Origin of the sequence: Actinospica durhamensis, from assembly GCF_018139695.1 — a bacterium.
Lineage (GTDB): Bacteria > Actinomycetota > Actinomycetes > Streptomycetales > Catenulisporaceae > Actinospica > Actinospica durhamensis.
On sequence record NZ_JAGSOG010000004.1, the window covers coordinates 1 to 57,671 of the forward strand.

Below are 57,671 nucleotides of genomic sequence, written 5' to 3' on the forward strand. Positions count from 1 at the left end.
CGCCACGCCACCACCGACACCGACACCTACTGCACTGGTCCGCCTGGCGAAGACGCCACCAAGCCACCGCCCGCCGATGCCACTACCAGCGACGATGCAACTCAGGGCAAGAATTGCAACTGTAGTACTAGTCAGCAGCCCAACGGGCGGGGCTTGCTCGGACCATCCTCGGAGCCGTCACAGCTTTCCCCACACCCGGATCAGCCGGTGGCCGTCGAGCACCTGGGCTAGGTCCTCGACGAAGCGGGCGGCGAATTCGGGCCAGTTCCAGAACTCGAAGCCGAGGTAGCCGAAAGCGAAGTAGTCGTCTGCCCACTGCCACGAGACCAGATCAGAAGCCTGTTCGCAGCTTGGGCAGGTGACGTTTGCTTCGCCTGTCTCGTACCAGACGTCGATCGCGGCGAAGAAGGGGTCGTCAGGGCCTGCGATGGGCTTCCAGGACTCGGTGTAGAACCAGACACGAGCTGCGCACCGCGGACAGGTCGCGTACCGGGCACCGCCCTGGCCGCCGTAGAAGACGGTTCGTCCGATGGCGATGTTGAGGCCGTCCGTCGGCTCCCAGTCGGGATCCGCGACCGCCTTCGCCCAGCTTTGGCCGGGTGGATTGCCCAACGGTGCGCCGAGCACGCAGTTGGTGCGCTCGGCGCTGACGATCGCCTCTCGAACTAGCCAGTCGAGTCCACGGCTCGCCAGGTCCGCGGCCTCGGCGGGCGTGGCGTCGAGGTCGACGAGGGTTTGGAAGAGGTTGCCCATGGTGTCGACCATAGAGTTGAGCACCGACAGCGCCGGAGCCACTTCGGTGACAGAGCCATATTCGATTGACCCCACCTCCCTCTGCTGCCTAGCGTTGCCCGGGTTCGCTTCACCGTCGTTGAGGCTGTATACCGGAGGCGAAGTTTTGCCCGCTCGCACCATCGCTTTTCGTCCCAGTACCGAGGCCGACCTCGACCGGATCCTTCCCTTCATCCGGCGTGACGGGGCTTGCCCGTTGACGGTGGATGGCTACCGGGCCCACGTCGAGGACGGGCAGTACCGCCACGGGTGGACCTGGATCGCCGAGGAGTCCGGCGGCGACATCCGGGCCGTCGCCATCTGGTGCCTCGCCGAAGGATTCGGAACCGGTCTCGCTCGATGCCTTCTACGTTCACGAATCCTTCGGCGTCGATGAGGAGGAGCGCGTCGCGCTTGCGGCGGGTTTGCTGCATGCGGCGCATGCGGCGTTTGCCGGCGAGTTCGGGCTGAGCGAGCCGCCTGCGTGCCACGTTTTCGTGCCGGGGGACTGGCGAGAGCGGGCTGATGTTGTCAGTGCGCTGTCATGGCGGCGGGAGGCCGTCACCCGGGCCGGCCTTGGGACTCTGCTCGAGCGGTTGCGGTTCGAATGGACGGCGGCGGACGGGCTTGCCGAGCCCGGGGGCGAGCTCGAGTTTCGTGCGGAGTCGGACGATGCGGTGTTCGTGGACCTGTTCTCCCGCGTGCTTTCCGAATCCCTCGACACCACCTCGACTCGGGAGGCGGCGCGCGTTGGTAGTGCTGAGCAGGCGCGCCAAGACGTTGCCCACCTGCGTGATCTGATGGTCGGTGATCGCTCGTGGTGGCGGGTTGCCGTCAATCGGGACGGCGAGACCGTGGGCTTCGGCATTCCCTCGGCCAACCTCAGTTTCCCCGTTGTCGGCTACCTCGGCGTTCTGCCCGAGTATCGAGGACGCGGCTACGTGGACGCCATACTTGTCGAGATCACGCGGATCCTCGTTGCCGAGGCCGACGCCACGACCATCCGGGCGGACACCGATCTGGTCAACGAGCCGATGGCGGCTGCGTTCCTGCGGGCCGGGTATCGCAATCACGCTCGGCGGCTGGTGTTCTCAGCGGGCTGATGCGCTGTGCAGGCGCTCGCTCCTACTCCTCGGTCAGGATCCGGACGAGGTCGTCGGGGGCTTCGCGGGCGATGGCGTGGCCGATCGGCAGGGTGTGGACATGCCAGTCGGGGTCGTCGCGCAGCCGTTCGTAGACGCCGGTGAAGGGCGTCTCGGCCCAGGCGGACAGGTAGATGTAGTCGCGGCGCTGGACCTTGGGCTCGCTTTCGAGCCTGATCCGCTGCAGGAACGCCGCGAGGGGGTGCGCGGTGGTGCGCGGGTCCAGGCCGGGCGGGGGAGTGACGGTGAGGCCGTCGGCCTCGGCTCCTTCGAGGAACAGCTTCCGGTAGCCCGGGCTGGTCAGGTTGAAGCAGGAGTCTCCGTCGCTCGGGACGTAGGCGTCGCTGTAGACGAGGCGGCGGATGCGCCCGCCGGCGCGGGCCGCGGCTCCGGTGATGACCATGCCGGAGTAGCTGTGCCCGAGGAGCACGGCGTCGTGGATGTCTTCGGTTTCCAGCAGCGTGAGCACGTCCTGGATGTGCGTGTCCAGGTTGGTCTGTGCGGTGCGGGGGCGCGCCGGATCGCCGAGGCCGGTGAGGGTGACGGGGAAGACCGTGTGGCCTTGGCGGCGCAGCGTTTCGGCGATGGGCTCGAAGTACCAGCCGCCGTGCCAGGCCCCGGGAACGAGAACGAAGGTCGTCATGGCTATGACTCTAATCGAGGCACTCGATTAGAGTCAACTCTCTTCGTGGGCCCTCGGGGTTAGGATGGTGGCGTGTTGACCTTGAGCATCCTGGGATTCCTGGCCGAAGAGCCGCTGCACGCCTACGAGCTGCGTGCCCGGATCTCCGGACTGTCCGGCCACGTGCGCCCGGTCAGCGACGGAGCGCTCTACCCCGCGTTGAACCGGCTGCGCGAGGCCGGATACCTGGACCGGCAGGAGGAACCCGGTCGCGGAGCGACTCCGCGCCAGGTGCTCTCGCTCACCGACGCCGGCCGCGTCGAGCTGCTCCGCAGGCTCCGCGAGCCGGCCGAGGTCGAGATCACCGACCGCAACTCCTTCCTCGTCGTCCTCGCCTTCCTCGGCCACCTGCCCGATCCCGCCGACCAGGCCCGAATCCTGAGGCGGCGCCTGGAGTTCATGAACCGGCCCGCCAGCTACTTCTACGTGGACGGCAAGCCGCTGCGCGCCGCCCAGATGACCGACCGCTTCCGCAAGGGCATGATCACCCTCGCCGCGGGCACCAGCCGCGCCGACCGCGCCTGGCTCGAGGCAACCATCGCCGACCTCGAGGGCGAGTCGGCCGCCGGCGCATGATCGAAGGCTGACGAGGGGTGCTCGAGCGCGCCGAGGTCGCTGCGTCGCAACCGCCTTGATCACGAATGATGTTCCTGGCAGGATGTCGCCACGTGGGCAATCATGGGGGGAATAACGTCATGACATCTGAAGACGCCGGCCGGGGGCGGACCAGGCGTCGGGGCGCGGCGGTGCCGTTGGCGCTCGGCGGGGTCTTCGTGGCGAGCCTGGCCACGCTGGCGGCCTGTTCATCGGACACTGATACCGAGCGCTGCATCGACACCCGTACGAACACGGTGATCGACGACAAGTACTGCGCGGACACCAGCACGGCCACCTCGTACGCGCACTGGTACACCGGCGGCAGCGGGTTCAAGATCGGCTCGAAGGTCTCCGGCGGCGAGGAGGGCGAGCACGGCGTCGCGCGCGGCGGGCTCGGTGGACACGGTGGGGAAGGCGGCGGCGAGGGCGGCCACGCCGGCGGCTGACAAGGAGATCCCGATGCGACGCATACCGATCGACGCGCGTCCCGGCTGGCGCCGGACCGTCGAGGCCCAGGGCCTCGTCTTCGCGACCACCCCGACCGCGGACGGCCGCGAACTGCCGTACTGGTACGAGTCGGCGTACTACGCGCTGACCACGGACGAGGTCGACGTGCTCGAGGACACGGCCGCGCAGCTGCATCAGCTGTGCCTGCGGGCCGTCGAGCACGTCATCGCCGAGGAAGGATTCGCCCGCTTCGGCATCACCGACGAACGCGTCGTGGCGGCCGTTCGGCGGTCCTGGGACGCGCGCCCGCCGAGCCTCTACGGCCGCTTCGATCTGGCCTACGACGGCCGGGGCGGGCCGGCAAAACTGTTGGAGTACAACGCGGACACGCCCACCGGCCTGCTCGAGGCGGCGATCTGCCAGTGGTACTGGCTGCAGGACACGCACCCGGCCGCCGACCAGTGGAACTCGCTGCACGAGCGCCTGGTCGAAGCCTGGCGCGCGGCGGCGAAGGCCTTCGCGCCCGGGCCGGTGCATGTCACCCACACCAGCGTCGACACCAGCGGCGAGGAGGAGATGACCTGCGCGTACCTGGCCGAGACGGCGCAGCAGGCCGGGCTTGAGGTGGTCACGCTGCCGATCGAGCAGGTCGGCTGGCAGCGCCGCGACGCCCGCTTCGTCGACCTCGCGCTGCGCCCGATCCGCACCGCCTTCAAGCTCTATCCGTGGGAGTGGATCGTCCGCGACCCCTTCGGCGCGCAGATCCTCGACCAGCTCACCGCCGCCCGTTCCGGTAACGGAGCGGCCGCCGCGACGCAGTGGATCGAGCCGATCTGGAAGATGCTGCTGTCGAACAAGGCCCTGCTGGCCGTGCTCTGGGAACTGTTCCCCGACCACCCGAACCTGCTCCCCGCGTACCTCGACGGCCCGCGCGACCTCACCCGCCACGTCGCCAAGCCCCTGCTCGGCCGCGAGGGCGACGCCATCCGCATCACCGGCGCCGGCGCGGACTCGATCGTCCAGCCGGGCACCGGCGGCGCCGAGGGCTGGGTCCACCAGCAGTACACGCCGCTGCCCGACTACGACGGCAACCGCCCCGTCCTCGGTGCCTGGGTCGTCGCCGGGGAGCCCGCCGGCCTCGGCATCCGCGAATCCGACGGCCCCGTGACCGACTATCACGCCCGCTTCGTCCCACACCTCAGGCGACCATTCTGCTGTCAGCTAAATTCCGCCACATACACGCCCTGAACGCCGACAGCCGACCTACGCTGGCAATATCCCGGCCCTGGTCGGTGATGTCACCGGCGGGAGCGGAACGGAGGAGGAGGCGGCCATGCGTGTGGTGATTCTGAGTGGCACGTCGTTCGTCGGCAGGGCGATCTGCGCGGAACTGGTCGCGCGAGGGCACGAGTTGCTCGTGGTCCATCGCGGGCAGACCGAACCACCGGATCTGGCCCCGGCCACCCACCTGCACGCCGACCGTGCGTCCTGGCCCGAGCGCCGGGCCGAGATCGCGGCGTTCCGGCCCGACGCGGCAGTGGACGTCTCTGCACTGGACGGGCCGGGCGCGGACAGTGCGCTGCGGGCGCTGCCGGAAGGACTGCGGTTGGTCGTGCTCTCCAGCGTGAACGTCTACCGGGCCTACGAGTCGGTGCGCGCCGGGATCCACACCGATGCCGTGCCGCTCACCGAGCAGTCCCCGCTGCGCACGGCCCGCCACCTCGACGGGCCGGAGTGGGAGAACCTGGACCTTGAGGCGCGCTACCTGGCGGCCGGCGCCACCGTGCTGCGTCTCGGCGCCGTCTACGGGGAGCACGACTACCAGCGCCGTCTCGAGTTCGTGCTGCGCAGAGTGCGGGCGCGGCGCGCACGGATTCCCTTCGGAGCAGGTACTTTCCTGTTCAGCAGGATCTACGTCGGCGACGTCGCCACCGCAGTCGCCGCGGCCCTGGAGCGCACGGCCACGGCCGACGAAGGCGAGGTGTTCAACATCGTCGAATCCGCGACCCCGTCGATACGGCTGCTGGCCGAACAGGTCCTGGCTGCGCTCGGCAGCACCGCGGAACTGGTCACCGTACCCGACGACGTACTGCCGCCGGACCTTCGGATCACCCGCGCCGGGTCCCAGGCACTCCTGGCCGACGCCGCGAAGGCCCGTGAGCACCTCGACTGGCGGGAGAGCGATCCCGCGCAGGCGCTGCAACGCACCATCGCATGGCACTTGGGCAACCCGCCTCCCGCAGACGACGACTTCGCGCCGGACGACGCCGCGTTGCGCCAGGCTGTGCGGCGCCAGGCCGTGCCGCGCTGAGTCCGGATCAGGAGGTCGGCTTCGCGGTCGGGACGTCCTGACCGCTCATCATGTCCGTGATCAGCTGGGGGATGCGCTCGCGCGCGATCTGGCAGATGGTGTTGTGCCCGGCGCCTTCGACCAGTTCGAGCCGCTTGGGTCCGGCCGCGCGGCGGTGGAGCTCGGCTGCCATGGCCGGGGTGCCCACCGTGTCCCGGGTGCCGGTGACGATGAGCACGGGAAGCCTCAGCCCGGTGATCCGGGCGCGTGAGTCGAAGGCCTTGGCGAGCCCGAGCCATCGCAGGGGGCGCAGAGCCGTGCCGAAGGGCCAGACGTCCACCGTGTTCGTCAGAGGGCTGATCAGGATCAGCCCGGCGCAGTCGGGGTACTCGACGGCGAGGCGGACCGCGATCGTCGAGCCGATGGAGCGACCGCAGATCCAGATCTGGGAGAGCGGGATCCCGCGCTCCTCGGTCAGATGGCGCAGTCCCGCGCAAGCGTCGGCCGCCGTCGTGGCCGCGCTCGGTTTGGCGGGGCTGCTGGTGCCGTAGCCGCGGTAGTCCATCAGCAGCAGATTCGCGCCGGTCAGGCCCAGCAATGGGCGCCTCGAGTGTCGCCTCGTCCTCGAGTGCGTAGCCGTTGCCGTGGAAGTACAGCAGCGTACGCGGTTGCCCGGGAGCGTCGGTGCCGGCGATCCACCAGGCGTGCACGGTATCCGCGCCCGCGATGGCGCCCCCGTCGCCGGAGCCCGCGTTCCCCGGCGCCCCGTTGCCGGAGCCTGTGCCGATCTCGAGCTGCAGTTCCTCACGTACGAACTCGGCGCCCGGGGTCTCGGTCGGCTTGCCGGCGCCCGGGAACGCGGCCGCGTCGTGGCCGACCAGCGCCGACACAAGGAACAGTACGTACACGACGACCAACGAGCCGAGCACCCAGGCCGGCACTGCGAACATCCCGTCCCCTCCCCACAAACCCGAGGCCGACGGTAGCGCAGAACGTCGCTGCACGCGCTCGCCCGACGCGGATCGGCTTTCACCGTCGGGCGGGCGTTAACATCGCCTGGTCATGCGCCGTGTCTTCGAGCTGCTGCGTCGGCCTACCGTCTTTCTCGCCGTGGGCCTCATCCTCAGCGCGTTCTCCGGTTCGGTCTACCTGTTGACGGCCAATCTGGCGGTCGGCTCCGAGGCCGTCCTCGCGCTCAACGGTCTCAATATCCTGCTGGCCGCGATCAGCACCGGCGTGATGTCGGGGATCGAACAGGAGATGGTGCGCGCGGTCAGCCGGGCCCTCGCCCGCGGGCTCCCGACCGCGCCCGTCATCCGCCGGCAGGTCAGGCAGGCCGCCTGGTTCGTCGGCAGCACCCTGGTCGCCTGCCTGTTGCTCGCTCCGGTGCTCACCGATCACTGGCTTGACGGCCAGTGGGTGCTGTACGCCGAGCTGATGCTGGGGCTGGCCGGAGCGATGGTCTCGTTCCAGGTGCGCGGCACGCTCTCCGGGCGGCAGGACTTCCACGTGTACGCGATCAGCCTGCTGGTCGAGGCGCTCACGCGAATGATCCCGAGTCTGCTGCTCCTGGCCGTGGGCTGCAAAGCCGTCTGGCTCTACGGCCTGGTGTTCGGGCTCGGCCCGGTGCTCTCCGCGGTGACCGCGATCCGGCTGCCCCAGGTCTGGCACCGTCCACACCTGGTGAACCTCGAGGTGTGCGAGGGCCCCGGGGGCGACCGGGCGCAGGACGAGGAGCGCGGCAGTCGGGCCGGGGCCAACCTGAGCCTGCTCACCGGCGCGACGCTCGCCTCGCAGCTGCTGCTCAACGCCGTGCCGCTGCTCGTGGACGCGCGGTATCAGCACTCGAAAAACCCGGAGGAGCTCGGGATCGCCGCCGGGATCACCTCGGCGGTCGGCCTGGCCAGGCTCGGCGTCATCGCGCTGCTGCCGATCCAGACGCCGCTGCTGCCCAAGCTGACGACGGCGGCCGAGCGAGGCGAGTACCGCAGTGTGCGCCGCATGACGCTGCTGCTCGTGGGTTTCTGCGTGGGCCTCGGCCTGGCCGCGGTACTGCTGAGCGCCACGTTGGGCCCCTGGATCCTGCGCAACATCCTGCACGCCCACGGCGCACCGCTCCCGAGCTGGTTCCTCGCCGCCCTCGCTGCGGGCACCGGGCTCCTGATGGTCGGTTTCATCCTGCAAGCCGGCCTGATCGCGATGAACCGCCATGTCGGTGTGATGATCGGCTGGGGCTTCGGCGTGGTCGTGACCGTGCCCGTCTTCACGGTCCCCGGCTCGCACTCCATCCTGGACATCACCGCGCTCGGCGCCCTCGTCGGCCCCGCCGCCACCGCCCTGTTCCTGGCGGGCGCCCTCGGGTGGTCGATGCGCCCCAGCGCCACCGTCCCCGGTCCACACGACAGTGCCCTCCCCATCCGCGCGGATAGGAGGGCACGAACGCGTGCGGCTGCAGGATCAGCGGTAGCGGCCGGGCTCGTGGCCCGACAGGCGCAGCAGGAGCAGCACCACGAACGCGCCGACGATCGAGCCGATGATGCCGGTGGCGTGGAACTGGTGGATCGAGAAGGTGTGGAACTGGATCATGTTCTCCAGGAATCCGCCGACGAACGAGCCGACCACTCCCAGCACGATGGTGCCGAGAACGCCGAGCGAGTCGCGCCCAGGCAGTAGAGCACGCGCAATCAGGCCGGCGATCGCGCCGACGATGATCAGGACGATGATGAAAGTAGCCATGACTCACGGGTGACCGGGATCCGCCCGAACATTCCCTCCAGGCCGACACGACTCCCCGGCCTGGGCAGATGCGGGGGAAGACGAAGGAGAGACGGGGAAAAGCCGGGGGAGCGCGCACCGCGACGCCCGCCACCGCACCGCGGTGGCGGACGTTCTGACGTCGCGTTCGGAACGCCGCTGCGAACGTGCGCGGTCCGGCCGAGGTCTTGACACGGCGTCACGCCGGTCATCTATTGTGCTAGTCATCTAGATGAATAGAGGTCTTGTGATCGAGTTCCACCTGGACCCGCGCACCGGCGTCGCTCCCTACCTGCAGCTGGTGCAGCAGGTGCGGCAGGCGCTGTTGCTCGGCCTGCTGTCCGAGGGCGACCAGTTGCCCACGGTCAAGCAGGTCGTGACGAAGATCGCGATCAATCCGAACACCGTGCTCAAGGCGTACCGGGACCTCGAACGCGAGGGCCTGGTCGCGCCGAAGCCGGGCGTGGGCACGTTCGTCACGAAGACGCTGGGGCAGGCCTCGCTGGTCGAGCACGAGCCGCTGCGCCGTGAGCTGGCGGCGTGGCTGGGCCGGGCTCGGGCCGCGGGACTGACCGAACCGGGCATCGAGGCGATGTTCCAAAGCACCCTCCGCGAGAGCGGCGAAGAGGAGAAATGACCGCGTTACTGGAAGCCCACGCGTTGGGCATGCGGTACGGGCGGCGCCGCGCGCTGACCGACTGCACCTTGAACATCCCGCCCGGGCACGTCGTCGGGCTGGTCGGGCCGAACGGCGCCGGCAAGTCCACGCTGCTGAAACTCGCCAGCGGCTTCCTGAGCCCGACCTCGGGCACGATCAGCGTGCTGGGCAACACCCCGGGCTCGGGCACCGGGCAGCTGGCCCGGGTCGGCTTCCTGGCCCAGGACGCCCCGGTGTATCCGAGTCTTTCCATAGCCGACCACCTGCGGCTCGGCGCGCGCCTGAACCCGCGCTGGGACCAGGGCTTCGCCGAACGGCGTATCGCGCAGCTCCAGCTCGACCCGACGCAGAAGGCGGGGAAGCTCTCCGGCGGCCAGCGCGCCCAGCTCGCGCTGACGGTGGCGGCGGGCAAGCGGCCGGAGGTGCTCCTGCTCGACGAGCCGGTGGCCAGCCTCGACCCGCTGGCGCGTCGCGGATTCCTCAACCACCTGATGGAGTCGGTGGTCGAGGACGGCACCAGCGTCGTGCTCTCCTCGCACCTGATCTCCGACCTCGAGCGGGTCTGCGACTATCTGATCGTGCTCGTCTCCTCCCGGGTGCGCCTGGCCGGCGAGGTCGACGAGATCACCGCCACGCACCACCGGATGGTGTGCACCCGCCGCGATCCGGGCGCGCTGCCGGCCGGGCTCGAGGTGGTCTCGGCCACGCACACCGACCGGCAGTCCACCTTCGTCGTACGCAGCGACGCCCCGCTGCCGGCCGGGGACTGGGCCGCCGAGCGGCTGAGTATGGAAGACCTGGTGTTGACGTACATGGAAGCCGCAGACTCCGCCGCGGCCGAGCCCGCCACGTCCGCCACGTCCACCGGCTCCGCAGCCGGCGCCGGTTCGACCGAGGGCGCGGAGGTCGCGCGATGATCTGGCTGACCTGGCGTCAATTCCGCACTCAGACCTACGTGGCCCTGGTGCTGCTCGCGGCGGCCGCCGCCTACCTGCTGATCTCCGGGCACCAGCTGCACCACTCCTACACGGTGGATCTGGCCACCTGCCAGACATCGAGCAACTGTTCGGACGTGCTCGACGCGCTGCAGTCGCAGTACAACGGCCCACTCGACCTCGTCGAGCTGCTCCTGATGGCCGTACCCGCGCTGATCGGGATCTTCTGGGGCGCTCCGCTGATCGCCGCGGAACTCGAGCGCGGCACGCACTACACGGCCTGGCACCAGTCCGTCACCCGGACCCGCTGGCTCGCGGTGAAGCTCACCCTCGTCGGGTTTGCCTCCGTCCTGACCGCCGGCGTGCTCAGCCTCCTGGTCACGTGGTGGACCAGCCCGCTCGACACGCTCACGGGCAACCGCTTCGGCATCCAGGCGTTCAACGCACGCGACATCACCCCGCTCGGATACGCCGCGTTCGCGTTCGTGCTCGGCGCCGTCCTCGGACTGCTGTTCCGGCGCGCCGTGCCCGCCATGGCCGCCACCATCGCGATCTTCATCGCGGTCCAGATCCTGGTGTCCGCCGGGCTCAGACCGCACCTGCTGCCCGCGACCACCGTGAGCCTGCCGATCAATCAGACCACGATGAGCCAGGCGATCAGGTTCGACCGCTCCGCGTCCACGACCGGCCCCGTCCTCATCGACCTGGCCGCGCCGGCCGGTGCCTGGGACCTGTCCCAGACCCAGGCGCTGGGCCCGAACGGTCAGCCGATCCAGACCAGTGCGATCATCTCCTGCTGGAGTCAGATGGCGGCCGGGCCCGGGGCGAAGGGCGGCCCGCCGGACTTCAGCTCGCTCGGCGCCTGTCTCGCGCCACAGCACCTGCACGTCGACATGACCTATCAGCCCGCCTACCGCTACTGGCAGTTGCAGTGGATGGAGACGGCCTTCTACACCGTGCTGGCCGCGCTGCTCGCCGCGGTCTGCTTCCGGCGCATCCGGAGGGTGCGCGGTTGATCGGACCCTATGAATCATTGGCCTGAGTGAGCCGGAGTGCTCACGAGTTCGGGCACGAACACGGATGCACGGCGCGCGGGGACAGCGGTAAGTTCCCGCGCGCCGTTGTGCTCCATGCCCGAGGGCGCGCTGATCATGGGCTGGATCCAGCCGCCGCCGGGGCGCGAGGCGGTCTCGGAGAAGAGCAACTCGCCGTCCGGGCGCTCGGACACCTCCACGTCCTTCACCGTGCTCAGCGCGGTGCCCCTGCGGCCGGTGCGGGTTCGGCAATCAGGAAGGTGACCCGGCGCGCTGCCTCCCGCATCGTGGACTCCGGGACCTGGAGATCGGACAGCGCTCTGCGTCGAGGGCGCGGCGCGTGCGCCTCGCCACGAAATCAGGGCTCGGTGCCGCCCGAGGCAAGGGGAAGAGCAGATGCCCAATCCGTTCGAAGAGCCGGATACCGCCTACAGCCCCACCGCCGGCCTTGATACACGAGGACGTCATGCCGGGCTGCGTCTTCCGGTCACCTGTGGACGATCCTGCGCCGGCATCGGGAGCCGGTCAAGTGCCGCCGGGCGGCGAGGTCGCGGCCCGAGTCGCCCGGCCGCCCGCGTCGGCACCCCGCCATCACCCGGCTGCGTGCCGCGGATGGCCCGCGTGAACGAGAGCTGGGGGTAGCCGGCGCGTCTCCTCCACCCCAGCCGTGACCACCGCGAACAGAAAGGCTTCCCATGTCCGTACGTGCTGTTTCCCATTTCGAGCTCCACGTCGAGCATCGCGCGCAGGCGGCCGACTATCTGATATCAGCCTTTGGATTCGCCCCTGTCGCCGAGCGTGCGGAGCCGGGGGGCGACTCCCTGCTCCTGCGCCACGGCCCGGTGCGGATCGTCGTGAGTCAAGGTGCTGGTGTCGAACGGTACCTGGAGGAGCACGGTGAGGGGATCGCCGACGTCGCCGTCGTCTGCGACGACGTCGCGGCCGTGCACGCGCGGGCGGTGGCCGCGGGCGCGGAACCGCTCGGGCCGGCCGCGTTCCGCGGACCTGGCGGTGGTGTGCGCCACAGCCTGATCGAGGCCGGTTCCGATCCCTTCGCGGACCCCACCGGGCCATGGCGCCCGCTGCGCGAGGACGAGGAGGACGAGGAGGGCGACGAGGACGGCGACGCCGCGCCCTCCGCCGGCCCGTCCTGGCGACTCGACCATGTCGCCCTCTGTATCGAATCCGGAACCCTCCGGACCATGGCGGACTTCTACGACACCGTGTTCGACCTCGAACGCTACAGCGGCGAATACGTCGAGGTCGGCGGGCAGGCGATGGATTCGATCGTCGTGCGCCACGCCTCGGCGGACGTGACCTTCACGCTCGTGGAGCCGGATGCGTCGAAGAAGCCCGGCCAACTCGATGACTTCCTCGAGCGCAACAGCGGGCCGGGCGTGCAGCACCTGGCTTTCGAGGTGCAGGACATCTTGGCCTCGGTGCGCGCGTGCCGCGAGCGCGGGGTCGAGTTCATGCACACTCCGGACTCCTACTACGACCTCCTGACCGCCCGTATGGCCGGGACGGACCTGCCGCTCGCCGAACTGCGCGAGACCGGGGTGCTGGCCGACCGTGACGAGTGGGGGTTCCTCCTGCAGTCCTTCACCCGTTCCCCTTATGATCGCAAGACGTTGTTCTACGAGCTCATCCAACGCCAGGGTGCGCGAGGCTTCGGCAGCGCCAACATCCGCGCGCTGTACGAGGCCGTCGAGCGCGAACGGGTGGCGGCCGGATGAGAAGCGGTCGATCGTCTGCCGTGCCCGTCTCCGCACGCCTGAAGAAGCGTCTCGCCGCCGACGCTCCGTAGCATTGCGCCACATCCTTTCCACGCCGTCCTCTCCACCCCGTGCGAGCAGGACACCATGCCGCGAAACACGGCCGCGCCGAGCCGATCGGGCGTCGTCTGCCGGCCCGCGGCAGCCGCCGCCGTTTCCGCCGATCTTGTCTGACACATCACCAAGACCGGCCGCACTTCGAGAATCCATCCAGGTTTGTTTGGGAGGCGTCATGACCGAACCGGCGATCGACGAGGACGGTGTCGACTTCGAGCAGCTCTACCAGGGAAACCTGGGCGTCGGACCGCACATGCCGTGGGATATCGGCGCGCCACAGCCGCTGGTGGTGGAGTTGGAGGACGCGGGTGAGATCGGTCAGGACGTGCTGGACGTCGGCTGCGGGCTCGGCGACAACGCGATCTTCCTCGCCTCGCGGGGCCACCGCGTGACCGGTGTGGACGGTGCTCCTACCGCGATCCGCCAGGCCCGCGAGCGGGCCGTCGCCCAAGGCGTCGAAGTCGAGTTCGCCGTGGCGGAGGCCACCCGGCTCGACGGGTTCGAGAACCGGTTCGACACGGTCGTCGACAGTGCCCTCTACCACTGCCTGAACGAACCCGCCAGGAACGACTACCTCGCCGCACTCGTCAGGGCCACCAAGCCCGGCGCGCGCCTGCACCTGTTCTGCTTTTCCGACGAGCTGCCCGACAGTTTCCCCAGCCCCTTCCTGTTCAGCGAGGCAGGCCTGCGGGAGACGATCGGGAAGAGCTGGACCATCACCCGGCTCAGGCCGGCCGTCTACGCCAGCGCGACGACCGCGGCAGACCTGCTGGCGACGAACGAGACGGGCGCGCTGAGCCAGCCGATCGACCCGGAAGCTCTGGCCGGGCTCGGTGTCGATGAGCGCGGCAACCTCCAGTTGCCCGTGTGGCAGCTGACCGCCGTCCGTCCTTAGCCCCGGTTCTCCCGCGCCGGCTGCGATTCCGGCGCGGTGCAAGACGACCCACCGCTGACAGACCACCGAGCTAGGAGACGGCGACCATGAAGCTGACGACCATGACGCAGATCACCCTCGACGGGGTGACCCAGGGAAACGGCAAGGTGTCGGACCAGGAACGTGCGGAAGGATTCGAGCGCGGCGGCTGGGCCCTGGGCGAGAGCGACGAGAGCACCTTCGAATACATCGGCGAGACCTACCAGCGCGCCGACGCGTTCCTGTTCGGCCGGCTGACCTACGAGCTGTTCGCCGGCTCCTGGGGGGCCGTCCCGGAGATGCGCACCCACCCCGTCGGCGCGGCGTTGAACAAGGCCCCCAAGTACGTCGTGTCGAACACGCTGACCGATCCGGAGTGGGAGAACACGACCGTCCTGTCCGGTGACTTCGCGGCGGCCGTCCGGGCGCTGAAGGCCGCTCCGGGCGGCGAACTGCAGGTCCACGGCAGCTCGGTGCTGGTCGCGGCGCTGCTCGAGGAGGGCCTGGTCGACGAGATGATCCTGCTCACCATCCCCGTGGTGCTCGGGCAGGGCCGCCGGCTGTTCCCCGCGGCCGGCCCGGACCTGGCCTTCGAACTGGTCGAGTCGCGCGTCGACTCGAAGGGCCTGACGATCCAGGTCTTCCGGCCGAAGGGGCGCCCGCAGTACGTCCAGCTTTGACGCCGACTGACGGGTCGTCGGCCACGTCGATGACGGTGAGGCCGCCGGGGTGCTCTTCGGGCTCGGCGTGAGGCCCGTCGGCGGACAACAGAATGCAGGTCACGAAAACAACGCCCGGCGGCCGCCGGTCACGAGGACGGCGGCCGCCGGGCGAATCGACGACTGGGCGGGCCGACCTCAAGCCGTCCCGCCATGAGTCAACGCGTCAGGGTGTCTTCGAGGAGCTGACGCGTGGGGAGCTGGTCCTCGATGAGGTCCACCGCCACGAGCCGCAGCTCACTGGTGTAGTGCTCGCCACGGGCGTCGCTGAGCCAGGAGTGTTCGATGTCGGGGAGCATCTCCGAGACGCCCATCAGAGCATCTTCGCCGGCGTCGTGCAGGGTGCGTCGCGCGATCTTGGCGAAGATCTCGACGAGGACGGGACTGTGCAGGTCCAGGAAGAGCGGCTTGGGCTCGACCGGCGTGGTGTAGAAGGCCAGGCGGGGCAGCCCGAGCTCGGTCGCCCACCGGCGGATCGCGGCGAACCGTTCGGCCTCGCTCGCGCCGTCGGCGGGCACGTTGCCGACGGGGAACCGCCAGGTCTCGCGCTGGAGGACGAACCGGTCGAGGGTGATGCGGGGCGTGTGCGGCTCGGTCGAGAACAGCCGCAGCGAGTTGAACACGCTGAAGGTGACCGAGTCGCCGAACATCTCCATGAACTCCGCCTGGAACCGGCCATCCAGGGTGCTGACCATGATCTTGCCGTCGATCCGCTCGACGACCAGCTCGAGAAAGGTGATCTGCTTGGACCGCGGCGGCTGGTAGTCGGCGAAGTGGGACACCGGCTCATCCGAGACCATGAGGTACGTGGTCTTCGTCTCCGGCAGGGCCGGGCGGAACCGGCCAAGCGTGCCGCTCCATTCCCGAGGGCCGAGCCCGGTGACCCGCTGCATCCCGAGGTCGGCCTCAGCGCAGCGTTCGAAGTCGGCCCGGTCGGGGTGCGTGTCCGCGAACAGTGACACGCCGAGGGTGTTGTGGGCGAGGTGGATCTCACCGAGTACGAGCTGGTAGTCGCCCCGGTTGACCGCCTCGGCGCTGGTCGCCGAGATCATCATGTCCGGACAGTGCAGGTGGCCCATCCGCCAGCCGGGGCTGATCTCGGGGAACACCTTCTCGGCCCGGCTGCGGACCTCGGCCAGGGACCGGTGCACGCGGTGCTCGCTGAGGTCGTCGAGGTCGAGGATGTCGCGCCAGCGCCGACTCAGCTCAGCCTTCATCGAGGCGATGCGGGCCTCCGTCTTGGGGTTTGGCCCCACATCCCACATGTCGAACACTTCGGGCATCCGCGGGAAGAGCGCGGCCAGCGGCATGCGGGGTCCGATCTGTGCGGCCAACTCGTCGAAGACCGGCTCCAACAGGTCCCGGTGCCGCTGGGCCGTCGACCCGCAGAGCCACCGCGCGCTGCGCAGCAACGGCTCGAGGGCGCCGCCGAGTTCGGTCATGAGCTCGGGTCCGAGTCGGACGTCGATATCGCGCTGGCAATCCTCGTAAGCCAGGGTGCGGGCGGCATACGTCTTGCCATGGGCCCGGGTCGCCGCCTGACCGGTGAGGCGCTCAAACGTGCTCTCCAGATGCTGCAGCGCCTGGTCCAGCTCGTCGACGGTGCCGGCCGCGGCGACCACGGCCGCCTTGGCCGCCTGCAACTCCCGGAGCTTGGCCAGGGCCGGCTCGCGCAGCGACGCGTCATCGACGGTCTCGAGGAACTCGGCCAGCAGGAGGTCGGCGTCGGTGAAGAACGGCACGTCGAGCCGCCACACGATGACGCCCCGGCCGACCAGGTCACGCAGTACGGCGTACACCTGCTCGGCGTCGGTGGCTTCCAGCTCCGGTCGGGCCAGCACGTCGGCGGCGATATCCCTGGCCGCCTGCTGCCCGGTGCAGCCATGCAGTACCGCCGCCTCGAGCGGGGGCAAGGTCTGCGGCGCCGCCGAGTACGGGAGCGACTTCGTCGGCCAGACGCCCACCGGTCCGCTGAGCTGATCGCCCTCGAGCCGGTAGTCGGGCATTGGTCGTGGGCGCAGCCAGACCTCCATGCCCGGCTCGGCCCCGATGACGGCGGCCAGGGTGTCCACAGTCCACTGCTCGATGTGAACAAAGCGTTTGCGGACCAGGTCGGGGCCGTGGTCGGCGGTCATCGGCGGTCCGTCCTGGCCGAGCCGGATCCAGCCGACCGGCCCGAAAAAGCCGATGGTCTCGTTCTTCGCCGCGTACCGCTGGATCATCCGGGCCACCAGCTGTTCGTACTGCCGGTGGTCGCTGTTGCGGGGGGCGTCCTTCCCGCGCGCGGCCAGCCGGCTTACGCCCGTGTGGTAGGCCTGCCGGTTCTGCCACAGGCCGGCCTCGCCCACGCGGGGATCCCCGGCCAGGTCGACCAACGTGGCCGAGGTGGCCGCGACGGCGGCGTCGTAGGCGGCGGCGAAGCGGCTTTGGGCGGCCTGCTCGTTCTCGGCCAGGGTGTGCAGTTCGGCCAGGGACAGGCCGAGCTCCTGCATACCCTCGAACTCGGACGGCACCCGACCGGCCCGCAGTGCCTTGATGGCCCGCAGCGGACCGCTGCCGCGTCGGGTCAGCGGGTGGCCGGGGAAGCGCTCGCGGAACTCGTCGAAGCGCTCACTGAACAAGCGCAGCGACTCCGCGATCTGCTGACTCAGCCCGACCCGGGCCTGGTGCGCCTCGTCCGCCGCGGTGGCCGCCTCGCTGTGCGCGAGGGCCAGGACCGTGCTCACCGGGAAACCGGCCGAGCGCAACCCGCCCCACGTCCACATCGCCCAATCGGAGGTCCCCGGCAGCGCGATCAAATGATCGGTCATCGGAAGGTTCGTCATAGACTCCATCCTTATGACCGTTCCGGCACGGCGTCCCCTTCCGGCGTGCTCAGAGCGGCGCCGCCCGACATCGTGGTGGGCAGGAGCGAATATCGAGATGTCGAGTGCCCTACTCGAATGTCGGGCAACGATCCCCGGCGGACGCACCGGACAACCGCGCTGCGCAACGATCGCTGCTTGCGGAATGCTCTTTTGCGGCCCGTCGGATGACTAAATCAGTGCTCGAAAATATGATTGAAGCATGGAGATCGCTGAGGCGTATCACGACGACGTCGATGAGATCGTCGACTTTATGATGACCCGTACCCCGCAACAGGACCGGGTGATCCTCCGCTCAATTCTGTATCAGAAGGCGGTGCGCAGCCGGCGGGTGCTGGTCGCCCGCGAGTCCGGCGGCGCGTTGGCCGGCGTGGGCGTCGCGCTGGCCGCGGAGAATCTGCCGGCCGGTTTGCTGTCCGTCATGGTGAACACACGCGCCGATGTCGGTGGGCGCGGGCTCGGCTCGCGGCTTTACACCGCGGCGCTGGCGGACCTGGACGATGAGGTGGTTCAGCTGGTGACGGCCGTTCTCGACGGAGACCAGACGTCGCTGGACGTGGCCGGGCATTGGGGCTTCACGTCCGTGCAACGGTCGATCACCGTCTCCTGCGCCCTCGCCGACGCGCAAGCGCCCGAACCCCCGAGCGGCCAGGTGACGTTCGAGGTGTGCGACGACCTGGTCTTCGACGACGACGAAGCCGTGGAGGCCATGCTGCGGGCGAGCCAGACCAACCCCGAGGCCGAACAAGGCCTGTTCGTCACGTTGTCCGGCTTGCGGGACATCCCGACGCCCGGCCAGCGGTCCGTGGCGGTGCTGACCCGGGTGGAGCGCGGCCCCGCCGCGATCTCGTTCGCGGTCGCCGACGGCGATCAGATGCACGTGACGTACACCGGGGTCGACCCGGGCCGGCGCGGCCGGGCTCTCGGCCGCGCGACCAAGGAGTTCCTGCATGCCCACGCCAAGGATCTCGGCATCCGCATCGCACTCACCGACAACGAAGAGAACAACGCCGGCATCCGCCACGTCAACGACCAACTCGGCTATACCCCGCACAGCGCGTGGCAGTACCTGATCCGAGAGCGTCCCTGATCTCGCCTGACCAACCTGAGACCCCTGCCGGACCAGTCCAGCCTCGCTGATCGACGAGGACGGCGTCCACGACCTGGCGGACATCAACGACCGCCAGGTCCTCGGTCTCAAGGGTCAGATGCCTGAGGCCTTATGCCGATGTTCGGCATAAGGCCTCTTATTTGTACTCCGGCGCCCGCGCTGCGCGGGTCCGGCAGGCTACCTGGTGATGCCGAAATCACAGAAATTAATGATCAGGCGTCGTATGAATATCGTAGACCATGCGCGGCAGGCCATACGCGTAAACGCGGCATTACCGCCCGGTCGGCATAGTGCCGCCAATGCCGAAGTCGGCATTGCGCACCTTTCTTCAAGACCGGATACGAGACGTCCGCGTCATCCAGGTGGTCCACCCGGGTCGGGGTGCTCGATCGGTCTCGGCAAGAGCGTCGTCGGCATGAAGCCCGGCTCGCTCAAGGGCCTGAGACCGCGGCCTCAGCAGTTGCGCTGTTCCGCCGGACCGCGCACGATGTCCTGCTCCGGCACGCCCATGTAGTGGACCACGATCTCGTGGTTGGTCGAGGTGACGGCCGACTCGGACCCGGCCCGGTAGTACAGGTCCACCGTGGTGGGCCGCGGGGTGAGGTCCGGCTCGCCGTCGGCCTTGAAGGTGGCGATGATGGTCGGGATGTCGTGGCCGAGCGCGACACCTGCCCGCAGGTAGTACGTGTCCCCGTCCACCGTCACCAGCGTGACGTCGTCGTCGGGGGCGAGCCCCTCGGGCCGGTACACCGGTCGGGTGAGCAGGTCGTACCGGAACACCTCGGCCAGCAGGTCCTCGTGCTCGGCCGGGAGCAGCGGCCGCACCGCCTCGTCCCACCAGCGCAGCAGCAGCCGCTCGGCCTCGGGCTCGGTGAACAGGAACTTGATGGCCTCGCCGAGGCCGTTGGTGCCGACCTTGGCCTGGGCCGCCCGCAGGAACTCGGCCGACGGGTCGGTGGCGGTGGCGATCCACGCCTCCAGGTTGAGCAGCGCCTGGGACTGGCTCAGCCCGGCCAGCCGGCGCAGCGCGACCCAGCTGTGGCGCAGCACCGCGTTCTCGGCCACCACCCGGGCCCAGAACATGAACTTCTGCATCTCCTGGTTCTGGGCGAACGTCATGGTGTCGTGGGCCAGCAGGTACTCGAAGTCGTCGTTGTCCCCGCGGACGCTCTTGATGCCGAACCGTTCCTTCTTCTCCATGTAGTCGGTGTTGGGCAGCAGCAGGAGCGGGTAGACGGCGATGCGCGACATCCGCTGGGCCAGCCGGTCGTAGCCCTCCATGAAGGATTCGATCGTCTCCCCCGGCGCGCCCCAGATCAGCTCCGCGTAGCAGTCCAGCCCTTCGCCGGCGAGCCAGTTGGTGAGGTCCTCCCACTCGTTGACCTTCATGTTGCGCCGCCGCATCAGATCGAGCGCGGTGTCGTTCAACGTCTGCAGCGCCAGGGTGAAGGAGCTCTTCATGCCGGCTTCCTTCATCGTGCGCACGATCTGGTAGAACGTCTTCGACTTGTTCTTGGCCCACGACGTCTCCAGCGCCCGCGGGAAGCCGTACCGGTCCCGAGTCTCGATGAGCGCCTTGACGAACTCGTAGTCGCCCGGCAGCATGCCGAAGTTCGCGTCGCAGGCCACCACCGTGTGGACCCCGAGCTTGCCGAAGATCTCCAGTTCCTCGCGCAGCCGCTCGATCGAGAACGCCCGCACCTTCTGGCCGGTCGCGCCGCCCCAATAGCAGAACGAGCACTTGTACGGGCAGCCCCGGTTGGTCTCCATCAGGGCGACGTCGTAGCGGAACTTGCCGTCGGCGTCGGTCAGATCGAGCGCGCCGGTGAGGAACGGCGACGGGATCGAGTCGAGGTCGTCGATGCGGGCCCGCTCGGCCGTGGTGACGGCCTTGCCGTCGACGCTCTGGAACGAGAGCCCGTCGATGTCGGCGAGGTCGTGCCGGCTGGCGCCGTCGAGGTAGGCCCGCAGCAGGTCGCGGAACGTCAGTTCGCCCTCGCCGTTGATGACGATGTCGACCTCGGGGAACATCCGGAACACCCGGTCCGCCTGGTTGGTCGCGTGGTTGCCGCCGAAGACGACCCAGCCGTCCGGGTTGAGCTGCTTGAAGGTGGCGGCCAGGGCGCCGAACGAGTGGTAGTTCCAGCCGAGCACCGAGAACGCGATGACGTCGGGGACGCCGTCGGTGAACAGGGTGTTCGCCATCGTCGTGTTGGTGACACCGCCCCGGAAGTTGACGATCTCGATGTTCGCCTCATGCCGGATGCGGTCGTCGGACAGGGCCATCGACTTGAGATACCCGGCCGCCAGCGGCATCGACTCGAGCGGCATGTCCCAAACGCCCTGCTGTACCAGACAGACCTTCGTGGATTGTTCAAGAGACACGGGTAGCTCCTTGCACGATGGAAGGACCAGGGTCATCTCCATCGTCAGCAGCCGGAGAACAGGTAGGCGTCTCCGATGTTGCGTACGCAGGGTGAGGAAGCACAATCGATGAGTGAGCGACGCGCTGAAGGCCTCTGATCATTGGCCCGCGCCGGCTACCCGGTGATCGCAAGCTGCTCGAACACCGGGCCTGCGCCGGCCCCGAAGCGCGCCGCATCCGTTGCCGATCAGGCAATCCAGAGGATGCGCTCCCGCGCGCGCAGGTGCGAGGGTCATGTTAAGCCCGGCCGCCTGTCTGTCCTGCACGGACTTACGCCGCCGCTCTACCCGACCTGGACACGAGAGTAGGCCAATGAAACCGTTCAGTATCGACATCCCCCAGAGCGAGCTCGACGATCTCCGGCGCCGGCTGGCCCATGCGCGCTGGTCGCAGGATCTGCCCGGAGTCGGCTGGGCCCGGGGGGTTCCGCTGGACTACCTCAAGAGCATGACGGAGTACTGGCTCAACGGCTACGACTGGCGGGCCATGGAGCGGCAGCTCAACGGCCTGCCGCAGTTCACCACGGAGATCGACGGCGCGAACGTCCACTTCATGCACGTACGTTCTCCGGAGCCGAACGCCCTGCCGCTGATCATCACGCATGGCTGGCCCGGTTCGGTGGCTGAGTTCCTCAATGTCGTCGGCCCGCTCACCAACCCCGTCGCGCACGGCGGCGACGCGGCGGACGCGTTCCATCTCGTCATCCCGTCCATCCCCGGCTACGGCTTCTCGGGTCCGCTGCGCGAGCCCGGGTGGGACATCGCCCGCATCGCCCGGGCCTGGGCGGAGCTGATGAACCGTCTGGGCTACGAGCGTTACGGCACCCAGGGCGGTGACTTCGGGTCGCCCATCTCCCTCGGCGTGGGACGGGTCGACCCCAAGCACGTCGTCGGGGTGCACACCAACATGTTGGCGGTGTTCCCGTCCGGCGATCCGGCCGAGATGGCGAACCTCAGCGGCGAGGACATGGCCCGCCTCGGCGGCCTCGCGAAGTTCGACTCCGACGGCTCGGGCTATATGAAGCTCCTGTCGACGAGACCGCAGACCGTGTCGTATGCACTCAACGACTCGCCGATCGGCCAACTGGCGTGGATCATGGAACGCTTCAAGGAGTGGACCGCGCCGGCCGAGGTGCCCGAGGACGTGATCGATCGCGATCTGCTGCTGACCAATGTGATGATCTATTGGCTGACCGGCACGGCCGGCTCATCCGGGCAGCTGTACTACGAGATCACCGATCTGCAGCGCAGGCAGTCCGCCGACCCGACCGGCGAGATGCTGGCCGGATACCGGGAGGAGCCGCTGAACGTACCCCTCGGCGTGGCCGTCTTCCCGAACGACTGCTTCGTCCCGGTGCGCCGTCTGGCCGACCGTGACTTCACGTCCATCGCGCACTGGAGCGAGTTCACGCGCGGCGGGCACTTCCCCGCCATGGAGGTCCCGGATCTCTTCGTGAATGACGTCAGGGCATTCTTCCGCACCGTGAAGTAGCAGCCGCGTGGTTGTGCGCCGCCCGCCCTCGTGGCCGGGCGGCGCACCAGCGTGACGTGCGGCAATCCGACGCGCGGTAATCCGACGCGCGGTAATCCGACGCGCGGTAATCCGACGCGCGGTAAGAGCATCGCCTCGTGCCTCATCAAGATCGCTGTGTCGCAACAGCGATCTTGATGAGGCACGAGGCGATTTCCTGCTGCGAAACCCGGTGCCCACGACCCGGAGGACGGTCCACTCCTCCGGGTCGGGCGTCATCGCGGGGATGTCGGGCGAAGTCCTCAGGGTTCGCGTAAGAGCCTGGCGGCTCGTTCGGCGATCATGATCGTGGCCGCGTGGGGGTTGCCGCGCACGATGCTGGGCATGATCGACGCGTCCGCGATGTGCAGTCCCCGGATCCCGTGGACGGCCAGGTCGGGGCCGACGACCGTCCCCTCGCCGGTACCCATCCGGCAGGTCCCGACGGGATGGTGGGTCGACCGCACCTCCTCGGCAAGGTAGGTGTCGAGTGCCTCGTCGGTGGTGAGTTCCTGGGCCGGCGCCATCGGCGGACCACAGAGCGCGCGCAGAGCCGGGTCGTCGAACAGGCGGTCCCGGACCCAGACGAGCCCATCCCGCAGGCTCTCGCGGTCGTGGCCGTCGCTGAGGTAGGCCGGGTCCACCAGCGGCGGTGCTCCGGGGTCCGCTGACGCCAGGCGCACCGTGCCGCGGCTGCGTGGCGTCAACAGAATCAGCATGCAGCTGACTATCGGCTGCGGGAACGGTGTCCCGTCGGGGCCGGATCGGAGCACCACGAAGGACAGTTGAAGGTTCGGTGCGGGAGTGTCGGGGTCCGTCTGCAGCAGGGCACCCGCTTGGAAGTGGACGCCCTGCTGGTCGTGCCCTGACTCGGCCGGAGGGTCGATGCCCGGCAGCGACGGCCAGATGATGGGCTCCAAGGGGTGGTCCTGGAGGTTCGCGCCGACACCGGGTAGATCGTGGACGGTCGCGATGCCGTGCTCGGCCAGGTGTGCGGCCGGTCCGATGCCGGAGAGCATCATCAACTGCGGGGTACGCAGCGCCCCCGCGGTCAACACCACTGTCCGGCGGGCACGGATCACGCGCCTGGTCGAGTCGGCGAGCTGCACGCCGTTGACGGCCTTGCCGGCCGTCAGCAGGCGGGCGACCGGGGACGCCGTCGCGACGGTGAGGTTGGGCCGACCGAGCGCGGGCTGCAGGTAGCCCTCGATCACGCTGTGCCGCTTGCCGTTCACCGCGTTGGATCGCAGCGGTCCGAACCCGGCGCGACCGTCGTCGGCATCGATGTACGGCAGGACCTTGAGCCCCTGGTTGCCGCCTGCCGCGATGAACGCCTTGGCGAAGACGTCGAGCCCGGTGGCGTCGCTGAGCGCCATCGGCGAGTCGGCACCGCCGATGCGGGGAGCTGTTTTTTCGATCGCGCGGAAAACAGGAAGGACCGAGTCCCAGCCCCACCCGCTCGCGCCCGCCTTGGCCCAGGAGTCGTAGTCGACCGGGTGCCCCCGCAGCCACACCATGGAATTGACCGCGCTGCCACCGCCCAGCGCCCGCCCGGTCAGCAGCGAGACTGCTCGACCGCCGAGTGCGGCCTGTGGTGTCGTCAGATGTTCCCAGAACCAGGGCGACTCCGGCTCGTGAAGCCAGATGGCCGACGACTGATTCGTGAACTCGGGGCCGTCGAGACGTTCGCCTGCCTCCAGTGCCAGCACGCTACAATTCGGGTCCTCACTGAGCCGGGCCGCGAGAACACATCCCGCGGCGCCGGCTCCGACGACGATGACGTCTACCTCTTCGGGCAGCTCAGACGCGTTGTTCACCAAGCCGGGCATGCGTGACATTGAAGCAAGCAAAGCTGGGCACGAACAAGCCGAACAACACCCTGCGGGGCATATTCAGCACGGCCGAAGAAGGGCCGCCCGTGTCACGGCCTGCCGACCGCCTCGACGTCACCGAGGTTGCCGACACCGGATCCGCCGGCTCCGCCACCGCGCTCCGCTCGGTGACGACGGGGCCGGGCGCGGCACGAGCGGGACGGGCACTTCGGGAGATGCGTGCCGGTGGCGAGGGCTGTGACCATTCATGGTGTTCGCGACCGTGCCGCGTGAGGAGGGTTGCATGCCCGTACGTCGAAGCATCGCCGCTACTCGCTGCCGCGCAACGTGTTCCGGACCTCGCCGTTCGCCCGGTCGACCGCGTTCGCGTCCCCCGGCGGCGCCGGGCGGGGGCCGGCCGGAGAGCGGACCCGCGATCGGGCCGGCCGCGTACGTCACGTCGCCGTACCCGCGCCGGCGCGGCTGATCCGATCCGGCTCATGCATTTTACAACTATCCATGGAGGAAAACATGCTTGCGGAGGCGTTTTTCCAGGTGGGTCGCGGACTGGTCAAAGACCTTCCGCCCAAGGGACGCGAGTACTTCGCGGCCCGGGTCTGGAACCCGACCCGATACGACAAGTCGAGCCTGGGCGGTCCGGAGATCGCGGACAACGAGCGGCGCATCATCGAACTCATCGAGCGTTACGGCGAGGGAGCCCAGCGAACGATGGAGTTCGGCAGCGGGCCGGGCATCTACCTCGAGGCGGCGGTGAAGCACACGTCGGCGCCCGAGGTGGTCGGGGTCGACGTGTCGGCCAAGGCGCTCGCGGCCAGCCGCGACCGGGTCAACAGCCCGCGGCTGCGCCTGGTCCACGGCGACTTCTGGTCCGACCTCGAGCTGGGCCAGGCCGACGTGGTGATCTGTGTCAACGCGATCCACCACCTGGGCCGGGTCCAGGACGTGATCGAGCGGCTGAAGAAGTTCGTCAAGCCGGGTGGCGTGCTCATCGGCAACGTCTGGACGATGGACCACTACCACGAGTACCAGCGCAACGTGCACGGCCCGTGGCGTCACCTCGGCCGCAGCCTGTCGTTCCTGGGCAACGCGGTCGCGCTGCGGGCGACCGACGGCCAGATCCACTGGGGCGCCTACCGGTCGCAGATCCTCTACGTGAACGAGGTCGACGCCATTCTGCGCAGCGTGTCGACGGACGTGCTCTACCGCTCCAACACCCGGTACCTCACCGGGTTCGCCATCCGTTGCTAACGGGTTGCCTGAGGGTTTGTTCGTAGCCTGTCCGTCTTGATGCGGGTGCGAACGTAGCGGCCTCGCCGGGTTTTGCACGGGAGTCACCACACGACCGTGCACACCCCGACGAGGCCTTGTGTCCATCCTGGGGTCATGCGGAACCGGATCCGTCAGGCCGAAACCGCCGCGGGGTTCGGCGTGGACCGCGCGGGCTTCCGGTCGCGGTGACCCGTACTGCACAAGCGTGAAGAGGTCGCGATGAGTGCCCTGTGAAACTATTCGAAGTAAAGACTTCAACTCGTGGCGCTTGCGGGCGTCTTGTCAGGGAGGGCATTCATGCGAGTCTTGCTGACCTGCTATCCGGCAAACGTTCATCTGTATCCGATCGCACCGCTGGCCTGGGCGCTGCAGAGTGCCGGACACGAGGTTCGCATCGGCACGCATTTGCACGGGGGCTTCGCGGACGCCCTTACGCGGACCGGCCTCATCACGGTGTCACTCGGGGATCCCAACGATCCCGAGCCGGTTCTCAGGCCGGACGCCAGAATGTCCGCCATGCCGGACGAAGTGGACGCCTACGCGAAGATCATGGGCCTGAACCCGGACGAGCGCGAACACTGGATCTGCTTCTATCAGTACCTTATCAATCCGATTTCCGAGTATCTGAGGCCTGACCTTCCGTATGCGGACGACCTGGTGGAGTTCGCGCGCACGTGGAAGCCGGACCTCGTGCTCTGGGATCCGGTGTTCGCGCCCGGTGCGGTGGCCGCGGCGGCCAGCGGTGCGGTCCACGCACGCTTCCTCGGCAGCATGCTGGACTGGCCCGGCTTCTTTCACAACAGACTCGAGGAATACCGGACCCAGCTCGAGGCGGCCGGACTGGTGGCGAACCCGTTCGCGGAGGCGATGCGGCCGCTGGCCGAGCGATACGGCGTAACGGTCGACAAGGAACTCCTGTTCGGGCAGTGGACGGTTGATCCGCTGCCGGACGGTATTCGGCTGGAGACCGATCTGCCGAAGCTTCCTGTGCGCTGGGTGCCGTACGCCTTCGCGGAGACCTCCCAGCCGTGGCTGCTCCAGCGGCTGGAGCGGCCGCGAATCGCCCTGTCGCTGGGCGAGTCGATGCGGCGGGTCGTCAACGGTGACTTCGGTCGCACGCCCAAGCTGTTCGAGGCCTTGGCCGACCTCGACGTGGACGTGATCGCGACCCTGAACAGTCGCCAGCTCGACGGGGTGCGGCGGATTCCGGACAACGTGCACGTGTCCGATTGGCTGCCCCTGCCTCAGGTTCTGCCGACGTGCTCGCTCCATATCCACCACGGTGGCAGCGGCACAGCCATGCCGGCGGTCGCGTCGAGGGTGCCGCAGATCGTCACCGACACCGACGAGTCCAACATGCTTCGCCGCGTCACGGCGGCGGCTGTCACCGGGGCCGCCATGACCAGCGACGAAATCGAGTACGACGAGGCCGCGGCCGCGGCCGAGGCGGTCTGGGAACTCCCGGCAAAACACATGATGGCACCCTGGTGGTCGAACTACGTGGTCAAGTACGGCGCGGGTGTCAGGATGAACTACCAGACCATGTCCGTGGAGGAGATCCGCAAGCAGATCCTCGAAGTCCTGCACGGACCGTCGTACCGGGCCGGCGCCAACAAGCTGCACGACATCTGGCTGGCGACCCCGAGCCCGAACGAGATCGTTCCGGCGCTGGAGCGACTGACCGCCGAAGGCCGCAGCCGGATCTGAGTTCGGCGCCGGAACGCAGACGGCTGCTGGTCAGCCTCCTGGACGGCACGCCGATCCGTGCCCGGTCCGCTCGGTGGAAACCCGCGGCAAGCCAGCGTTCTGAGACATGGTCGCCGAGATCATCAGTAACTCCGGCGGCGGATGGGTGCCCGGACTCCGGGCACCCATCGAGGAGAGTTGTCGCACATATAATTCCGGCGTATCATCCACACCGGCCACCACCCCCCGCCACGCCGACTACCGAGACTTCTGCGACGCCGTCTGCGGACTATTCCCGATAGTCGGCACGGCGGGATTGGAACACGACAATGCCTCATAAATACGGCCCGAGTCAGCTGCGGATGCGCCACAACGATGTTCACGTCACTGCCGAAGCGGCCAGGGAATTGGACAGCTTCAAGTCGCAGCCGATCAACTTCAAGATCGGATTCTGGGATCCCAGCGTCAACGGGGTGCGGTATCTGAAGGCGCTGACCTATAACCTGGCAGCCGGGTTGAGCGCGGAAAGCCGGGCCAGATTGCGCAGAATCAGCAATCGGAACATCGGCGAACCGATCACGGTGAAGTACGCCGGGGACGCGGTCTGCATGGACTACGTGCAGGCGGTGCTCGAATTGGAGTTCATCACGGCCGGTTTCAATCCAGACGGCCGGCGGATCCTGGAGATCGGTGCCGGGTACGGGCGCGCCTGCCACACCATGCTGTCGAACCACGACGTCGCCGCGTACTACATCGTCGATCTGGAAAACTCTCTGACGCTCTCCAGCGGGTACCTGGAGAAGGTGCTCGATGCCGACCAGTTCGCCAAGGTCCACTTCCTCACGATCGACGAGGTGGACGAACTGCCGGACTCCGAGCGCTTCGACCTGGGCGTCGGCGTCAACGCGTTCGCCGAGATGACCGTCGACACCGTGCGGAACTACCTTGCGTTCATCGACAAGCGCTGCGACCACTTCTATGTGAAGGACCCGGTCGGAAAATACCTGGACGGCAGCCTGGACGGTCACTCGGAGGGCCGTGAGGTGGTCGAGCTGGCATTGACCACCGGCATGTTGCAAGACGTCATCGACGTCCATGACAGCGAGGCGGTTGCGGCCCACGCCCGCAACTTCGTTTCGGCCTACCAGCCTGGTGCGGCGTGGCGTTGCTCCGCCGACGGCTGGGCCGCGCCATGGAGCTTCTACTGGCAGGCGCTGTACAAGAACGAGCGTCCGGCAGCGTAGAGGTGAGTGATCTTTCATGATTCCGCTGTTCAATGTCGCAATGTCGCAGCAGGACGCGCTGGACCGGGTAGCCGGCGTTCTGCGCAGCGGTCGGCTCGAACACGGGCCGATCGTCACGGAGTTCGAAGGCGTACTCGGCGAGCGCATCGGCAACCCGAGGGTCATCGCGCTCAACAGCGGCTCCTCGGGCCTGCATCTCGGCATCGATCTCGCAGCCCGGTCGCGATCGGCCGAGGGGCGCCACGGTGACGAGCCGGGCGAGGTGCTGAGCACCCCGCTGACCTTCGAGGGTACGAACTGGCCGATCCTCGCCAATGGACTGCGCATCCGTTGGGTAGACGTCGATCCGGCCACGTTGAACATCGACCTTGACGACCTGGAACGGAAGATCTCGCCCGCGACCAGGGCGATCGTGGTCGTGCACTGGACCGGCTATCCAGTGGACCTGAACCGGCTACGCGAAATCCTGGACCGGGCGGAGGAACGCTTCGGGTTTCGTCCGATGGTGATCGAGGACTGTGCACAAGCCTGGGGGGCCACGTACCGGGACCTGCCCCTGGGTAACCATGGCAATATCTGCATGTTCAGCTTCGGCGCGCTCAAGCAGCTCACCTGCGGTAGCGGTGGGATGCTCGTTCTCCCGGACGACGATCTTTATGAGCAGGCCAGATCGCGCAGGTGGTACGGGATCAACAGGCAGGCAGACCGGATGCACGGTGGCTACGACGTCTCCGAGTGGGGCTTCCGCTTCTACATGAACGACATCGCCGCCGCGATCGGCCTCGCGAACCTGCAGCTGGCCGACGAACTGGTGGAGCGTCATCGGACCAACGCAGCCTTCTACGACAAAGAACTGTCCGGAGTGCCGGGCCTCGAGCAGACGGAGCGGGCTCAGGACAGGCAAGCTTCGTTCTGGGTGTACCCCGTCAAGGTGTCCGACCGGCCATCGTTCATGCGCAAACTCGCCGACGCGGGCATCGTGACCAGCATCATTTCCCGACGCAACGACGCGCACAGCTGTGTCGACGCCATGAGCACGACGCTTCCCGGCCTCGACAGCGTGTCCGATCGAGTGGTCTACATCCCGGTCGGCTGGTGGTTGTCCGAAGGCGACCGCGCCCACATCGCGGAGACGATCAAAGCCGGCTGGTGACCGCCGCCACGTGTGAAGCCTTGGTTGGCGCGTGAGGATGTGCAGGCTTGACCACGGCATCAAGGGGTTGGTCCATGAGGGCTTCGCCCGCCGGGATGGCGGCGACATAGCCGTCCTCAGGACAGAACCTCACGGATATGAATATTCCGCAATAGCATGGCCGATATTCACATCGCACGGCATCCCGGTAAGGGCGCCTCTGGCTTTCCGCCGGAGGGGCCCCGCCGGACGGGTGCCCCGAGTCAGGCGCTCCGGGAGATGTCCAGCCGCTCGGCGCCGGCCGTGAACCCGGCGGACTTGTACGTCGCGACGGCACCGGCCAGGGAGTTCTGCGTGCACACGAAGGCGCTGGACGAGCCCATCGCCCGCAGCGCCGCCGCCCCGGCGAGCGTGATGGCCCTGCCGTGGCCTTGATGGCGGTGGTCCCGGTGCGTGCCCAGCGGCTCGATCAGGCCGGGCTTGCCCGGGCCGGCCAACCAGACGCCGATGTTCGCCACCGGGGTGTCCTGGTCGTCGTAGGCGATCAGGAAGCGGGCGTCGGAGAATGCCGGTCCGGCGGCCAGCGCGTGCCAACGGTCCATCGAGAAGGTCGACTTTTCCCACGCCGCCACGGTGACGGCGATCCACACGTGCGCCGAGTCGGAATCGGCCACCTCGATCCGCAGCCCCGGGTCCTGCACCGGTTCCGCGAGGTCGAGGGACAGCGGGGTCCACGCGTCGTCGGTCTTCCAGCCGTCCGCCAGCAGCAGTTCCTTGACCAGCGTGCCGTTCGCCGCCGCCAGATACACGGCTCCCGCGGGCAGTACGCCTCGCTCCGGGGCCGAGAAGTCCTCGATGAGGACCCGGGCCGTCGCCTCGTCCCGCTGGAGCTCCGGTGCGACCGCCAGCCGCAGCAGGTCGGGCTGGTCCAGAAACCCGACGGCGACGATCCGGCTGTCCCTGCTCCAGGTCCGGACGGTCGAGACCACCTTCTCCACGCCGTGCGAGCAGGCCCAGCCCAGGTCGCCGGGATGCAGCTCCAGCGGCGCCTTGTCGTGCTGCCAGTCCCGCAGCGCGGCGAGGACTTCGTGGAACTCGGTGACTCCCGGCGTGCTCAGCGCAATAGTCATGGGCAGATCACACACCCGTCTGCCGCGCCGCGCATCTGGTTTTCCAGCCGGCGCAATGCAAGGCTCATCGAGCGTGACCTCAGCATCAAAGGCCTGAGCGTTTCGTGGTCGGCTGTGCGTCCGCCGGTGTGGGTGGTGAGGTGGCCTCGGGCTCGTCGGGTGGTGCCGCAGCGGGCGCGCAGTCGCTGGTCGGCGGGGTTGCGATACCCGAAGGCGCAGCGCGCATCAGTCTTGATCAGTCGGTTGACGCCCTCCGAGGAGGCGTTCGTGACGCCGGTCGTGAAATCGCGGTCGGCGTGAAGCCGCACCATTTACGCTCCACCCCATGCGCACTGTGTTCATCTTCCCCACAGGAGAGCGGGCCGAGACTGTTGCCTCACTCGACCGGAACCTGCCCCAGCAGCGCGATCCGTGGACCTACAACGGCGACCTCTATATCAACATCGACGATGAGCAGACCGGCTACCTCTTCTCCGACTGGGATCCCGACGATGTGACGGCAGTCGAAGCGGCCATGCAGCACCACCCCACCTGGGCAGTGCAGATCGACATCTCCGGGCGGATCGACGGCACCGCGGAGGTTCACCACATGGTCGCACTACTGCTGGAACACGGCGGCGTGGCGACCGATGACTACTCGGCCCACCCCTGGACTCTGCAGGAGATCGAGTCCGGAGAGACGATCGACGGTCTGCGCTTCTTCGACTTCCGAGCCTTCCACGAGCTCAATCAGGAGCGCTGAGGGCGGAGTCAGGACGTCAGCCCCGTCCCGGCCAGCCGTCACGGTTCGAATACGACTCGAACGAGTACTGCGTCCTACGGTCCCATTCCTCACTTGTCACCAGCTCAAATGCGTTCTGGGCTACGTACAGCAGCCACTCACCCTCCAGATTCGTCGCCGTGAACGGCCCGAAGCCCGAGGGGTCATCGAAGACGCCCTCATAAACGTCGCGCCCGGCTGCGACCACCGCGCACCGCGCATAGAGGAAATGATCACCCGACTGCGGAAAGGGGGCGTCCGGGGACCCCATGTTCGCCACGGGCAAGCGTCCGAAGCGCTCCTGGTCGAGCCGATACAGGGACTCGGCTATCCGTTCCCCGAACCCGGCGATCTCCTGCACCTCCCGCAGGGCCAGGGCGTTCGTCAGTCGAGTGCATGAGTCATAGTCGGTCCGTCCCCCGAGGGTGGCGATCAGCTTCCAGAAGTCGTCCCAGGTCATCACGGCTGCAGCATCGCACGCACCACTGACAACGCGTTCTCCGCACAGGAACCGGCACCCGCAGTCCAGGATCAGTCGAGGTTCCGGGTGGTGATCGCGGTCTGGGTGAATCTGGGTGCGGTGTTGCGGATCCCGGGCGGGGTGGCGAGGTTCGCGCTCTCGGACTACGTCATGACCGTGTGACGATCGAGCGCGTCGCCGGGATCCGGGTGCGTGGTCCCGGATGGTGGCCCTGGGGCGGCATTACCGCGGCCGACTGGCCGGCTGGCGGACGGGCGCGGGGTGGTGTGCCGCGTCCCGGAGGTCGCGCTCGATCTGGCGGTCGGGGCCGGCAGCTGGTCGGCGATGGGCGGAGCGTGCGCTGGGGCTCGGTGCGCTGTTCGGTCGCGCTCGGGCACGTCGGCATCTTCATGTTCTGCCGGGTGGGTGGCGAGGAGTTGGTTGTGACCGCCGACACTGCGGCCGGGCCGTGCGAGATCGCCCGGCACCGGCTCTGGACTCCGGGCGACACTGCATCCTCGACGAGCACTACCTCGACTGCCCCGACCGCCCCGACGGCTGGGCGATCCTGGCTCCCAGGCCCGAGCCGCGGCCCCAGGCCCAATCCACGGATCGCCTCCGAGGGCTGACGGGGTATTCGGCGGCGGTCAAACGCGGCGAGCGAGCCACGTCGGTCAGCACTCTGATCGTGATGCGACCGTTGGTAGAGGCGGTTTTATGTGCTAGGCACCATGGAAGATGTTGCGGGTAGTCGAGGACCTGCAAACTATCACTAGGCCCATCCAGGTGAATGTTGGTTTGCCGGACAGGCTATTCGAAGTCACCTGTCCGCGAAATCGCTCGTTTGCCTTGGGTCGTTTATCACTTCAGCAGAATTTCAGCACGCATAGGCTGCGGGCGTTCTCGAGAACTCATCGGCGAAGCCCAATCCAACGCGCCGTCGTGCGGACACCATACCGCTCAATATACGTGGTGTGATGTGTGCCATTCACGAGGTGGCATACCTAGACCGTAACTGCGACGGCGTCGATTCTTGCTCTGTGTCGATGGGCGGTCGCACTACAGAGTAGGAACGTCACGCCTTCCTGCGTCGAGACGAGTGTCGTGGCGAGTGTGTTCCGCGCGGCGTCGATGAAACGGGAAATGTGATGCAGGACTAGGGCTTTCGCGATGCCGCGCTGAACCATGTCAAGTTCTTCGAGGGGCGTTTCTGGTTCCTTTAGGTAACCAAGTGCGGTCGTTGACGTCGCCATGTTGGCGCTTGGCACCTTTGTCGGCGGGTGCACTGATCAGGTGATTCTTGGCTGCCGTTGATTGCGCCTGCTGATCAACGGTGCAGAAAATCCATCACTGGAGGAACCATGCATTCGGCAGTGCGGGAAGCCATACATCTCATAAAGTCCAGGTATGCCGAACCCATAACGCTGGGCGAGCTGGCCTCGTCGGTCTTCGTCAGTCCGTATCACTTCTGCCGAGTCTTTGGTAAAGCCACCGGTCTTACGCCTGGTCGGTACCTGGCGGCGGTTCGCATGTTCGAGGCGAAGCGCCTGCTGTTGACCACGTCGCTGAGGGTCACGGACATCGTGTGCAGCGTCGGCTACAACAGCACCGGCACGTTCACCACAAGATTCACCAGCATGGTCGGGATGACTCCGACCCAGTACCGGGACCCGGACGTGCAGGCGCTCCTGGTGGCCATGGCGCCGGACCTGTTGCGTCTGCCGTCATCGGCGACATTGCGCGCCGCAGGCGTGGCACATGCCTCCCCGCCCGTCCACCGTGGTGGCACCGTGATGGTCGCGGCCGAACTGCCGTTGGCAGTCGGTCCCGTGCAGGTTCTGGTGGGGATATACCCGGAGCGCATTCCACAGGGCGCGCCGGTGGCCTACCGCTATGGGGAGATGAACGGAAGCGGCCTGATGACGATTGCCGGTGTGCCGGCCGGGCGATGGCATATATGGGCGGTGGCCGGTCAGGACAACGAGTCCCCGCAATGGCTGCTCAGCGGCAGATCCGTGAGCCCCGTGGTGGTGCGTCCTGATCAGTCCGCGCGAGCGACTGTCCGGATGAGGGAACTGAGCCCCAACGATGTGCCGGTAGCTCTCTCGCTTGCGCCGTGGCGAAATCGGAGTCTGGATATGCAGCCTTCCCAGCTGGTCGGCGCGGCCGCCTGAGGTGATCCGGTCACCGCTGTTGAACAACCGTCGAACTACCTACCGGGCGCGCTGGCGCACGGCGCGCGGGTCCGGTCGTCGCACGAGGTTCAGCATCTTTCACGTGCCTCGGACGATCGGTACGCGTGCACCGCAACTCATGGACGCTTCGAGGACCGGCGGGCCCGAATCCGAGCAACGCGGAGGACCTGCCGGCACGCCGAGGCTGCGAAGGTGTCCAGGGGACTCTCGGAGCTCTAATGGAGGTGAGCAGCTGATGGCTGTGACTGCGATCCAGGACGTGCGAGAAGTGTTGGGCGCCTACCCCGAACTCGCGGACGTCGCGGTCCTGACACATGTGCAGGAGCCTGTGGGCCAGGTCCTGGTGGCCTACGCTGTGCCCAACAGCCCTGATTTCGACCTGGAGGCGCTGCACAGGTACGTCAGGGCGATGTTGCCCGGCAGCGCGGTGCCGGCCGCCATCGTGGTCGTCGACGCCATCCCGACGGACTTCGCGGGAACGCCGGAGTCGCAGGCGCTGCCCGCACCGGATCTGCGTGGCCTGGTGCCCTACCGATCACCCGACACCCCGCGCCAGGTCGCCCTGTGCACGATCTTCGCCGAGGTGCTCTCCAGGCCTCGGTGCGGCGTCGATGACGACTTCTTTCGCCTGGGGGGCGAGTCGATCGACGCCATGCTGATCGCGAGCCGGGTCGGCCCGGAGTTCGGCCTGGAGATATCGATGAACGAGGTTTTCGATGCGCCCACCGTCGCGGAGCTCGACCAGCTTCTGACTCGGCTGAGCAGCACCGGAGGCTGACGACGGTGAAGGTTGCCAACAGGTTGCGAGGCCTGCAGCAGTCCGCGCTCGGGGCCATGACGGTGCGCTGTCAGGAACTCGGTGCCCTCAACCTCGCGCAGGGGCTCAGCCTGGTGCCGCCGCCCGCTTCGCTGCTTGCGGAGGGCGCACGAGACTTCAAGGACATCGGTCATTCCTACAGTCAGCCCGAAGGCCTCGCCGTCTTTCGCGAAGCCGTCTCCGACAAGGTGAACAGGCGCACCGGGCTCGGCATCGATCCCGCCACCCAGGTCTTGGCCACGGTCGGCGCGACGGGAGCTCTCATGGCGACGCTCACGGCCCTGCTCAACGCGGGAGACGGCGTCATCCTGTTCGAGCCCTTTTTCAGCTATTACCTGTCCTCGCTCAAGATGCTGAACCTGAGCCCCGAGCCGGTCCGGCTCGTCGGGCCGGACTTCGCGATCACCGAGGAATCGTTGCGGGCCGCCGTCACCGGCCGGACGCGTGCGATGATCATCTGCTCGCCGAACAATCCGAGCGGACACCGGCTCACCGCGGCGGAGCTCGAGATCGTCTCGGCCGTGGCGGATGAACATGATCTGCTCGTCATCACCGACGAGGTGTATGAAGAAATCTACTTCGGTCCGGCTCCGCATCTCGCCGCGGCGACGGTCGGAACCCTCAAGGAGCGAACGGTGACCTTGGGGTCGCTGGGAAAATCGTTCAGCATTCCCGGATGGCGGCTCGGTTACGCCCACGGCCCGGAACCACTGATCAGGTCGATCAGGATCGCGGCCGACGCGCTCGTGGTCTGCGCGCCCGCTCCGCTGCAGGAGCTCGGCGCGCGGGCGCTGAGCCTGGGCGAGGATTATTACCGCGATCTCCGCGCGATGTATGACCGCAAGCGCCGGACCCTGGCGGAAGGCTTCGCCGCCGCTGGGCTGTCGCCCAACGAACCGGAGGGTTCTTACTACCTGTTCGTCGATTGCTCGCCGATGGGCGTGACGACTGGGGTGGAAGCGGCCGAGATCCTGCTGGAGAACAGTCTCGTCGGGACGGTGCCCGGAGAGGTGTTCTACGTGGCCGCACCGGATCGTCCGTACGTCCGCGCCTGCTTCTCGCTGCCGGACGAGGTAATCGCCGAAGCCGTCAGCAGATTAGTGAAGGGGGTCTGACCATGGTCGAGAACGTGAGTGGGCCGGCCGGTGGTCGCGCGGTTCTCGTGACCGGCGCGGCGAGGGGTATCGGGTGGGCTGTGGCCAGACGGTTCGCGGCGGCCGGTGACCGGGTGGCGATTCTGGACAAGGTGCGGGGTGGTGCCGCAGACGAGTTGGTGGCCGGCCTCGACGGCAGCGGGCATATCGTCGTCGAGGCCGATCTGCTGGACGGTGCGGCCGTGCTGGCGGCGGTGGACTCGGCTGCCGAGCAGCTCGGCGGCCTGGACGTCCTGGTGAACAACGCCGGCATCTTCGTCGCGCACCCGATCACGGAGGTGGACTACGCCGCCTGGCAGGAGCACTGGCGCTCGACGCTGGGGGTCAACCTCATCGGAGCGGCCAACGTGACCTGGTGTGCGGTGCGGCACATGAAGGAGCGCGGCGGGCGGATCGTCAACGTCTCGTCGCGGGGTGCGTTCCGCGGCGAGCCGGACGTGCCGGCCTACGGGGCCAGCAAGGCGGGCCTGAACGCACTGACCCAGTCGATGGCGATCGCGCTCGCGCCGTACCGGATCGCGGTCTCCGCCGTGGCACCCGGATTCGTGGCCACGGACATGACCACGGACTGGCTCGCGCCGCCCGGCGGTGATGAGATCCGGGCGCAGAGCCCGTTCGGCCGGGTCGCCGAGCCGGACGAGATCGCCGCGGGCGTGTTCTTCCTGGCCTCCGCTCAGGCCGAGTGGGCCAGCGGCACCATCCTCGACCTGAACGGCGCCTCCTACCTGCGGACGTGACCAGGCAACGGTTGTCAGGCAACGGTTATGGGGAATTCACAGGCCGTTCGATAGGCGGTAGGCGGTAGGCGGTAAGCGATAGGCGAGCCGATAGGCGTTCGTCGTTCGAGCACGTGGAAGCCCCGTTCTCCGGTGTCGTGAGCGCCACCCTCGGCGTCTGCCGAGGGTGGCGGCGTGCTGTCGGAGGGGTGTGGCCGGCGTTCGGCTATAACAGGGCTCTACTTTGGCCGTGCCGGGGTCCGTCTGCACGAAGTACCATGCGCGAACGCCCGGTCAGGCGGCGGTCCGCTTCCGTTGCTCCATGAGCGTGACGATCTCCGCCAACGTGGCGAGTTCGAACAGCTCATCGTCGGTGATCTCCATACCATGGTGCTGCTTGAGCACCAAGGACAGCTCGACGACGGCGAGGGAGTCTATGCCCGCGTCCTCGCGGCTCGCGTCCGGACGCAGTCCGTCGACGTTCAGCTGCAGAACCTCGCTCATGACCGACTTCAGTAGCTCGAACATTGCGTCCTCCGGTGTTCGTCGGCTCGATGCCCTATGCGTCGTGGACTTCGAGTTCGGGCCAGGTCAGCGTGGTGGCGCCCCAGGTGAGGCCGCCACCGAAGGCGGCGAGCAGCACCCGGTGGCCGGCCTTGAGGGTCCCGTCCAGCGCCGCCTGGGCGAGCAGGACCGGAATCGAGGCGGCGGCGGTGTTGCCGACTTCGGCGATGTTCTGCGGTGCCGCGTCCCGGCGCAGGCCGAGCCGGGTGGCCAGCGCGGCGCTGACGCGCGCGTTCGCCTGGTGAGTGATCATGCGGTCGACCTCGCGCAGCTCCCAGCCCGCCGCGTCGAGCGCCTCCGTCGCCGCGGCGCTCATCCGCTCGACCGACTGCCGGAACACCTCGCGTCCCCGCATCTGGAAGTACTGCGACCCGTCGTCCGGTACCGCCGTTCGGAAGGGAAACCGCGAGCCGCCCGCCTTCACCGTGATCAGCTCGGCGCGAGCGCCGTCACTGCCCAGTACCAGCGGTCCGACGGCTCCCGGCTCGTCGGCCCGGCCGCGCCGCAGGACCACGGCGCCCGCTCCGTCACCGAAGATCGGCTGGGTCGTGCGGTCGTCCGGGTCGAGCAGGGTGGAGAACGCCTCAGCGGCGATCAGCAGGACGCGCTCGGCCAATCCCGCCGCGATGAAGCCCGCCGCGGTCGCCAGGCCGTAGACGAACCCCGTGCACACGGCGGAGACGTCGAAGGCTGCGACGCCGTTCAGGCCGAGGCGCGCGGCCACGTCGGGTGCGGTGGCCGGGCAACGGTAGTCCGGGGTCGTGGTCGCCAGCACGACGGCGTCGACCGGCCCGCCGCCGGCCGACTCGAGCGCGGCCCGGCCCGCCCCGACCGCGAGGTCGGACGTCGCCTCACCCGGCTCGACCCAGCGGCGGCGGGAGATCCCGGTCCGTCCCACGATCCAGTCCTCCGTCGCGTCGAGCCGCTCGCACAGCTGCGCGTTGGTGACCACCCGCTCCGGCAGCCGGTACCCGAGACCGCAGACGACCGCGCGGTCCGCGGGACCGGCCGCGCCACCCGTCACGACCGGTCCCCGGTCCCGGCGCCGCGCAGGGCCAGCGCGACATCCACGATGAGGTCTTCCTGGCCGGCGACGGCCTGACGGCGGCCGAGCTCGAAGAAGACGTCGCGCGGGTCGACGCCCTCGCGGGCGGAGACGTCGAGCACCGGGGTCTTGAACCCCGAGAACACGCCGGCCAGGCCGCTGACGATGGAGATGGAGTCGACCGTGGGCGGCGCGGGCATCAGGTCCCGTTCGGCGACGTCCGCCGCGTCCAGGAGCCCGTACAGGTCGATACCGGTGCGGTAGCCCACGCGTTCGAGCACCGGCACCAGCACCTCGAGCTGGGTGTTGCCCGCCCCCGCGCCGAAACCCCGGGCACAGGCATCCAGGATGGACGCTCCGGCGTCGGCCGCCGCGATGGAGTTCGCCACAGCCATGCCGAGGTTGTTGTGCCCGTGGAATATCACCGGCACGTCGACCGCGCCGCACATGGCCGTGATGCGCTCGGTGACATCGGCAGGCAGATAGTGGCCTGCGGAATCCATGATGCCCACCCCGGTGGCTCCGAACTCGACCAGGCGCGCGCAGTGCTCGGCGAGCTTCCCGGGCGTGGCCATGTGGCTCATCAGGAGCACCGCGTGCGCCTCGACGCCCTGCTCGCGCAGGAAACCGAGGTGCCGTTCGGCCAGGCTGGACTCGGTGCAGTGGGTGCCGATGCGCACCAGGTCGACGTCGTGCGCGATGGCGTTCTTCAGGTCCTCGATCGTGCCCCAGCCGGGCAACATGAAGACTCCGAGCTTACTGTTCGTCAGTGCGTCCCGGGTGACCGTCAGCATCTCGTCGTCGCTGAGCCTGGCTCGGCCGACCTGGAGAGAGGAGGCGCCCAGCCCGTTGCCGTGGCCGACCTCGACCACCGGAACACCCGCGGCGTCCGCGGCCAGCGCGTATGCGCGCAGCTGCTCTGCGCCGAGGCTGTGTCGGACGGCGTGGTGGCCGTCCCGCAGCGTCGGATCGTGAATCTGGATCGGCTTGTCCCCGGCGACATTGCGGCTCGTCACCTCGGTCATGAATACACCTCGCCTGCGATCGAGAGCCGGTCCGCCGCGTAGCTCTCCGCGGCCAGGAGCGCGGCCGAGTTGATGATGTCGAGATTCCCGGCATAGCGCGGGACGCGGTCCCCGGACGAGGTGACCTCGACGGCGACGAAGCCCTCGCCGTCGTTCACGGTGCACGCCTTCACCTCGAAACCCCTGGCGAAGGAGCGGACTTCGGCCGCGGCCGCCAGCACGATCGAGTGCAGCGAGTCGATCGTGAGATCCCGGCCCAGCAGGGACATGGCGACGCGGAAGGTCGCGGGCGGCCGCGAGGGGCTGATGTTGAGGATCGCCTTGACGTCGGTGACCCCGCTGAAGCAGCGGACCGCCTCCTGCGTGGTGTCCACGTACTCGTCGAGGTTCATGCGCGTCCCGCGGCCGATGCTCAGGGTGGCGGCAGTCGTCACCACCTCGATGTAGTCGATCTCATGGGCCTGCGAGATCGCGTGCAGGATCGGCACGGCCGCCTGCCCGCCGCAGCTCACCATGCTGAGGTCTCGGTGTGCGCAGATGTCGGCCCGATTGACGGTCGGGAAGATCATCTGCCCGTTCCGACTGGGCGTCAGGTCGATGAGCATCGTGCCCGAGGGTGCGAGCTTCTCCACATGCTCGGCGTGGGAGGACGCGCTGGTGGCGTCGAAGACCACGTCGAACGGTTCGCGGTCCACGAGGGACTGTACGCCGCCCGTCGCGACCGGCACACCGAACTGGCGCGCCTGCCGCAGTCCCGACGTGGCCTCGTCTCGGCCCACGACGAGCCTCAGGTCGAGATGGTCCGAGCGGGCGATCTTGGTCATCAGGTCGATGCCGATGAGGCCGGCGCCGAGCACCGCCACGGACAGCCGGCCTGCCACTGCCCGGGAGTCGTTGTCGGTCATTCGTCACTCCTGACAAGGGATTCATGCTTTCAGGCCGAGCTTCAGCGCCCTGTCGCCGTGTCGGCGACGCCGAGACAGCAGCGGTCGGCACTCATGGTCGCAGTCGACCGCGCCGGCAGACGTCTTCAAAACTGTGGAGTCGGCGCAATGGTGGGCAACGGAGAAGGTGACCCGAACTCATGCCGTCAGCATGATGGGGGAGAAACGCGGACCGGCCCGACGTCGATGGGTAGATGGGGAGCTGCACTGTGGATCAGTATCCGCTGAATTCTCGGCACAGGGACCCGGAGGGCCTGGTTCGCTCACCGCGGCACGTCGTCGCACTCGCTCTTCGTATCAAGGGAGAGTTGCGCGTCGATGCCCTTCAGGATGCGCTCGACGAGGTGGTGGAAAGGCAGGAAGCACTTCGCACCCGGATTCACTACGACGAGCAGGACGGCACTCGCGGATTCGAGGAAGTACTAGCGCCGCAACCGGTTCCGCTCACCGTTTACGACACTCCGCTACCGCGCGGCCGGCCTCGCGACGAGATGGCCCTCGACGTTCATGTCGCGTTGCACGAAGCGGAGCTCTCCTTTCTCGCCATTCCTTCTCTGCGCGCCGACTTGTATCGCTTCGACGACCGGGATGCGCTGCTGACCCTGGTGACCCACCATCTCTTCTCCGACGGCTGGTCCTCCGACCTGCTCCGCCGCGAGATCGCGGCGTGCTACCGGGCGAGACTGGCCGGCGTGCCGCACACGCTGCCGAGTCCGGTCCCGTACCGGATGTACGACACCTGGAAACGGGAGTTCCTGGCGAGCGAGAAGGCGGCGGAGTGCAGTCGGTACTGGGGGCGTGAGCTGGCCGGCGTCGAGATGTACACGATGCCCGCCGATCGGCCGCACGGTCCCGAGACCCGGGCGCCGCGAACCGAGATGGAGACCTTCACGATCGATCCCGGCAGGTTCGCCGAGGTCGCCGCGAGCGCGGCCCGGCATCGATGCAGTGTCTGGCACGTCTTCCTGGCGGCGTTCATGGTTCTCGCGGAGAAGGTCTCCGGCCGGACCGACATCACCCTGCCGATCGTCAACAATGGACGCTACGACGAGAGGTTCTATCAGACCGTCGGCTTGTTCGTCGATCTGGTGCCCGTTCGCCTTGACTTCGGCGGCTGTGCGAGTTTCCGCGACCTCATGCTCCTCGCGCGCCGGGCAAGTGCTGATTCCCAGCAGCACAGGATGCCTTTCGATTCCCTACTCGAGGTGTTCCCCGACCTCGTGAAGGGCGCCTTCGATCCGCTGGCGTTGTTGCCCAGTTTCAACTACGTCCGGTCACCGAAGGCCGAGGTGCAAACCCGGTTCGCGGCCAGTGTCGAACCGGTCGTGCCGGAGAAAGAAGTGTCAGCTTCCTATGTTCGCGGCGCGTTCGCGTTCATCTGGACCTTTGTCGTTCTTTCGTCCGGCGAATTTCGATGTGCCATTGGATATGAACCCGACGCGATCGACGCGGCTACGGTGCAGCGCTTGGGCATTGAATTCGTCGATCTGATCCAGATGATAGCCGACCGCCCGGACCAGAAATGGAAAGACCGCTAGAAACCCATGTGATGCCAGCACCGAGTCGTAGAGGATCGTCATGCCGATAGACATCGAAGTATGGGCCGCCGCGAGCCCCAACAACACGCTTCCCGGGTTCGGCGACCCGCTGGTGAACGCCGCCGAGTCGTTCAGCCGGGTCCACCCGGAGTACCGGGTCCACTTCCGCAAGGTCGAGACCCACGTGATGGCCGAGACGGTGGCCGAGGCGGTCGTGCAGGGAAACCCGCCGGACATCGCGGAATACATGTACTCCTCGACCCAGACCGCGCTCGACACCCGTACCCCCGCCGGTGATCCGTTCTTCGTGCCGGTCCAGCGCGCGATCGCCGGCCGGTCCGAGATCCTGGGGGAGCGGGTGGTGATCCAGGACCTCATGCCCGCCGTGCGTGACTACTGGACCGTCGGCGGCGATCTGGTCGCCTTCCCGAGCTTCGTGGCCACGAACCTGCTCTTCGCGAACAAGACGATGCTCACCGCCGCCGGAATCGAGCGCATGCCGGTGACCTGGCAGGACCTCGAGGAGGCCTGCGCCGCCATCGCCAAGCTGCCGGACGGGCCGGGGCACGGGGTCAGCTGGCCGAACTACGGCTGGGTGTTCCACCAGGAGCTGGCCGGACAGCGCGCGCTGCTGGTCAACAACGGCAACGGCCGGTCCGGCCGGGCCACCCGCGTCCTGCTCGACTCCCCCCAGATGCTCAACTACGTGCAGTGGTGGAAGCGGATGCTCGAAGACGGTCACTACCTCCCCACCGAGGAGCTCCACTACTTCACCGCGATGCAGGCCTTCGAGCGCCAGGAGATCGCGTTCGTGGTCTCGTCCTCGGCCATCGGCCGGATGATGAGCGACATCGCCACCTCGTCGGGCTTCGAGCTCACGGCGGGCCAGCTGCCGCGCCCCATCGAGGACTGTTCCCCCGGCGGCACCGTCGCCGGCCAGGCGCTCTTCCTCGCCAGGGGCCTGCCGAAGGCGAAGGAGGACGGCGCCCTCGCCTTCCTGCAGCACCAGCTCAACGCGTCACACGCGGTGGCGCGCATGCACGAGCCCACGAATCCGATGACCTCGTACCCGATCACCCTGGCCGCCTACCAGAAGGCGACGGCGGACGACTGGATCGACCCGTACCCCGGCTACGGGCAGGCGATCGCGCAGATCACCTCGGCGGAGCGGACCGTGGCGTCGTCAGGCCCGATGGTCGGCAACCTCAACGGCATCAACATCGCCATCACCGAGGCGCTCAAGGACGTGCTGCTCAACGGGGCGGACCCGGTGGCCCGGTTCCGAGCGGCGACCCAGGAAGCGCAGGAGGTGCTCGACCGGTACAACTCGGCGGTCCTGGCCTACCCGCCGCGGACCCCGGCCGATCTCCGGGCGGGCTGAGAGCCGTCGACGCCGGCACCGCCCGGCGCGGAAACGCGTCCGGGCGGTCTCGATCAACCAGGCCTTGATGAGGAGAGTGGAATGGTGGGTCTTTCGATCCCCGCCCGGTTCGCCGAACAACTCGCGCGGACCCCGGAAGCGACGGCGGTGACCGAGGCCGCGACCGGAGCGGAGCTGAGCTATCGGGAATTGGACCAGCGGGCCAACCGACTCGCGCAGCACCTCATCGGACTCGGCGTCGGTCGTGAGGACCGGGTGGCGGTCCTGATGGAACGGTCGATCGGCCTGGTGGTGGCCTTTCTGGCGATTCTCAAGGCCGGCGCGGTCTACCTGCCGATCCACGAGTCGTATCCGGCCGACCGGCGGCAGTGGGTGATCGACCGGGCGGGCGCCGCGGTGCTGCTGACCGACGAAACGACGCGCGCGACGGACCTGCCGGCCGGTGTTCCGGTCGTCACGGTGGACGATCCGGCGCTCGTGCGCGAACCGGCCCTCGACCCTGGGGTGTCGATCCATCCAGGCCAACTGGCCTACGTGATCTACACCTCAGGGTCCACCGGCCTGCCGAAGGGGGTCGCGGTGACCCAGCAGGAGGTGGTGCGGCTGCTGTGCGATCCACAGTGGTCGCCCGAGCGGTACGCCCGTTCGTTGCTGCTGGGACCGCACGCCTTCGACATCTTCGTCTTCGAGGTCTGGCTGCCGTTGCTGCACGGCGGACAGGTGGTCGTCGCGCCACCCGGACGGCTCGAGCCCGCGACGCTGCGCCGGTTGATCGCGGCGCACCGGATCACCGGTCTGCATCTGACCGCGGGCCTGTTCCGGGTGATCGCGGAGGAAGCGCCGGAGGCGTTGCGCGGGCTGCGCGAGGTGCTCACCGGTGGCGACGTGATCGCGCCCACCGCGGTCAGCCGAGTACTCGAGGTCTGCGACGGCATCGTGGTGCGCGCCGCGTACGGTGCGACCGAAGGGACGGTGCTCTCTGCCCATCTCCCGCTGACCAGGGGAGCGCAGATCGGCACGGTGGTGCCGATCGGCGACCCGCTGACCGGTGTCACGGTGCGCGTTCTGGACGGCCGCCTCACGCCGGTGCCCGCTGAAGTGGCCGGCGAGATCTACCTCGCGGACGCGGGCGTCGCCCGCGGCTATCTCGGCCAGCCCGGCCAGACCGCCGAGCGGTTCGTGGCCGACCCGTTCGGTGCGCCGGGATCGCGCATGTACCGCACCGGCGACCTGGCCCGCCGGACCGCCGGCGGCGTGCTCGAGTTTCTCGGGCGCGTGGACAGCCAGTTGAAGATCCTCGGCTTCCTCGTCGAACCGGCCGAGGTGGAGGCGGCGTTGGCCGGCTACCCGGGGGTGGCCCAGGCCGTCGTGCTGGCACGCGAACTCGAGGGCGGAGAGAAACAACTGGTCGGTTATGTCGTGCCGGAATCCGGCGGGCTCGATCTCGCCGCGTTGCGCGCCCACACCAGAACCCTGTTGCCGGACTACATGGTGCCCGCCGCATTCGTCAGCCTGGACTCGCTGCCGCTGACCGCCAACGGCAAGCTGGACCGGGCGGCGATGCCGGCACCGGACTTCGACCAGATCCGCGCCTCCCGCGCTCCGGAGAGCGCTCTGCACCTGGTCCTCTGTGAGATTTTCAGCTCCGTGCTCGGGGTGCCCGAGGTGGGGATCGACGACAGCTTCTTCGAGCTCGGCGGCCAGTCGCTGCAGGCCATGCGGCTGCTCAACCAGATAAGGACCAAGACCGGGGTCGACATATTGGTCAACACACTGTTCGACGCACCGACCGTGGCCGAACTGGCCGCGTTCGTCGACGCCAAGCGGACCACCGCGGTCTGAGACAGGGAGAACGCGATGACCGGACAGACCCGGCCGCTGACCGGCGCCGAATATCTCGAGAGTCTCCGCGACGGCCGCGAGATCTACCTCTACGGCGAAAGAATCAAGGACGTCACCGAACATTCCGCGTTCCGCAATCCGGCACGGATGACGGCCCGGCTCTACGACGCGTTGCACGACCCGGAGCACCAGCACGTCCTGACCGCCAAAACCGACGCCGAGGGCTCCGACGGCTACACACACCGCTTTTTCACCACGCCGCGCAGCGCGGCCGACCTGGTCGCCGACCAGCAGGCCATCGCCGCGTGGTCGAGGCTGAACTATGGCTGGATGGGCCGCAGCCCGGACTACAAGGCGTCGTTCCTCGGCACCCTCGGCGCGAACGCCGACTTCTACAATCCGTTCGCCGACAACGCGCTGCGCTGGTACCGGGAGTCACAGGAGAAGGTCCTGTACTGGAATCACGCCTTCGTGCATCCGCCGGTGGACCGGCATCGGCCCCCGGACGAGGTCGCCGACGTGTTCGTGCACGTCGAACGGGAGACCGACAGCGGCCTCGTGGTGAGCGGGGCGAAGGTCGTCGCGACGAATTCCGCCCTCACGCATTACAACTTCATCGCCCATACCGGGCTGCCGATCAAGGATCGCAGATTCGCCATCGTGGCCACCGTGCCGATGAGTGCGCCCGGCCTGAAACTGATCTGCCGCCAGTCCTACGCCGCCTCGGCGGCGCTGACCGGTAGTCCGTTCGACTACCCGCTGTCCTCGCGGCTGGACGAGAACGACAGCATCTTGGTGATGGACAAGGTGCTGATCCCGTGGGAGAACGTGTTCATCTACGGAGACGTCGCCAAAGTCGGCATGTTCACCGGGCTTTCCGGATTCAACGAGCGCGCCATGTTCCACGGTTGCACGCGGCTCGCGGTGAAGCTGGAGTTCATCGCCGGGCTGCTGGCCAAGGCGCTGGACATCACCGGCGTGGCCGAGTTCCGCGGGATCCAGGCGCGGCTGGGCGAAGTGCTCGCCTGGCGCAACCTGTTCTGGGGGCTGTCCGACGCGGCAGCGCGCAACCCGGTGCCGTGGCGCAACGGCGCCGTCCTGCCCAACCCGGACTACGCCATGGCCTACCGCTGGTTCTCCCAGATCGGCTACGCCAGGATCAGGGAGATCGTGCTGCAGGATGTCGCGAGTGGGCTGATCTACGTGAACTCCAGCGCGCAGGACTTCCACAACGAAGACGTCCGGCCGTATCTCGACAAATACCTTCGCGGATCGAACGGGATCGACGCGGTCGAGCGGGTGAAGGTGATGAAGCTGCTCTGGGACACGGTCGGTACCGAGTTCGGCGGCAGGCACGAACTCTACGAACGAAACTATTCCGGAAATCACGAGAACACCAGGATCGAACTACTCCGTGGTCAACTCGCCGACGGCCGGCTCGACGGCTACCGCGCGTTCGTCGACCGCTGCCTTGCCGAGTACGACCTGAATGGCTGGCGGGTGCCCGACCTCGCCTCATTCGCCGACGTCGGCGCAGCAGGCCGCGCCCTGCTCGGCGACGGCGTCCCGGTCTCCGCAGACGAGTGAAAGGAAACATGTCATGAGCGACACCGATCAGGTGGCCGTCCCTCCACAGCTTCAGATGCTTCCGATGCTGCTCGGATTCGAGGCCTCGCAGGCCCTGTACGTCGCGGCGAAGCTCGACCTCGCCACCATCCTGAGCAACGGCCCTGTGCCGATCGCCCGGCTCGCCGCCGAGACGAAAGCCGACCCGGACGCGCTCGAGCGGATCATCCGCTTCCTCGCCACCATCGGTGTCTTCCGTACCGAGGACGGCCAGGTCGAGGTCACCGAGCTGGGACTGACGCTGGCCGACGGCCGGCCGGAGTCGCTTCGGTACGCCGCGATCTACTGGATGGAGTCGCATTACACCGCGTTCAGCGACCTCCTGCACACGGCGCTGACCGGGGAACCCGCATTCGAGCGCCACTACGGTCGGCCGTTCTTCGACTGGATCTCCGCCGACCCCGAACGGGTGGAGGTGCAGAACCGCATGTGCTTGAACATGAACACCGCGGTGCGGGCGGGGATGTTCGACGGATACCGGCTGCCGGACGGCGCCGTCGTCGCCGACCTCGGTGGCGCCGACGGTGCGAGTCTCGTCCACCTGCTCGCCGGTCACCCTGACCGCGGCGGCATCCTGTTCGACCGCGCCGAGGTCGTGGGGGCGGCCAGGGCGAACCTGGCCGAGCACGGTCTCGCCGAGCGGGTCCGCTGCGTCGCCGGCGACTTCTTCGAGTCCGTTCCGGCGGCCGACATCTATCTCCTCTCCTACATCCTGCATGACTGGGATGACCGGTCCTGCCTGCGGATTCTGCGGAACATCGCGAAGGCAGCCGATTCCGGTGCCCGGCTCGTCCTGGTCGAAGCGGTCCTTCCGCCGGGAGACATCCCGCATCCGGTGCGGGGGATGGACCTGACGATGCTGGCGCTGGTGAGCGGGCGCGAGCGCAACGCCGATCAGTTTCGGGAACTGCTGGACGCGGCCGGGTTCACCCTTGACCAGGTGATACCGAGCTCGACGTCGGTGAACTTCGTCGAAGCGACGCTGCGCTGACAGGTGATCATGTCCGCTGAAAGGATGGTCAGTACATGACAGCCGCCGTGGACACCTCGGCAGACGACTACCCGGTTCCGCCGGAACCGGGCCTGACCGAACACGAGGTCCTCGACCGCGCCGAGCGGATCGCCGAGACCCTCATCGACCGGCAGCAGGAGACGGAAGAGCGCGGGTACTACGCGCTGGACACGCATGAAGTGCTGCTCAACGCCGGCTTCTACCGGCTCATGGTGCCACGGCGATACGGCGGCTACGAGTTCGGTATCGACACCCACATGCAGGTGGTCGCCCGGCTTGCTCGAGGGTGCGCATCGACGGCGTGGATGTACACCTTCGGGGCGTCCCACGCCCATCTGGCCGCGACTCTTCTCGGCGAACAGGCACAGAACGAGGTGTTCGCGGGCGGCGACTTCATCTGCCCCGGTGTTGTCGCCCCAGCCGGGTTCGCCGAGCCCGCCGAAGACGGCGGTTGGATCGTGGACGGCGAGTTCCGCTATGCCTCCGGCTCGCCCTACGCCACTCATTTCGTCGGCCAGACCTTCATCGCGGGAGCGGAGGGGGAACCGCCCGAGCAGATGATGTTCATCGTGCCGAGGGACCAGTGGCGGCGGCTGGACGACTGGGGTTCGCAGCTCGGCCTGAAAGGCAGCGGCTCCTACAGCGTCAAAATCGAGAAGGCACATATCCCGGCGCACTACGCCCTGCCTGGTACGCATATGGGATTGGCCTCCGTCGTGGGGGGAACGCCGGGGCTTCGGTTACACGGCACCACCCTGTACGGCGGCAGCGTGCTGGCCCCGCTGAACTTCCAGGTCGGCGCGCTGGCCGTGGGCATGGCCACCGCGGCTCTGGATGTCTACGGCGAGCTGGCACGGGAACGCACGATCCCGTATCCGCCGTTCGGGCGGCGTGCCGAGGATCCCGATTATCAGCTCCGCTACGGCGAAGCGGTCGGACGCGTCGCGACGGCCCGGGCGGCGATGACCGACATGCTGAGGCAATGGCAGGAGACGGCCGAGCTGGGGGACGTCAGCCGCGAGGTGGAGCTGCGCATGTCGATCATCAGTCGTGAAATCGTACGGCTGGCGTGGAGCGCGGTTTCCGACATCCTGTTTCCCACGGCCGGGACCAGCGCCGTACGTGCGGGTGAACGGCTCGAGCGGATTTGGCGAGACATCTCGACCCTGCATACGCACGCCGGAGTGAACGTCTATCTGGCCACCATCGCCCCCCGGGAACTCGCTCAACTGGCGCTGGGCATTGCGCACTGAACCCACAACACCCGCATCGCCATGATCAGGAGGATCGGTGATCCACAGTCTGGTACTGGACCACGAAATCCAGGAATACGTGCTGGACGTATCGCTTCGCGAGGACGACATCGCGCGTGAGCTGCGGATGGCCACCATGCGGCTGTTCGAGCACGGCATGGTGACGCCACCGGAGGAGGCACAGCTGCTCGGCTTCCTCGTCGGGCTGACGTCGGCCACCACCGTCGTGGAAGTCGGGACGTTCACCGGATACGGCACGCTGGCCATGGCCCGCGCGGTCCCCGCACACGGGCGCGTCATCACCTGCGATGTCAACGCGCAGTGGCCCGGAATCGGCCGTCCGTTCTGGGAACGGGCCGGGGTCGCCGACCGTATCCAGCTGGAAATCCGTCCCGCCGTCGAGACCTTGGACATGCTGCTGGCCGCGGGCGCCGCCGGCACCGTGGACCTCGCGTTCATCGACTGCAACAAGGAGAGCTACGCCGACTACTTCGAACGCTGCCTCGAATTGCTCCGGCCGGGCGGACTGCTGGTGGTGGACAACGTGCTCTGGTCGGGCAAGGTGGCGCGCCCCGACGTCAGCGACCCGGAGACGGACTCGCTCCGCGCGCTGAACGCCGCGCTGCGCGACGACGACCGGGTCGAACTGAGCATGCTCCCCGTTTTTGACGGCGTGACACTGGCGTACAAGCGCGCCGAGCACCCGTGAACCACAGCTCGGCTTGAGTTTTCGGGTCGCAGTGCTGCTCGTCTCGGTTCGTCTCGGGTGACGCCGTGGACACACCGAACCCGACACACTCGACCACACGGCTCCCAGCTGGATTGACGCATGTCCGTGGTAGGACACACATCATCCAGCGGGAGCCGTTTCCACACTGCGCCCATACTCGAAGATCTCCGAGGACCTGAATACTCAGGCGTCGGGTTCGCCGTAGGCCTCGGCGATCTCCTTGGAGCCGGCCCAGCGGCTGTAGGTGGGCGCCTTCGGCCAGCCCTCGGGCGAGTCCTGCCACTCCTCCTGCCGGCCGTACGGCAGCACGTCGATCAGGCCCATGCCGGAACCGAGCTGCTCGGTGCCGCGCCCGTTGGTGTGCCAGGTGCGGTAGACCGCGTCGCCGTCGCGCAGGAACACGTTGACTGCGAACCCGCCGTCGGGCGGCGCGCCGACGTCGGTGCCGAAGGCGCTGTTCGTGGTGGAGTACCAGGTCATCTTGTTACCGACGCGCCGCTTGTAGGCCAGCGCCTCGTCGATCGGCCCCTGGGTGACGATGACGAAGCGCGCGTCCACGCTGTCGAGGAACTCCAGCCGGGTGAACTGGGAGGTGAACCCGGTGCAGCCGGGGCACTGCCACTTCTTTCCGGGGAACCACATGTGGTTGTAGACGATCAGCTGAGACCTGCCCTCGAACACGTCCGCGAGCCGCACCGGCCCGTCCTCGCCGTCGAGCGTGTAGTCGGGCATGCGCACCATCGGCAGCCGGCGGCGCTGGGCGGCGATCGCGTCGAGCTCCCGGGTCGCGGCCTTCTCCCGGATACGCAAGGCGTCGAGTTCGCGCTGCCAGGTGTCGACGTCGACGACGGGCGGAAGCGGCAGCTGCTGCGACGGTGCCTCGGACTGTGATTGTGACAGTGAGTTGGTATTCAACGAGTCCTCCGGGGGATGGATGGTTCGTCAGCTACAGCTGAGTGTAGGTGCCGCCACTGACAGTGCCAGGCAGACCGGGCTTGAGTTTTGAGTTCTGGAGGGCGGACGCTGTCGCGCACCGCTGGTGAAGTTCCCTGAGGCCCTCGCCGCCGCCACCGAACTTGTCAACCTACGAAGGTTCATAAGATAATAACGCTCACATTCCACCGTCCTTCGACCGATGCCGCAAGCACGCGTTGCGCCCGTGGGGATGGGGCAATCGTCGAGATGTTCCGGGTAGATCGGCCGGGCAGACTTGTCAGCGAGCGGCCCGGCCGTGGCGCGGGCCTGTGAGTGACAGGCCCGGCTTGTCGTCCTACGTGGAGAGAGGTTGCCGTGTCCAATCCGTTCGAGGACGCTGACGCTCTGTACCTTGTCCTGGTCAACGACGAAGGACAGTACAGTTTGTGGCCCGCCGGAATCGCCGTCCCGGCCGGCTGGATCACGGCGCATGATGCGGACTCCCGCTCGACGTGCCTTGAGTACGTCGAAGCGCAGTGGACCGACATGCGGCCGAACAGCCTCGTCCGCGCCGAACAGGCGTGACTGAGATGTCTGCCCAGCGAACCCCGGATGCCTCGGTGCGGAACGACACCGCCCGGGATGTGCCGATGACGGTGTTGTCGGAGTTGTTTGTGGGTCAGGCGGTGCGGTCGCCGGGTGCGGTTGCGGTGGAGTCGGGGGGTGTGTCGTGGTCGTATGGGGAGTTGGATTCTCGTTCGAGTCGGTTGGCTCGGTTTTTGGTGGGGTTGGGTGTGGGGCCGGAGCGGTTGGTGGCGGTGGCGTTGCCGCGGTCGGCTGTGATGGTGGCTGCGGTGTTGGGTGTGGCGAAGGCGGGTGCGGCGTATCTGCCGGTGGATCCTGGGTATCCGGTTGATCGGATCGGGTTCATGCTCGCGGATGCTGCTCCGGGTGTGTTGATCACCGACAGAGCCACCTCGGCGCGGCTGCCGGAAGTGGCGGGCGTGACCGTGGTCGTGCTTGATGAGCCGCAGGTGGCTGAGGCGGTGGCGGGTGAGTCCGCCGGGCCCGTGACTGATCGGGATCGGATTGCGCCGCTGCTGCCGGCGCATCCGGCTTATGTGATCTACACGTCGGGTTCGACGGGGCGGCCCAAGGGTGTGGTGGTGGATCATCGGGGGCTGGAGAGCCTGGCTGGATATATGGTCCGGACTTTCGGGATCGGGCCGGAGTCGCGGGTGGCGCAGGTGGCGTCGCTGAGTTTCGATGCGGCTGTCATGGAATTGCTGATGGCGTTGACTTCTGGGGCGGCGTTGGTTCTTCCCGAGCCGGGTCAGCTGTCCGGAGAGGTGCTCGCGGAGGCGCTCAACGAGCTTCGGGCCAGTCATGCCCTGGTTGGTCCGTCTGTTCTGGCTGGTGCGGTGCCGGAGCAGTTGCCGGCGCTGGAGTGCCTGCTGGTCGGCGGTGAGGCGTGTCCGGGTGAGGTGGTGGCTGAGTGGTCGGTGGGTAGGCGGATGTTCAACGCCTACGGCCCGACCGAGGCGACGGTGTGTGTGACGGTCAGTGGGCCGTTGTCGGGAAATGGCGGTCCGCCGATTGGGGAGCCGATCTGGAACACCAGGGCTTATGTGTTGAATGAGTTCCTGGAGGTGGTGCCGCCGGGGGTGTCGGGGGAGTTGTATCTGGCTGGTCCGGGTTTGGCGCGGGGGTATCTGCGTCAGCCGGGTTTGACTGCGCAGCGGTTTGTGGCGTGTCCTTTTGGTTCCGGGGAGCGGATGTATCGGACGGGGGATCTGGCGCGTTGGCGTGGTGACGGGGAGTTGGAGTACCTCGGTCGGGCCGATGAGCAGGTGAAGATCCGCGGGTTCCGTATCGAGCCGGGGGAGATCGAGGCGGTGTTGGCCGCGCAGCCCGGGGTGGCCCAGGCGGTGGTGGTGGTCAGGGAGGACCGGCCGGGGGACAAGCGTCTGGTGGGCTACCTCGTTCCGGTGCCGGGTGCTGGGGTGGATCCGGCGGGGGTTCGGGCTGCGGCGGCGGAGGTGCTGCCCGGGCACATGGTGCCGAATGCGGTGGTCGTGCTCGAGGCGCTGCCGTTGTCGGTCAACGGGAAGCTGGACCGTAAGGCCCTGCCCGTACCGGATTTCGCGGTCGGGGTCGGGCGGGGTCCGGCTACGGCCCTGGAAGAGCGTTTGTGTGAGCTGTTCGCCGAGGTCCTGGCGGTCGAGCGGGTCGGTGTCGAGGACAGTTTCTTTGATTTGGGTGGGCATTCGCTGCTGGTGGCCCGGTTGATTAGTCGGGTGCGGTCGGTGTTGGGTGTGGAGTTGGGGATCCAGGCGGTGTTCGATCGCCCGTCGGTGGAGTTGTTGGCGGGGTCGGTGGAGAAGGCCGGGGCGGCGTGGCCGGCTTTGGAGCGGGGCGTCCGGCCTGAGCGTCTGCCGTTGTCGTTCGCGCAGCAGCGGTTGTGGTTGCTGGACCAGATAGAGGGGCCGAGTACCACCTACAACGTTCCCCTCGCGTGGCGGCTGCGGGGAAAGTTGGATCCTGTCGCGCTGGCTGCCGCGTTCGGTGACCTGGTGCGCCGGCATGAATCTCTGCGCACTGTCTTCCCGGTGGTGGACGGCCAGCCTTACCAGCAGGTGATCGCGGCCGAGCAGGCCGTTCCAGAGTTCGCAGTGGTGCGAACCGAGGAAGCTGGGCTAATCGAGCTGACCGCGCAGGCATCCCAGCACCGATTTGATCTGGCCACGGAGCTGCCGGTGCGGGCGTGGCTGTTTGAGGTTGACGTCGATGAACATGTCCTGGTCATCCTGATGCATCACATCACCACTGATGGCTGGTCGATGGGGGTTTTGCTGCAGGATTTGGGTCAGGCGTATGAGGCGCGGTTGGCCGGTGGTGCTCCGGGGTGGGGGGAGTTGCCGGTGCAGTATGCGGATTACACGTTGTGGCAGCGTGGGTTGCTGGGTGGGGATCAGGATCGCGGCAGCGTGCTGAGTCGGCAGTCGGCGTATTGGGCTTCGGCGTTGGCGGGTCTGCCTGAGCAGTTGGATTTGCCGTTCGATCGTCCTCGTCCGGCGCGTCCCAGCTACCGTGGCGGGCAGTTCGAGGTGGATGTGGACGGGGAGTTGCATCGGGCGCTGGTGGAGTTGGCGCGTGGGCACGGGGTGACGTTGTTCATGGTGCTTCAGGCGGGGCTCGCAGTTCTGCTGTCGCGTTCGGGGGCGGGCACCGATATTCCGATCGGTGTGCCGGTGGCGGGTCGTGGTGGTGATGAGGGGCTGCATCGGCTGGTGGGGTTCTTCGTCAATACGTTGGTGTTGCGGACGGATGTGTCGGGTGATCCGAGTTTCGCGGAGTTGTTGGGGCGGGTTCGTGATGTGGATCTGGCGGGGTTCGCGCATCAGGATGTGCCGTTTGAGCGGGTGGTGGAGGTGCTCAATCCGGTTCGTTCGCCCTCTCGGCATCCGTTGTTCCAGGTGATGTTGGGTTCTGATGAGGAGGCGGGTCGGGAGTGGGGGGTTCCGGGGGTGCGGGCGCAGGATTTCCCGGTGGCCGTTGACTCTTCGAAGTTCGATCTGTCGTTGACGTTCCGGTCGCGGCGTGAGCCGGATGGTGCGCCGGGTGGGATCAGTGTCGTGTTGGAGTATGCGGTGGATCTGTTCGACCGCGGCACGGTGCAGGCGTTGGCGGGGCGGTTGGTCGCGTTGCTGGGGCAGTTCGCCGGAGACCCGGGGCTGCGGGTGGGTGAGGTGGAGCTGCTGACGGCGGCTGAGCGGGATCTGGTGGTCTCGGTGTGGAACGACACGGCGCGGGATGTGCCGGTGTCGGTGTTGTCGGAGTTGTTTGTGGGTCAGGCGGTGCGGTCGCCGGGTGCGGTTGCGGTGGAGTCGGGGGGTGTGTCGTGGTCGTATGGGGAGTTGGATTCTCGTTCGAGTCGGTTGGCTCGGTTTTTGGTGGGGTTGGGTGTGGGGCCGGAGCGGTTGGTGGCGGTGGCGTTGCCGCGGTCGGCTGTGATGGTGGCTGCGGTGTTGGGTGTGGCGAAGGCGGGTGCGGCGTATCTGCCGGTGGATCCTGGGTATCCGGTTGATCGGATCGGGTTCATGCTCACCGACGCCGCCCCTAGCCTTGTGATCACCGACAGAGCCACCTCGGCGCGGCTGCCGGAAGTAGCGGGCGTGACCGTGGTGGTGCTCGACGATCCGCAGGTGGCTGAGGCCGTGGCGGATCAGTCCGCCGGGCCCGTGACTGATCGGGATCGGATCGCGCCGTTGCTGCCGGCGCATCCGGCTTACGTGATCTACACGTCGGGTTCGACCGGGCGGCCGAAGGGCGTGGTGGTCAGCCACCAGGGCCTGGCCAACCTGGCCGCGTTCATGGTCGACGTCTTGGCCGTCACCCCGCAATCCCGGGTGATCCAGCTCCTTTCGCTGAGTTTCGACATGTCATTGCTGGAACTGTTGTCGTCGTTGACCTCTGGGGCGGCGCTGGTCCTTCCCGAGCAGGGGCAACTGTCCGGGGCTGAACTGGCGGACACGTTGCGCGAACTGCGGATCAGCCACGCGGTGGTGGCCCCGGCCGCCCTGACCGGGGCGGCATCCGAGAGCTTGTCGGAGCTGGAATGTCTGGTTGCCGGCGGTGAGGCTCTCCCGGGCGAGATGGTGGCCGAGTGGTCGGTGGGCAGGCGGATGTTCAACGCCTACGGCCCGACCGAGACGACGGTGTGCACGACGATCAGCGGGCCGCTGTCGGCAGACGGTACCCCGCCGATCGGGGGACCGAACTGGAACGTTCGGGCGTATGTGCTGGACGGCCGGTTGGCGGCGGTGCCGCCGGGGGTGTCGGGGGAGTTGTATCTGGCCGGCTCGGGTTTGGCGCGGGGGTATCTGCATCAGCCCGGGTTGACCGCGCAGCGGTTTGTGGCGTGTCCCTTCGGTGCCGGGGAGCGGATGTATCGGACCGGGGACTTGGTGCGTTGGCGCGGTGACGGGGAGCTGGAGTACCTCGGTCGGGCCGATGAGCAGGTGAAGATCCGCGGGTTCCGTATCGAGCCGGGGGAGATCGAGGCCGTCTTGGCCGCACAGCCCGGGGTGGCGCAGGCGGTGGTGGTGGTCAGGGAGGACCGGCCGGGGGACAAGCGTCTGGTGGGCTACCTCGTTCCGGTGCCGGGTGCTGGGGTGGATCCGGCCGGGATCCGGGCCGCAGCGGCCGAGGTGCTGCCCGGGCACATGGTGCCGAATGCGGTGGTCGTGCTCGACGCACTGCCGCTGTCGCTCAACGGGAAGCTGGACCGTAAGGCCTTGCCCGCGCCGGACTACACCGCCGCCGGGGTCGGGCGTGGTCCGGCCACGCCGCTGGAGGAGCGCTTGTGCGAGCTGTTCGCCGAGGTCCTCGGAGTCGAGCGGGTCGGGGTCGAGGACAGCTTCTTCGATTTGGGCGGCCACTCACTGCTTGCCGCCACCATCGTCGCAAGGCTGGAAGATCAGTTCGGCATCACGATCAGCCTCTGGGACTTCGTGGCCGATCCGTCCGTCAGCGGCATCACCGGCCGGGCCCCGCTGCCCGCGACCGGACAGCCCTGACCCAACCGCACGCTCGGAGGAGGGAGGAACGATGAATGACCTGGTCGCCAGCGGGGTCACGCTTTACTCGATCTGTCGCTCGAGCGTGGGGCACGACGAGCAGCAGCACCTGCGCAGGTTGCGGGAAATCGCCGGCTGGGTCGAGGACGCCGGCTACCGCGGCGCCCTGATCTACAGCGACAACACCTCGATCGATCCCTTGATGGCGGCCCATGCGGCCATCGCGAACACCGACAGCTTCGTGCCGCTCGTTGCCATCCAGCCGATCGATCTGAGCCCGTTCGCGCTGGCCAGGGCGGTGTCATCGCTGGCGCACCTGTACGGCAGGCGGATCGACATCAACTTCGTCAGCGGCGGGTTCAGCCGTGATCTCGCCGCCCAGGGCGACACCGCGTCGCACGACGCCCGGTACGGGCGGCTCACCGAGTACGCGACGGTCGTCAGGGAGCTGCTCACCGGCGGCATGGTCAACTTCGCGGGAGAGTACTACAACTTCCGCCGGGCTCGGCTCAGCGCCCCGGTGCCTCCCGACCTGTTCCCGACGTCCTACGTGTCCGGCTCGTCGCCGGCCTGCCTGCGGGCGGGCGAGGAGTTGGGCGTCACCCAGCTCTCGTTCCCGTTGCCGCCGCAGGAGCACGTCGGTCCGGATGCCCCGAAGTCCAGATTCGGCAGGGGCATCAGTGTGGGCATCATCGCGCGGGAGGACTCGGCCGAGGCGTGGCGGATCGCGCACCAGCGGTTTCCGGCCGATCCGGAGGGGGCCACCCGAATGAAGCTGCTCATTTCCGCCGGCACGTCGTCCTGGCAGCCTCAGCTCGCTTCCGTGTCCCTTCCCGACCAAGCGCCGGGACAGACGTACTGGCTGGTGCCCTTCCGGTACCACCACACGTTCTGCCCCTACCTGGTCGGGGACTACGACGAGGTGGCACAGGCGCTGACGACGTACCTCAACGGCGGCATCCGCACGTTCGTACTCGATATTCCGACCGAGCCGGAAGATCTGTGGAGCGCACGAATCGCGATTGAGCGCGCCGTCGCAGCCATGGACGCAGCAGGGTCGAGACCGCACGCCACTGCCGGAATGGATGACAACACATGACCCTTGAACAGCAGGTTCCGAGCACGGGTGACGCAGGGGC

Annotated in this window: 48 protein-coding genes and 1 pseudogene (1 of these 49 running past the window's edge); 34 read left to right on the forward strand and 15 right to left on the reverse strand. The window is 67.9% G+C overall.

Annotated features, from left to right (window positions below; genetic code table 11):
- Positions 1-177: 177 nt before the first annotated feature.
- On the reverse strand, positions 178-828 hold the full coding sequence (locus KDL01_RS01460) for a hypothetical protein (protein WP_212526444.1): 651 nt from the start codon (positions 826-828) through the stop codon (positions 178-180).
- Between the two features lie 170 nt (positions 829-998).
- Between KDL01_RS01460 and KDL01_RS01465 the strand changes: the two genes are divergently transcribed.
- Complete coding sequence (locus KDL01_RS01465) at positions 999-1,874, forward strand: GNAT family N-acetyltransferase (protein WP_212526445.1); 876 nt, start codon at positions 999-1,001, stop codon at positions 1,872-1,874.
- 22 nt (positions 1,875-1,896) lie between these two features.
- On the opposite strand, the gene KDL01_RS01470 is transcribed toward KDL01_RS01465, so the two are convergent.
- Positions 1,897-2,556: an alpha/beta fold hydrolase gene (locus tag KDL01_RS01470; protein ID WP_212526446.1), complete on the reverse strand. Its 660-nt coding sequence runs from the start codon at positions 2,554-2,556 to the stop codon at positions 1,897-1,899.
- A gap of 72 nt (positions 2,557-2,628) precedes the next feature.
- On the opposite strand from KDL01_RS01470, the gene KDL01_RS01475 reads away from it, so the two are divergent.
- From KDL01_RS01475 to KDL01_RS01490, 4 genes are all read left to right on the forward strand, one after another.
- On the forward strand, positions 2,629-3,171 hold the full coding sequence (locus tag KDL01_RS01475; protein WP_212526447.1) for a PadR family transcriptional regulator: 543 nt from the start codon (positions 2,629-2,631) through the stop codon (positions 3,169-3,171).
- Between the two features lie 119 nt (positions 3,172-3,290).
- Positions 3,291-3,638, forward strand: coding sequence for a hypothetical protein (locus tag KDL01_RS01480; RefSeq protein WP_212526448.1), 348 nt, complete (start codon positions 3,291-3,293; stop codon positions 3,636-3,638).
- A gap of 13 nt (positions 3,639-3,651) precedes the next feature.
- A complete protein-coding gene (locus KDL01_RS01485; RefSeq protein ID WP_212526449.1) occupies positions 3,652-4,887 on the forward strand; it encodes a glutathionylspermidine synthase family protein in 1,236 nt (411 codons plus the stop codon).
- Between the two features lie 85 nt (positions 4,888-4,972).
- Entirely contained in the window at positions 4,973-5,950 is a 978-nt protein-coding gene (locus tag KDL01_RS01490; protein WP_212526450.1) for an NAD-dependent epimerase/dehydratase family protein, read from the forward strand.
- 7 nt (positions 5,951-5,957) lie between these two features.
- Here KDL01_RS01490 and KDL01_RS01495 read toward each other — a convergent pair whose 3' ends face one another.
- Together KDL01_RS01495 and KDL01_RS45045 are read right to left on the reverse strand one after the other, a co-directional pair.
- Positions 5,958-6,527, reverse strand: a complete 570-nt coding sequence (locus tag KDL01_RS01495; RefSeq protein ID WP_212526451.1) for an alpha/beta hydrolase — start codon at positions 6,525-6,527, stop codon at positions 5,958-5,960.
- Between the two features lie 1,859 nt (positions 6,528-8,386).
- Complete coding sequence (locus KDL01_RS45045) at positions 8,387-8,665, reverse strand: GlsB/YeaQ/YmgE family stress response membrane protein (RefSeq protein ID WP_212526452.1); 279 nt, start codon at positions 8,663-8,665, stop codon at positions 8,387-8,389.
- Between the two features lie 265 nt (positions 8,666-8,930).
- On the opposite strand from KDL01_RS45045, the gene KDL01_RS01505 reads away from it, so the two are divergent.
- The 7 genes from KDL01_RS01505 to KDL01_RS01535 all read left to right on the forward strand — a co-directional run bounded on the left by KDL01_RS01505 (position 8,931) and on the right by KDL01_RS01535 (position 14,735).
- Complete coding sequence (locus tag KDL01_RS01505; RefSeq protein WP_368861492.1) at positions 8,931-9,320, forward strand: GntR family transcriptional regulator; 390 nt, start codon at positions 8,931-8,933, stop codon at positions 9,318-9,320.
- Positions 9,317-10,258, forward strand: a complete 942-nt coding sequence (locus tag KDL01_RS01510) for an ABC transporter ATP-binding protein (protein WP_212526454.1) — start codon at positions 9,317-9,319, stop codon at positions 10,256-10,258. The genes KDL01_RS01505 and KDL01_RS01510 overlap by 4 nt, the downstream gene beginning before the upstream one ends.
- Positions 10,255-11,292: an ABC-2 membrane transporter-related protein gene (locus KDL01_RS01515; RefSeq protein WP_212526455.1), complete on the forward strand. Its 1,038-nt coding sequence runs from the start codon at positions 10,255-10,257 to the stop codon at positions 11,290-11,292. The genes KDL01_RS01510 and KDL01_RS01515 overlap by 4 nt, the downstream gene beginning before the upstream one ends.
- Positions 11,293-11,406: 114 nt before the next feature.
- Positions 11,407-11,574 (forward strand): hypothetical protein, encoded by a 168-nt coding sequence (locus KDL01_RS01520; RefSeq protein ID WP_212526456.1) that lies wholly within the window; start codon positions 11,407-11,409, stop codon positions 11,572-11,574.
- A 431-nt stretch (positions 11,575-12,005) separates the two neighbouring features.
- On the forward strand, positions 12,006-13,046 hold the full coding sequence (gene hppD, locus KDL01_RS01525; protein ID WP_212526457.1) for a 4-hydroxyphenylpyruvate dioxygenase: 1,041 nt from the start codon (positions 12,006-12,008) through the stop codon (positions 13,044-13,046).
- A 271-nt stretch (positions 13,047-13,317) separates the two neighbouring features.
- Positions 13,318-14,037 (forward strand): class I SAM-dependent methyltransferase, encoded by a 720-nt coding sequence (locus KDL01_RS01530; protein WP_212526458.1) that lies wholly within the window; start codon positions 13,318-13,320, stop codon positions 14,035-14,037.
- 86 nt (positions 14,038-14,123) lie between these two features.
- Positions 14,124-14,735, forward strand: a complete 612-nt coding sequence (locus KDL01_RS01535) for a dihydrofolate reductase family protein (protein ID WP_212526459.1) — start codon at positions 14,124-14,126, stop codon at positions 14,733-14,735.
- A gap of 197 nt (positions 14,736-14,932) precedes the next feature.
- Here the strand turns inward: KDL01_RS01535 and KDL01_RS01540 are convergent, their stop codons facing one another.
- Positions 14,933-17,599, reverse strand: a complete 2,667-nt coding sequence (locus KDL01_RS01540) for a lantibiotic dehydratase (RefSeq protein ID WP_212526460.1) — start codon at positions 17,597-17,599, stop codon at positions 14,933-14,935.
- A 241-nt stretch (positions 17,600-17,840) separates the two neighbouring features.
- Here KDL01_RS01540 and KDL01_RS01545 point away from each other — a divergent pair, with 241 nt between their 5' ends.
- Entirely contained in the window at positions 17,841-18,728 is an 888-nt protein-coding gene (locus tag KDL01_RS01545) for a hypothetical protein (RefSeq protein WP_212526461.1), read from the forward strand.
- Positions 18,729-19,202: 474 nt separating this feature from the next.
- On the opposite strand, the gene KDL01_RS01550 is transcribed toward KDL01_RS01545, so the two are convergent.
- Positions 19,203-21,170, reverse strand: a complete 1,968-nt coding sequence (locus KDL01_RS01550; protein ID WP_281415182.1) for a KedN5 family methylcobalamin-dependent radical SAM C-methyltransferase — start codon at positions 21,168-21,170, stop codon at positions 19,203-19,205.
- 316 nt (positions 21,171-21,486) lie between these two features.
- Between KDL01_RS01550 and KDL01_RS01555 the strand changes: the two genes are divergently transcribed.
- Positions 21,487-22,665 (forward strand): epoxide hydrolase family protein, encoded by a 1,179-nt coding sequence (locus KDL01_RS01555; RefSeq protein WP_212526463.1) that lies wholly within the window; start codon positions 21,487-21,489, stop codon positions 22,663-22,665.
- Positions 22,666-22,946: 281 nt separating this feature from the next.
- Here KDL01_RS01555 and KDL01_RS01560 read toward each other — a convergent pair whose 3' ends face one another.
- Positions 22,947-24,512: a GMC family oxidoreductase gene (locus tag KDL01_RS01560; protein WP_212526464.1), complete on the reverse strand. Its 1,566-nt coding sequence runs from the start codon at positions 24,510-24,512 to the stop codon at positions 22,947-22,949.
- Positions 24,513-25,025: 513 nt separating this feature from the next.
- On the opposite strand from KDL01_RS01560, the gene KDL01_RS01565 reads away from it, so the two are divergent.
- From KDL01_RS01565 to KDL01_RS01580, 4 genes are all read left to right on the forward strand, one after another.
- Positions 25,026-25,763, forward strand: coding sequence for a class I SAM-dependent methyltransferase (locus KDL01_RS01565; protein WP_212526465.1), 738 nt, complete (start codon positions 25,026-25,028; stop codon positions 25,761-25,763).
- 318 nt (positions 25,764-26,081) lie between these two features.
- Positions 26,082-27,491 carry a nucleotide disphospho-sugar-binding domain-containing protein gene (locus KDL01_RS01570; protein ID WP_212526466.1) on the forward strand — a complete coding sequence of 470 codons (1,410 nt, stop codon included), beginning with the start codon at positions 26,082-26,084 and terminating at the stop codon, positions 27,489-27,491.
- Between the two features lie 308 nt (positions 27,492-27,799).
- Entirely contained in the window at positions 27,800-28,714 is a 915-nt protein-coding gene (locus KDL01_RS01575; protein ID WP_281415178.1) for a putative sugar O-methyltransferase, read from the forward strand.
- A gap of 16 nt (positions 28,715-28,730) precedes the next feature.
- Positions 28,731-29,867, forward strand: a complete 1,137-nt coding sequence (locus KDL01_RS01580; RefSeq protein WP_212526468.1) for a DegT/DnrJ/EryC1/StrS family aminotransferase — start codon at positions 28,731-28,733, stop codon at positions 29,865-29,867.
- Positions 29,868-30,109: 242 nt separating this feature from the next.
- Here the strand turns inward: KDL01_RS01580 and KDL01_RS01585 are convergent, their stop codons facing one another.
- Together KDL01_RS01585 and KDL01_RS46735 are read right to left on the reverse strand one after the other, a co-directional pair.
- Positions 30,110-30,976: a GNAT family N-acetyltransferase gene (locus tag KDL01_RS01585; protein WP_212526469.1), complete on the reverse strand. Its 867-nt coding sequence runs from the start codon at positions 30,974-30,976 to the stop codon at positions 30,110-30,112.
- Between the two features lie 137 nt (positions 30,977-31,113).
- Positions 31,114-31,257, reverse strand: a pseudogene (locus KDL01_RS46735) (transposase); the annotation flags it as partial.
- Positions 31,258-31,301: 44 nt separating this feature from the next.
- Here KDL01_RS46735 and KDL01_RS01595 point away from each other — a divergent pair.
- Positions 31,302-31,718: a hypothetical protein gene (locus KDL01_RS01595; protein WP_212526471.1), complete on the forward strand. Its 417-nt coding sequence runs from the start codon at positions 31,302-31,304 to the stop codon at positions 31,716-31,718.
- 16 nt (positions 31,719-31,734) lie between these two features.
- Here KDL01_RS01595 and KDL01_RS01600 read toward each other — a convergent pair whose 3' ends face one another.
- Complete coding sequence (locus tag KDL01_RS01600; RefSeq protein WP_246575805.1) at positions 31,735-32,196, reverse strand: DUF4240 domain-containing protein; 462 nt, start codon at positions 32,194-32,196, stop codon at positions 31,735-31,737.
- A 1,361-nt stretch (positions 32,197-33,557) separates the two neighbouring features.
- On the opposite strand from KDL01_RS01600, the gene KDL01_RS01605 reads away from it, so the two are divergent.
- The 4 genes from KDL01_RS01605 (at position 33,558) to KDL01_RS01620 (ending at position 37,099) form a co-directional block, all read left to right on the forward strand.
- Positions 33,558-34,370 carry a helix-turn-helix transcriptional regulator gene (locus tag KDL01_RS01605; protein WP_212526473.1) on the forward strand — a complete coding sequence of 271 codons (813 nt, stop codon included), beginning with the start codon at positions 33,558-33,560 and terminating at the stop codon, positions 34,368-34,370.
- Between the two features lie 256 nt (positions 34,371-34,626).
- Entirely contained in the window at positions 34,627-35,169 is a 543-nt protein-coding gene (locus tag KDL01_RS01610) for a phosphopantetheine-binding protein (RefSeq protein WP_212526474.1), read from the forward strand.
- A 5-nt stretch (positions 35,170-35,174) separates the two neighbouring features.
- Complete coding sequence (locus KDL01_RS01615; RefSeq protein WP_212526475.1) at positions 35,175-36,323, forward strand: pyridoxal phosphate-dependent aminotransferase; 1,149 nt, start codon at positions 35,175-35,177, stop codon at positions 36,321-36,323.
- 2 nt (positions 36,324-36,325) lie between these two features.
- The gene (locus KDL01_RS01620) at positions 36,326-37,099 is read left to right on the forward strand and encodes an SDR family NAD(P)-dependent oxidoreductase (protein ID WP_246575799.1); all 774 of its coding nucleotides are present in this window, start codon (positions 36,326-36,328) and stop codon (positions 37,097-37,099) included.
- A gap of 273 nt (positions 37,100-37,372) precedes the next feature.
- Here KDL01_RS01620 and KDL01_RS01625 read toward each other — a convergent pair whose 3' ends face one another.
- The 4 genes from KDL01_RS01625 to KDL01_RS01640 are packed head-to-tail and all read right to left on the reverse strand — an operon-like array spanning position 37,373 to position 40,617.
- Positions 37,373-37,606, reverse strand: coding sequence for an acyl carrier protein (locus tag KDL01_RS01625; RefSeq protein WP_212526477.1), 234 nt, complete (start codon positions 37,604-37,606; stop codon positions 37,373-37,375).
- Between the two features lie 31 nt (positions 37,607-37,637).
- Positions 37,638-38,666: a beta-ketoacyl-ACP synthase III gene (locus tag KDL01_RS01630; protein WP_212526478.1), complete on the reverse strand. Its 1,029-nt coding sequence runs from the start codon at positions 38,664-38,666 to the stop codon at positions 37,638-37,640.
- Positions 38,663-39,712 (reverse strand): 4-hydroxy-2-oxovalerate aldolase, encoded by a 1,050-nt coding sequence (gene dmpG, locus KDL01_RS01635; RefSeq protein ID WP_212526479.1) that lies wholly within the window; start codon positions 39,710-39,712, stop codon positions 38,663-38,665. Before dmpG ends, KDL01_RS01630 begins: the two co-directional genes overlap by 4 nt.
- Positions 39,709-40,617 (reverse strand): acetylating acetaldehyde dehydrogenase, encoded by a 909-nt coding sequence (locus KDL01_RS01640; RefSeq protein ID WP_212526480.1) that lies wholly within the window; start codon positions 40,615-40,617, stop codon positions 39,709-39,711. The genes dmpG and KDL01_RS01640 overlap by 4 nt, the downstream gene beginning before the upstream one ends.
- Before the next feature lie 248 nt (positions 40,618-40,865).
- Here KDL01_RS01640 and KDL01_RS01645 point away from each other — a divergent pair, with 248 nt between their 5' ends.
- The 7 genes from KDL01_RS01645 to KDL01_RS01675 all read left to right on the forward strand — a co-directional run bounded on the left by KDL01_RS01645 (position 40,866) and on the right by KDL01_RS01675 (position 50,017).
- Positions 40,866-42,194: a condensation domain-containing protein gene (locus KDL01_RS01645; RefSeq protein WP_212526481.1), complete on the forward strand. Its 1,329-nt coding sequence runs from the start codon at positions 40,866-40,868 to the stop codon at positions 42,192-42,194.
- A gap of 40 nt (positions 42,195-42,234) precedes the next feature.
- Entirely contained in the window at positions 42,235-43,575 is a 1,341-nt protein-coding gene (locus KDL01_RS01650; RefSeq protein ID WP_212526482.1) for an extracellular solute-binding protein, read from the forward strand.
- A gap of 81 nt (positions 43,576-43,656) precedes the next feature.
- Entirely contained in the window at positions 43,657-45,417 is a 1,761-nt protein-coding gene (locus tag KDL01_RS01655; protein WP_212526483.1) for a non-ribosomal peptide synthetase, read from the forward strand.
- 15 nt (positions 45,418-45,432) lie between these two features.
- Positions 45,433-47,004 (forward strand): 4-hydroxyphenylacetate 3-hydroxylase family protein, encoded by a 1,572-nt coding sequence (locus KDL01_RS01660; protein ID WP_212526484.1) that lies wholly within the window; start codon positions 45,433-45,435, stop codon positions 47,002-47,004.
- 13 nt (positions 47,005-47,017) lie between these two features.
- A complete protein-coding gene (locus tag KDL01_RS01665; protein ID WP_212526485.1) occupies positions 47,018-48,034 on the forward strand; it encodes a methyltransferase in 1,017 nt (338 codons plus the stop codon).
- 35 nt (positions 48,035-48,069) lie between these two features.
- Positions 48,070-49,308, forward strand: a complete 1,239-nt coding sequence (locus KDL01_RS01670) for an acyl-CoA dehydrogenase family protein (RefSeq protein ID WP_212526486.1) — start codon at positions 48,070-48,072, stop codon at positions 49,306-49,308.
- 37 nt (positions 49,309-49,345) lie between these two features.
- Entirely contained in the window at positions 49,346-50,017 is a 672-nt protein-coding gene (locus tag KDL01_RS01675; protein WP_212526487.1) for an O-methyltransferase, read from the forward strand.
- 204 nt (positions 50,018-50,221) lie between these two features.
- On the opposite strand, the gene KDL01_RS01680 is transcribed toward KDL01_RS01675, so the two are convergent.
- On the reverse strand, positions 50,222-50,953 hold the full coding sequence (locus tag KDL01_RS01680) for a DUF899 domain-containing protein (protein WP_212526488.1): 732 nt from the start codon (positions 50,951-50,953) through the stop codon (positions 50,222-50,224).
- 375 nt (positions 50,954-51,328) lie between these two features.
- Here KDL01_RS01680 and KDL01_RS01685 point away from each other — a divergent pair, with 375 nt between their 5' ends.
- From KDL01_RS01685 to KDL01_RS01700, 4 genes are all read left to right on the forward strand, one after another.
- Positions 51,329-51,538: an MbtH family protein gene (locus tag KDL01_RS01685; protein WP_212526489.1), complete on the forward strand. Its 210-nt coding sequence runs from the start codon at positions 51,329-51,331 to the stop codon at positions 51,536-51,538.
- Positions 51,539-51,573: 35 nt separating this feature from the next.
- Entirely contained in the window at positions 51,574-56,532 is a 4,959-nt protein-coding gene (locus KDL01_RS01690) for a non-ribosomal peptide synthetase (RefSeq protein ID WP_212526490.1), read from the forward strand.
- Positions 56,533-56,617: 85 nt separating this feature from the next.
- Entirely contained in the window at positions 56,618-57,631 is a 1,014-nt protein-coding gene (locus KDL01_RS01695) for an LLM class flavin-dependent oxidoreductase (protein ID WP_212526491.1), read from the forward strand.
- Positions 57,628-57,671: the beginning of a condensation domain-containing protein gene (locus KDL01_RS01700; RefSeq protein ID WP_212526492.1), read on the forward strand. It continues 1,345 nt past the right edge of the window; only the first 44 of its 1,389 coding nucleotides appear in the window; it begins with the start codon at positions 57,628-57,630; its stop codon lies off the right edge, out of view. The genes KDL01_RS01695 and KDL01_RS01700 overlap by 4 nt, the downstream gene beginning before the upstream one ends.

Excerpts from the sequence above, each read along its gene's own strand:
- KDL01_RS01670 (WP_212526486.1), top strand. The coding sequence starts at position 48,070 with ATGACAGCCGCCGTGGACACCTCGGCAGACGACTACCCGGTTCCGCCG.
- KDL01_RS01665 (WP_212526485.1), top strand. The coding sequence starts at position 47,018 with ATGAGCGACACCGATCAGGTGGCCGTCCCTCCACAGCTTCAGATGCTT.
- KDL01_RS01605 (WP_212526473.1), top strand. The coding sequence starts at position 33,558 with ATGCATTCGGCAGTGCGGGAAGCCATACATCTCATAAAGTCCAGGTAT.
- KDL01_RS01640 (WP_212526480.1), bottom strand. The coding sequence starts at position 40,617 with ATGACCGACAACGACTCCCGGGCAGTGGCAGGCCGGCTGTCCGTGGCG.
- KDL01_RS01655 (WP_212526483.1), top strand. The coding sequence starts at position 43,657 with ATGGTGGGTCTTTCGATCCCCGCCCGGTTCGCCGAACAACTCGCGCGG.
- dmpG (WP_212526479.1), bottom strand. The coding sequence starts at position 39,712 with ATGACCGAGGTGACGAGCCGCAATGTCGCCGGGGACAAGCCGATCCAG.
- KDL01_RS01580 (WP_212526468.1), top strand. The coding sequence starts at position 28,731 with ATGATTCCGCTGTTCAATGTCGCAATGTCGCAGCAGGACGCGCTGGAC.
- KDL01_RS01465 (WP_212526445.1), top strand. The coding sequence starts at position 999 with ATGGCTACCGGGCCCACGTCGAGGACGGGCAGTACCGCCACGGGTGGA.
- KDL01_RS01600 (WP_246575805.1), bottom strand. The coding sequence starts at position 32,196 with ATGACCTGGGACGACTTCTGGAAGCTGATCGCCACCCTCGGGGGACGG.
- KDL01_RS01660 (WP_212526484.1), top strand. The coding sequence starts at position 45,433 with ATGACCGGACAGACCCGGCCGCTGACCGGCGCCGAATATCTCGAGAGT.
- KDL01_RS01490 (WP_212526450.1), top strand. The coding sequence starts at position 4,973 with ATGCGTGTGGTGATTCTGAGTGGCACGTCGTTCGTCGGCAGGGCGATC.
- KDL01_RS01520 (WP_212526456.1), top strand. The coding sequence starts at position 11,407 with ATGCCCGAGGGCGCGCTGATCATGGGCTGGATCCAGCCGCCGCCGGGG.
- KDL01_RS01535 (WP_212526459.1), top strand. The coding sequence starts at position 14,124 with ATGAAGCTGACGACCATGACGCAGATCACCCTCGACGGGGTGACCCAG.
- KDL01_RS01540 (WP_212526460.1), bottom strand. The coding sequence starts at position 17,599 with ATGACGAACCTTCCGATGACCGATCATTTGATCGCGCTGCCGGGGACC.
- KDL01_RS01510 (WP_212526454.1), top strand. The coding sequence starts at position 9,317 with ATGACCGCGTTACTGGAAGCCCACGCGTTGGGCATGCGGTACGGGCGG.
- KDL01_RS01620 (WP_246575799.1), top strand. The coding sequence starts at position 36,326 with ATGGTCGAGAACGTGAGTGGGCCGGCCGGTGGTCGCGCGGTTCTCGTG.
- KDL01_RS01530 (WP_212526458.1), top strand. The coding sequence starts at position 13,318 with ATGACCGAACCGGCGATCGACGAGGACGGTGTCGACTTCGAGCAGCTC.
- KDL01_RS01480 (WP_212526448.1), top strand. The coding sequence starts at position 3,291 with ATGACATCTGAAGACGCCGGCCGGGGGCGGACCAGGCGTCGGGGCGCG.
- KDL01_RS01560 (WP_212526464.1), bottom strand. The coding sequence starts at position 24,512 with ATGCCCGGCTTGGTGAACAACGCGTCTGAGCTGCCCGAAGAGGTAGAC.
- KDL01_RS01610 (WP_212526474.1), top strand. The coding sequence starts at position 34,627 with ATGGCTGTGACTGCGATCCAGGACGTGCGAGAAGTGTTGGGCGCCTAC.
- KDL01_RS01565 (WP_212526465.1), top strand. The coding sequence starts at position 25,026 with ATGCTTGCGGAGGCGTTTTTCCAGGTGGGTCGCGGACTGGTCAAAGAC.
- KDL01_RS01625 (WP_212526477.1), bottom strand. The coding sequence starts at position 37,606 with ATGTTCGAGCTACTGAAGTCGGTCATGAGCGAGGTTCTGCAGCTGAAC.
- KDL01_RS01545 (WP_212526461.1), top strand. The coding sequence starts at position 17,841 with ATGGAGATCGCTGAGGCGTATCACGACGACGTCGATGAGATCGTCGAC.
- KDL01_RS01575 (WP_281415178.1), top strand. The coding sequence starts at position 27,800 with ATGCCTCATAAATACGGCCCGAGTCAGCTGCGGATGCGCCACAACGAT.
- KDL01_RS01570 (WP_212526466.1), top strand. The coding sequence starts at position 26,082 with ATGCGAGTCTTGCTGACCTGCTATCCGGCAAACGTTCATCTGTATCCG.
- KDL01_RS01555 (WP_212526463.1), top strand. The coding sequence starts at position 21,487 with ATGAAACCGTTCAGTATCGACATCCCCCAGAGCGAGCTCGACGATCTC.
- hppD (WP_212526457.1), top strand. The coding sequence starts at position 12,006 with ATGTCCGTACGTGCTGTTTCCCATTTCGAGCTCCACGTCGAGCATCGC.
- KDL01_RS01550 (WP_281415182.1), bottom strand. The coding sequence starts at position 21,170 with ATGACCCTGGTCCTTCCATCGTGCAAGGAGCTACCCGTGTCTCTTGAA.
- KDL01_RS45045 (WP_212526452.1), bottom strand. The coding sequence starts at position 8,665 with ATGGCTACTTTCATCATCGTCCTGATCATCGTCGGCGCGATCGCCGGC.
- KDL01_RS01585 (WP_212526469.1), bottom strand. The coding sequence starts at position 30,976 with ATGACTATTGCGCTGAGCACGCCGGGAGTCACCGAGTTCCACGAAGTC.
- KDL01_RS01650 (WP_212526482.1), top strand. The coding sequence starts at position 42,235 with ATGCCGATAGACATCGAAGTATGGGCCGCCGCGAGCCCCAACAACACG.
- KDL01_RS01595 (WP_212526471.1), top strand. The coding sequence starts at position 31,302 with ATGCGCACTGTGTTCATCTTCCCCACAGGAGAGCGGGCCGAGACTGTT.
- KDL01_RS01515 (WP_212526455.1), top strand. The coding sequence starts at position 10,255 with ATGATCTGGCTGACCTGGCGTCAATTCCGCACTCAGACCTACGTGGCC.
- KDL01_RS01470 (WP_212526446.1), bottom strand. The coding sequence starts at position 2,556 with ATGACGACCTTCGTTCTCGTTCCCGGGGCCTGGCACGGCGGCTGGTAC.
- KDL01_RS01485 (WP_212526449.1), top strand. The coding sequence starts at position 3,652 with ATGCGACGCATACCGATCGACGCGCGTCCCGGCTGGCGCCGGACCGTC.